General features: G+C 41.4%; 34 protein-coding genes and 2 pseudogenes. 31 read left to right on the top strand and 5 right to left on the bottom strand.

The genetic code is table 11. From position 1 onward, the window contains the following. Window positions 1-120 precede the first annotated feature (120 nt). From HMPREF2794_RS11340 to HMPREF2794_RS11210, 28 genes and pseudogenes are all read left to right on the top strand, one after another. Window positions 121-1,755, top strand: a complete 1,635-nt coding sequence (locus HMPREF2794_RS11340; protein ID WP_029425512.1) for a sialidase family protein — start codon at window positions 121-123, stop codon at window positions 1,753-1,755. Then, window positions 1,752-3,764: a family 20 glycosylhydrolase gene (locus tag HMPREF2794_RS11335; RefSeq protein WP_010537716.1), complete on the top strand. Its 2,013-nt coding sequence runs from the start codon at window positions 1,752-1,754 to the stop codon at window positions 3,762-3,764. The genes HMPREF2794_RS11340 and HMPREF2794_RS11335 overlap by 4 nt, the downstream gene beginning before the upstream one ends. Before the next feature lie 21 nt (window positions 3,765-3,785). Then, a complete protein-coding gene (locus HMPREF2794_RS11330) occupies window positions 3,786-5,861 on the top strand; it encodes a GDSL-type esterase/lipase family protein (RefSeq protein ID WP_070751534.1) in 2,076 nt (691 codons plus the stop codon). A 77-nt stretch (window positions 5,862-5,938) separates the two neighbouring features. Continuing rightward, window positions 5,939-8,533, top strand: a complete 2,595-nt coding sequence (locus HMPREF2794_RS11325; RefSeq protein WP_055271561.1) for a beta-mannosidase — start codon at window positions 5,939-5,941, stop codon at window positions 8,531-8,533. A gap of 39 nt (window positions 8,534-8,572) precedes the next feature. Next, the gene (locus tag HMPREF2794_RS11320) at window positions 8,573-10,897 is read left to right on the top strand and encodes a glycoside hydrolase family 20 protein (protein WP_055271559.1); all 2,325 of its coding nucleotides are present in this window, start codon (window positions 8,573-8,575) and stop codon (window positions 10,895-10,897) included. Further along, window positions 10,897-12,972, top strand: coding sequence for a glycoside hydrolase family 20 protein (locus HMPREF2794_RS11315; RefSeq protein ID WP_070751533.1), 2,076 nt, complete (start codon window positions 10,897-10,899; stop codon window positions 12,970-12,972). The genes HMPREF2794_RS11320 and HMPREF2794_RS11315 overlap by 1 nt, the downstream gene beginning before the upstream one ends. Before the next feature lie 14 nt (window positions 12,973-12,986). Then, window positions 12,987-15,491, top strand: a complete 2,505-nt coding sequence (gene galB, locus HMPREF2794_RS11310) for a beta-galactosidase GalB (protein WP_055271555.1) — start codon at window positions 12,987-12,989, stop codon at window positions 15,489-15,491. A 347-nt stretch (window positions 15,492-15,838) separates the two neighbouring features. Beyond that, window positions 15,839-16,393, top strand: coding sequence for a UpxY family transcription antiterminator (locus HMPREF2794_RS11305; protein ID WP_022301110.1), 555 nt, complete (start codon window positions 15,839-15,841; stop codon window positions 16,391-16,393). 170 nt (window positions 16,394-16,563) lie between these two features. Then, window positions 16,564-17,457, top strand: a complete 894-nt coding sequence (gene rfbA / locus HMPREF2794_RS11300; protein ID WP_010537723.1) for a glucose-1-phosphate thymidylyltransferase RfbA — start codon at window positions 16,564-16,566, stop codon at window positions 17,455-17,457. Between the two features lie 59 nt (window positions 17,458-17,516). Beyond that, a pseudogene (locus tag HMPREF2794_RS29510) lies at window positions 17,517-17,603 on the top strand (dTDP-glucose 4,6-dehydratase); the annotation flags it as partial. 49 nt (window positions 17,604-17,652) lie between these two features. Next, a complete protein-coding gene (locus HMPREF2794_RS11295; RefSeq protein ID WP_022301108.1) occupies window positions 17,653-19,188 on the top strand; it encodes a lipopolysaccharide biosynthesis protein in 1,536 nt (511 codons plus the stop codon). Between the two features lie 65 nt (window positions 19,189-19,253). After that, window positions 19,254-20,348 carry an NAD-dependent epimerase/dehydratase family protein gene (locus HMPREF2794_RS11290; RefSeq protein ID WP_022301107.1) on the top strand — a complete coding sequence of 365 codons (1,095 nt, stop codon included), beginning with the start codon at window positions 19,254-19,256 and terminating at the stop codon, window positions 20,346-20,348. 13 nt (window positions 20,349-20,361) lie between these two features. Beyond that, window positions 20,362-22,134, top strand: coding sequence for a thiamine pyrophosphate-binding protein (locus HMPREF2794_RS11285; protein WP_010537726.1), 1,773 nt, complete (start codon window positions 20,362-20,364; stop codon window positions 22,132-22,134). 2 nt (window positions 22,135-22,136) lie between these two features. Next, complete coding sequence (locus tag HMPREF2794_RS11280) at window positions 22,137-23,378, top strand: polysaccharide pyruvyl transferase family protein (RefSeq protein ID WP_055271553.1); 1,242 nt, start codon at window positions 22,137-22,139, stop codon at window positions 23,376-23,378. A 29-nt stretch (window positions 23,379-23,407) separates the two neighbouring features. Beyond that, window positions 23,408-24,955: a hypothetical protein gene (locus HMPREF2794_RS11275; RefSeq protein WP_022301105.1), complete on the top strand. Its 1,548-nt coding sequence runs from the start codon at window positions 23,408-23,410 to the stop codon at window positions 24,953-24,955. Window positions 24,956-24,977: 22 nt separating this feature from the next. Further along, the gene (locus HMPREF2794_RS11270; RefSeq protein WP_022301104.1) at window positions 24,978-25,985 is read left to right on the top strand and encodes a glycosyltransferase; all 1,008 of its coding nucleotides are present in this window, start codon (window positions 24,978-24,980) and stop codon (window positions 25,983-25,985) included. A gap of 57 nt (window positions 25,986-26,042) precedes the next feature. Then, window positions 26,043-27,101 (top strand): glycosyltransferase family 2 protein, encoded by a 1,059-nt coding sequence (locus HMPREF2794_RS11265; protein ID WP_010537730.1) that lies wholly within the window; start codon window positions 26,043-26,045, stop codon window positions 27,099-27,101. 9 nt (window positions 27,102-27,110) lie between these two features. After that, the gene (locus tag HMPREF2794_RS11260) at window positions 27,111-28,310 is read left to right on the top strand and encodes a polysaccharide pyruvyl transferase family protein (RefSeq protein WP_010537731.1); all 1,200 of its coding nucleotides are present in this window, start codon (window positions 27,111-27,113) and stop codon (window positions 28,308-28,310) included. A 64-nt stretch (window positions 28,311-28,374) separates the two neighbouring features. Beyond that, entirely contained in the window at window positions 28,375-29,508 is a 1,134-nt protein-coding gene (locus tag HMPREF2794_RS11255) for a Coenzyme F420 hydrogenase/dehydrogenase, beta subunit C-terminal domain (protein WP_010537732.1), read from the top strand. A 36-nt stretch (window positions 29,509-29,544) separates the two neighbouring features. After that, window positions 29,545-30,468, top strand: coding sequence for an NAD-dependent epimerase/dehydratase family protein (locus HMPREF2794_RS11250; RefSeq protein WP_055271552.1), 924 nt, complete (start codon window positions 29,545-29,547; stop codon window positions 30,466-30,468). A 64-nt stretch (window positions 30,469-30,532) separates the two neighbouring features. Beyond that, complete coding sequence (locus HMPREF2794_RS11245) at window positions 30,533-31,603, top strand: glycosyltransferase (protein WP_246839604.1); 1,071 nt, start codon at window positions 30,533-30,535, stop codon at window positions 31,601-31,603. A 68-nt stretch (window positions 31,604-31,671) separates the two neighbouring features. Continuing rightward, complete coding sequence (locus HMPREF2794_RS11240) at window positions 31,672-33,078, top strand: undecaprenyl-phosphate glucose phosphotransferase (RefSeq protein WP_022301100.1); 1,407 nt, start codon at window positions 31,672-31,674, stop codon at window positions 33,076-33,078. 136 nt (window positions 33,079-33,214) lie between these two features. Next, on the top strand, window positions 33,215-34,015 hold the full coding sequence (locus HMPREF2794_RS11235; RefSeq protein WP_055271551.1) for a polysaccharide biosynthesis/export family protein: 801 nt from the start codon (window positions 33,215-33,217) through the stop codon (window positions 34,013-34,015). A gap of 12 nt (window positions 34,016-34,027) precedes the next feature. Then, window positions 34,028-36,469, top strand: coding sequence for a GumC family protein (locus HMPREF2794_RS11230; RefSeq protein WP_055271549.1), 2,442 nt, complete (start codon window positions 34,028-34,030; stop codon window positions 36,467-36,469). Between the two features lie 183 nt (window positions 36,470-36,652). After that, the gene (locus HMPREF2794_RS11225) at window positions 36,653-39,403 is read left to right on the top strand and encodes a SusC/RagA family TonB-linked outer membrane protein (protein WP_074759478.1); all 2,751 of its coding nucleotides are present in this window, start codon (window positions 36,653-36,655) and stop codon (window positions 39,401-39,403) included. A gap of 43 nt (window positions 39,404-39,446) precedes the next feature. Then, window positions 39,447-41,078, top strand: coding sequence for a RagB/SusD family nutrient uptake outer membrane protein (locus tag HMPREF2794_RS11220; protein WP_010537739.1), 1,632 nt, complete (start codon window positions 39,447-39,449; stop codon window positions 41,076-41,078). Window positions 41,079-41,164: 86 nt separating this feature from the next. After that, entirely contained in the window at window positions 41,165-41,356 is a 192-nt protein-coding gene (locus HMPREF2794_RS11215) for a type II toxin-antitoxin system HicA family toxin (RefSeq protein ID WP_055271547.1), read from the top strand. Between the two features lie 37 nt (window positions 41,357-41,393). After that, the gene (locus HMPREF2794_RS11210; protein ID WP_055271545.1) at window positions 41,394-41,786 is read left to right on the top strand and encodes a hypothetical protein; all 393 of its coding nucleotides are present in this window, start codon (window positions 41,394-41,396) and stop codon (window positions 41,784-41,786) included. 124 nt (window positions 41,787-41,910) lie between these two features. Here the strand turns inward: HMPREF2794_RS11210 and dnaJ are convergent, their stop codons facing one another. Together dnaJ and HMPREF2794_RS11200 are read right to left on the bottom strand one after the other, a co-directional pair. Further along, window positions 41,911-43,098 (bottom strand): molecular chaperone DnaJ, encoded by a 1,188-nt coding sequence (gene dnaJ / locus HMPREF2794_RS11205; protein ID WP_070751531.1) that lies wholly within the window; start codon window positions 43,096-43,098, stop codon window positions 41,911-41,913. A gap of 22 nt (window positions 43,099-43,120) precedes the next feature. Beyond that, window positions 43,121-43,702, bottom strand: a complete 582-nt coding sequence (locus HMPREF2794_RS11200) for a nucleotide exchange factor GrpE (RefSeq protein WP_010537742.1) — start codon at window positions 43,700-43,702, stop codon at window positions 43,121-43,123. 222 nt (window positions 43,703-43,924) lie between these two features. Between HMPREF2794_RS11200 and HMPREF2794_RS11195 the strand changes: the two genes are divergently transcribed. Continuing rightward, entirely contained in the window at window positions 43,925-45,544 is a 1,620-nt protein-coding gene (locus tag HMPREF2794_RS11195; protein ID WP_010537743.1) for an ABC-F family ATP-binding cassette domain-containing protein, read from the top strand. 211 nt (window positions 45,545-45,755) lie between these two features. Here the strand turns inward: HMPREF2794_RS11195 and HMPREF2794_RS11190 are convergent, their stop codons facing one another. From HMPREF2794_RS11190 to HMPREF2794_RS11180, 3 genes are all read right to left on the bottom strand, one after another. Continuing rightward, a complete protein-coding gene (locus HMPREF2794_RS11190) occupies window positions 45,756-47,948 on the bottom strand; it encodes a VapE domain-containing protein (RefSeq protein WP_070751530.1) in 2,193 nt (730 codons plus the stop codon). A 122-nt stretch (window positions 47,949-48,070) separates the two neighbouring features. After that, on the bottom strand, window positions 48,071-48,307 hold the full coding sequence (locus HMPREF2794_RS28940; RefSeq protein ID WP_168166601.1) for a hypothetical protein: 237 nt from the start codon (window positions 48,305-48,307) through the stop codon (window positions 48,071-48,073). A gap of 379 nt (window positions 48,308-48,686) precedes the next feature. Beyond that, on the bottom strand, window positions 48,687-48,917 hold the full coding sequence (locus HMPREF2794_RS11180) for a DUF4248 domain-containing protein (RefSeq protein ID WP_010537746.1): 231 nt from the start codon (window positions 48,915-48,917) through the stop codon (window positions 48,687-48,689). A 345-nt stretch (window positions 48,918-49,262) separates the two neighbouring features. On the opposite strand from HMPREF2794_RS11180, the gene HMPREF2794_RS11175 reads away from it, so the two are divergent. Both HMPREF2794_RS11175 and HMPREF2794_RS11170 read left to right on the top strand, forming a co-directional pair. Further along, window positions 49,263-49,781, top strand: a complete 519-nt coding sequence (locus HMPREF2794_RS11175; protein ID WP_010537747.1) for an HU family DNA-binding protein — start codon at window positions 49,263-49,265, stop codon at window positions 49,779-49,781. 30 nt (window positions 49,782-49,811) lie between these two features. Further along, a pseudogene (locus tag HMPREF2794_RS11170) lies at window positions 49,812-50,006 on the top strand (N-acetylmuramoyl-L-alanine amidase); the annotation flags it as partial. Window positions 50,007-50,080 lie beyond the last annotated feature (74 nt).

Below are 50,080 nucleotides of genomic sequence, written 5' to 3'. Positions count from 1 at the left end.
AGGTGTTAACTAGTCCTACGAGAACTTGGTAAAAATTGCAAGTTTGTAGCTTTGTTTGTTAAATATATGCTGAGAAAATCTTATCTTTGTCATCGTTATACTAACTAATACCCCCCATTTATGAAAAGAAATCATTATTTACTTACCCTTGTTCTCTTGATAGGGTGCTCCCTTTATGTGAAAGCCTCAGACACAGTTTTTGTCCATCAGACACAAATTCCTATTTTAATTGAGCGGCAGGACAATGTATTGTTCTACTTTCGTTTAGATGCAAAAGAAAGCCGGATGATGGATGAGATCGTTCTTGATTTTGGCAAGAGTGTGAATTTGTCGGATGTACAGGCCGTTAAACTCTATTATGGAGGTACAGAAGCTTTACAAGATAGAGGAAAGAAAAGGTTTGCACCGGTCGATTATATATCCAGTCATCGTCCGGGAGGAACATTGGCAGCGATACCATCTTATTCAATTAAATGTGCGGAAGTACAGAAACCTTCTGCGAAAGTCGTATTGAAGAGTCATTATAAGTTATTTCCGGGTGTTAATTTCTTTTGGATCAGTTTACAGATGAAACCCGAAGCTTCTCTTTTCACGAAAATAAGTTCCGAACTCCAGTCGGTAAAGATAGATGGCAAAGAAGCTGTTTGTAAAGAACGGTCACCGAAAGATATAATTCACCGGATGGCTGTCGGTGTTCGGCATGCCGGTGATGATGGCTCAGCTTCTTTCCGCATTCCCGGATTGGTCACTTCCAATAAAGGAACACTGCTTGGCGTATATGATGTTCGTTATAATAGCAGTGTCGATCTGCAAGAATATGTAGATGTCGGTTTGAGTCGTAGCACGGATGGCGGCAAAACATGGGAGAAGATGAGACTGCCTCTTTCGTTTGGTGAGTACGATGGTTTGCCTGCTGCGCAGAATGGAGTAGGGGACCCTTCTATTCTGGTAGATACCCAAACGAATACAATATGGGTTGTTGCGGCATGGACACACGGCATGGGTAATCAGCGTGCCTGGTGGAGTTCTCATCCCGGGATGGATATGTATAAAACGGCACAATTGGTTATGGCAAAAAGTACGGATGACGGTAAGACTTGGTCGAAGCCGATTAATATAACCGATCAGGTAAAAGATCCTTCCTGGTATTTCTTGCTTCAGGGACCGGGACGGGGAATCACGATGAGTGACGGAACTTTAGTATTTCCTACTCAGTTTATCGATTCTACCCGTATACCTAATGCCGGAATCATGTATAGTAAAGACAGAGGAAAAACGTGGAAGATGCACAATCTGGCACGTACCAATACAACCGAAGCGCAAGTGGTAGAAATAGAGCCCGGAGTGCTGATGCTGAATATGCGGGATAACCGTGGAGGAAGCCGTGCCGTAGCAATTACAAAAGACTTAGGAAAGACATGGACAGAACATCCTTCCTCTCGAAAGGCACTGCAGGAGCCTGTGTGTATGGCAAGTTTGATTCATGTTGGAGCTAAAGATAATGTACTTGATAAGGATATTCTTTTATTCTCGAATCCGAATACTACCAAAGGACGTAATCATATAACTATTAAAGCAAGTCTGGACGGAGGAGTGACCTGGCTTCCCGAACATCAGTTAATGCTGGATGAAGGAGAAGGCTGGGGATATAGCTGTCTGACAATGATCGATCGGGAGACTATTGGCATCTTATATGAAAGCAGTGCAGCTCATATGACATTCCAAGCGGTGAAACTGAAAGATCTGATTCGATGAGAAGTCTTCGAATCTTTTTAGGAATTGCATTTTTATTCCATACATTATATATATTGGGAGCAGGTCAGTTGCATCTGCTTCCCCAACCTCAGCAATGTATTTTGGCAAAAGGATATTTTGTCATGGGTAAAATGCGGCTTTCTACTCCTGTGCTTTCACAGGAATGGAAGCAGTTTGTGACAGAGATGGGAGGTACTTTGGCCGATCAGTCGGCATCCTCCATAAATATAAAACTGATTGACACGATTGAAAATATACCTGTCAATCAGGAAGAGGCTTATCGTCTGACTATTACTCCAAAGACTATTACGGTAGAGGCTGTAGCAGAGCGTGGCGTATATTGGGCGATGCAGACACTTTTTCAATTGAAAGAAGCGGGTGGAAGAAGAAATCGTTTGCAATGTTGTACGATCACTGACTGGCCGGCTTTCCGGATTAGAGGTTTCATGCAGGATGTAGGACGCAGCTACTTGTCTGTAGAGGAACTGAAGCGTGAGATAGCTATATTATCCCGGTTTAAAATCAATACTTTTCACTGGCATTTAACGGAGAATCAGGCATGGCGTTTGGAAAGTAAAATTTTTCCAATGCTGAACGATAGTATCAATATGACTCGTATGGCGGGCAAATATTACACGTTGGAAGAAGCCAAAGACTTGGTAGCTTTCTGTAAGGCCCATCAGGTACTATTGATTCCGGAGATTGATATGCCCGGGCATAGTGCGGCATTTATTCGTACTTTCCGTCATGATATGCAAAGCCCGGAAGGAATGAAAATATTGAAGCTTCTGTTGGATGAGGTCTGTGAAACATTTGATGTTCCCTATATCCATATTGGTACAGATGAGGTGCAGTTTACCAATCCACAGTTTGTCCCTGAAATGGTGGCTTATGTCCGTAACAAAGGAAAGAAAGTGATTTCCTGGAATCCCGGATGGAAGTATAAGGCAGGTGAAATTGACATGATGCAGCTTTGGAGTTATCGGGGAAAAGCCCGGCAAGGTACTCCGGCCATTGATTCCCGTTTCCATTATCTGAATCATTTTGATACGTTCGGTGATATTATTGCATTGTATAATAGTCGTATTTATAATGCGGATATGGGAAGTGATGATCTTGCGGGAGTTATTATGGGCATCTGGAATGATCGTTTGATAGATAAGGAATGGAATATGATTCTGGAGAATAACTTTTACCCGAATATGTTGGCGATTGCAGAACGTGCGTGGCGGGGAGGAGGAACTGAATATTTTGATAAGCAGGGAACAATTCTTCCTGCGGATGAGAAGTCGGAAGTCTTTAGCAACTTTAAGGACTTCGAAAGTCGTATGTTATGGTATAAAGAGCACATGTTTAAAGGATATCCATTTGCCTACGTCAAACAGACTAATGTAAAATGGAATATTACAGATGCTTTTCCAAATGAAGGAGATCTGACTAAAGTGTTTCCACCGGAAGAGGAGTTGAAAGATTCATATATTTATGAAGGAAAACACTACGGAGTACGTCCTGCCATAGGAGCTGGTATTTATCTTCGACATGTCTGGGGCAAAATAGTACCGGCTTTTTATAAAGATCCGCAGGAAAATCATACAGCTTATGCCTATACGTATGTTTATTCTCCTAAAGCACAGGAGGTAGGTCTATGGGCAGAATTTCAGAACTATGGACGTTCGGAGAATGATCTGCCTCCATTACCGGGGAAATGGGATTATAAAGAAAGCCGTATTTGGATTAATAATCAGGAGATATTACCTCCGGTATGGTCTGCTACTCATCGGGTGAAAAATTCGGAGACAGCTTTAGGAAATGAAAATTGTGTGGCTCGTCCGCCGCTACAGGTTCATTTGAATAAGGGCTGGAATAAGGTATTGCTGAAACTGCCTGTCGGTAAATTCTCGATGAATGAAGTACGATTGGTGAAATGGATGTTTACTACGGTATTTGTTACTCTTGACGGAGAAAAGGCTGTGGAAGGACTGATCTATTCTCCGGAGAAGAAATTGTAAAAGCTTACGTTAACAAGAAAAATGAAGAAGTCTTTTATTATTTATTTGTTTCTGACTTTGAGTGTAGTACTCTATGCGCAGCAACATCGTATAAAAGTCGCTTGCATAGGTAATAGTATAACCTATGGTTATGGATTGCCCGACCGGGTTACACAGTCATATCCGGTGCAATTACAGAAAATGCTGGGAGAGTCCTATCAAGTTGAAAACTTCGGTAAGTCCGGTGCTACGCTGTTGAATAAGGGGCACCGGCCTTATATGCAGCAAGATGAATACCACAGGGCTATTGACTTTGCCGGAGATATTGTGGTCATTCACCTGGGCATCAATGATACTGATCCTCGTGACTGGCCCGATTACCGTGATTTCTTTGTGAAAGATTACATTGCACTGATTGACTCTTTTCGGGTTGCCAATCCCGAAGCCCGGATTATGATTGCCAGACTCACACCTATTGCCGACCGTCATCCTCGTTTCCTGTCAGGAACACGTGACTGGCATGGAGAAATACAACTGGCGATTGAAAATGTGGCCCGCTATGCCGGGGTGCAGTTGATTGATTTTCATAAGCCGTTGTACCCTTATCCTTTTATGTTGACGGACGCTGTACATCCTGATCCCGAAGGAGCATTTGTTTTGGCTCAGACAGTATATTCAGCCATCACCGGAGATTATGGCGGACTAAAAATGCCGTTGCTTTATACAGATAATATGGTATTGCAACGGGAGGTTCCATTAACGATTCAGGGAACTGCCAATGCGGGAGATCAAGTGACTGTAAGTATAGCTGACCGACAAATGAAAACAAAGGTAGGCCCGAATGGAAAATGGTCGGTAACGCTGCCTCCTTTAAAGGCAGGGGAGCCTTATACCCTGAAGATTTCAACCAATCAGAAGGTACTTCAATATCATAACGTATTAGCGGGTGAAGTCTGGCTTTGCTCCGGTCAGTCCAATATGGAATTTATGCTGAAACAGGCTTCGACTGCCCGGCTTGATATTCCACGTGCCGCAGATCAGGAGCTTCGTCTGTATGATATGAAAGCGCGTTGGCGCACAAATGCTGTCGAATGGGAAACGACTGTACTTGATTCATTGAATCATCTCCAATATTATAAGGATACAGAGTGGAAAGAATGCGCTCCGGAAACCGTTTCTGATTTTTCGGCAATTGCATACTATTTTGGTAAGATGTTAAGAGACAGTCTGAAAGTTCCGGTTGGATTGATTTGTAATGCTGTTGGTGGTTCTCCCACAGAAGCTTGGATAGATAGAACTAGTCTGGAATATCATTTCCCTGCCATTTTAAAGGATTGGACCCAAAATGATTTTATTCAGGAATGGGTACGTGGACGGGCTGCATTGAATATAAAAAAGTCAGTGAACAATCGGCAGAGACATCCGTATGAGCCCTGTTATTTATATGAGTCGGGTATTCGTCCTTTAGAACAGTATCCGATACGAGGGATAATCTGGTATCAGGGAGAATCGAATGCTCATAATTGGGAAGCCCATGAGGCGTTATTTAAACTACTGGTGAATGCTTGGCGAAAGAACTGGAATGATGATTGCTTACCTTTTTATTATGTGCAATTATCCAGTCTAGATCGTCCGTCCTGGCCTTGGTTTCGTGATAGTCAGCGCAGAATGCTGAATGAAATCTCTGACATCGGAATGGCTGTGTCCAGTGATCATGGTGATTCTTTGGATGTACATCCTACTTGTAAACAACCAGTGGGAGAACGTCTGGCACGATGGGCTTTGAATAAGACATATCTGAAAGACATTGTTCCTTCAGGTCCCTTATTCCGTGGTGCAGATGTTCGGGGTGAGAAGGTTTATTTGTCTTTTGATTATGGACAAGGGATGCGAAGCTCTGATGGAAAGTCTTTGCGATGCTTTGAGGTTGCGGAATTTGAGGGTATCTATTATCCGGCAACGGCTGAGGTGGTAGGAGAACAAGTGAAGGTATACAGTAAAGAAGTACGGAATCCTCGTTATGTACGGTATGGCTGGCAACCTTTCACGCGGGCTAATCTGGTTAATCGTGCGGGACTTCCTGCTTCGACGTTTCGTGCTGAATTTGCGGTGAAATGAGATATTTTGTGGCTTCAATAGGAAATATTTGACAAAAAAGTAATATCTTTACTCCGTTAATATCTAATGCCCCCACTATGATCTTAAATTTGACAGAAAAGATAGCTCCGATAGCATGTGGATTGCTATGTTGCTGTAGTATGGTTTATGCTCAGGGAAATGACACTTCGGAAGTCATGCTACTGGATACCGGTTGGGAATTTTCTCAATCAGGAACAGAAAAGTGGATGTCAGCTACGGTTCCCGGTACGGTCCATCAGGATCTGATCAATCATGAATTACTGCCGAATCCCTTTTATGGAATGAATGAAGAGAAAATTCAATGGGTGGAGAATGAGGACTGGGAATACAGAACCTCTTTTATAGTTTCCGAAGAACAATTGAATCGTGACGGAATCCAGCTTATATTTGAGGGTCTTGATACTTATGCAGACGTATATCTGAATGGTTCATTATTGCTTAAGGCAGATAACATGTTTGTCGGTTATACGGTTCCTGTGAAATCTGTATTGCGAAAGGGCGAGAATCACTTATATATTTATTTCCATTCACCTATCCGGCAAACATTGCCACAATACGCCTCTAATGGTTTTAATTATCCTGCGGATAATGATCATCATGAGAAACATCTTAGTGTGTTTACTCGTAAAGCTCCGTATAGTTACGGTTGGGATTGGGGAATCCGAATGGTGACAAGTGGAGTCTGGCGTCCGGTCACACTTCGTTTTTACGATGTGGCTACCATATCCGATTATCATGTCAGACAAGTATCGCTGACGGATGAAACGGCACGCTTATCTAATGAACTCATTGTAAACCAGATCCTTTCTCAGGAAGTTCCGGCTGAAGTAAGAGTTCGTGTTTCTTTGGATGGTACTGCTGTTGCAGAAGTCAAACAGCAGGTGAAATTGCAGCCCGGAATAAATCATATAACTCTTCCTTCTGAGGTGACGAATCCTGTACGATGGATGCCTAATGGTTGGGGAACTCCGACTTTGTATGACTTCTCTGTTCAGATAGCTTGTGGAGAACGGATTGTTGCAGAGCAATCTCACCGGATCGGTTTGCGAACGATTCGTGTTGTGAATGAAAAAGATAAGAATGGAGAGTCTTTTTATTTTGAGGTCAATGGCATACCGATGTTTGCCAAAGGAGCCAATTATATTCCTCAGGATGCATTGCTGCCTAATGTTACTGCTGAACGATATCAGACCTTGTTCCGTGATATGAAGGAAGCCAATATGAATATGGTTCGTGTATGGGGTGGCGGGACATATGAGAATAATCTTTTCTATGACCTTGCTGATGAGAATGGTATACTCGTCTGGCAGGACTTTATGTTTGCGTGTACTCCTTATCCTTCGGATCCTGCTTTCTTGAAGCGGGTAGAGGCAGAGGCTGTTTATAACATTCGTCGTCTTCGGAATCACGCCTCTTTAGCTATGTGGTGTGGCAATAATGAAATATTGGAAGCATTGAAATATTGGGGCTTTGAGAAGAAGTTTACTCCGGAAGTTTATCAGGGATTATTGCATGGCTATGATAAACTCTTTCATGAATTACTGCCTTCAATGGTCAAAGAATTTGATGCAGATCGTTTCTATGTGCATAGTTCTCCTTACCTTGCCAATTGGGGACGTCCGGAATCGTGGGGGACAGGAGATAGTCATAACTGGGGAGTTTGGTATGGTAAGAAACCTTTTGAGTCTTTGGATACCGATTTGCCGCGTTTTATGAGTGAATTTGGTTTCCAGTCATTCCCGGAAATGAAAACTATTGCAACTTTTGCTGCCCCCGAAGATTATCAGATTGAATCGAAAGTGATGAATGCCCATCAGAAGAGTAGTATTGGAAATTCATTGATTCGTACTTATATGGAACGCGATTATATCATTCCTGAAAGTTTTGAAGATTTTGTCTATGTCGGATTAGTCTTGCAAGGGCAGGGGATGCGACATGGACTGGAAGCTCACAGACGCAATCGTCCTTATTGTATGGGGACATTGTATTGGCAGTTGAACGACAGTTGGCCTGTGGTATCCTGGTCAAGTATTGATTATTATGGAAACTGGAAGGCGTTGCATTATCAGGCAAAACGTGCTTTTGCTCCCATCTTGATTAATCCTATACAGCAGAATGACAGTTTATGTGTCTATCTGATTTCAGATTGGCTGGATGCGATGGAGCAAATGGCATTGGAAATGAAAGTGGTAGATTTTGATGGAAAAACATTAGGCAAGAAGGTGCAGATACATTCGTTGAAAGTTCCGGCTAATACTTCCCAATGTGTTTATCGCATCAATATTGATGGTTGGCTGACTCCCGAGGAGTGTCAACGCTGCTTTTTACAATTGATACTTAAAGATAAATCAGGGCATCCGGTTGCAGAGGCCGTTCATTTCTTTAAAAAAACGAAAGATTTGCAGCTTCCTCCGGCATCAGTATCATATAAAATGAAACAGACAGATGGTAAATGTGAATTGACTCTTTTCTCGTCAACATTGGCAAAAGACCTTTTCATTGAGATTCCATTGCAAGGAGCCCGTTACAGTGACAACTTCTTTGACCTTCTGCCTGGAGAACGTAAAAAAGTGATTATTACTTCTCCTCAGATAAAAAAAGGGGAGGAGTTCTCTGTAAATATCAAGCACATTCGTGAAACCTATAAATAAAACTAATTTATTAACTACTAACACCTAATTTTTTATTTTATGAAACAACTCCTAAAACTAACCGGATGTCTGGCACTGGCAGGGCTAATGAGTTCTTGCGGTTCAGTACAAGAAGAAGCCAATTATCAGATTATCCCGTTACCACAAGAAATTGTCACAACGCAAGTAAACCCCTTTATTCTGAAAAGCGGTGTGAAAATCCTCTATCCGGAAGGAAATGAGAAGATGCAACGTAATGCGAAATTCCTTGCTGAATACCTGAAGACTGCAACCGGCAGAGATTTCTCGATTGAAGCCGGAACAGAAGGAAAAAATGCAATAGTGCTGGCATTGGGATCGGAAGTAGAAAACCCTGAAGCTTATCAGTTGAAAGTCACCGACCAAGGTGTTACGATTACTGCCCCTACAGAAGCTGGAGTTTTTTATGGTATTCAAACGTTGCGTAAGTCATTGCCTATTGCACAGGGAGCTGACGTAGCACTGCCTGCTGTAGAAATTAAAGATGCCCCCCGCTTCGGTTATCGTGGTGCACATTTCGATGTCAGCCGTCATTTCTTCACAATAGATGAAGTGAAGACTTATATTGACATGCTGACCTTGCACAATATGAATCGTCTGCACTGGCATATCACTGATGACCAAGGATGGCGTCTGGAAATCAAAAAATATCCGAAGTTGACAGAGATCGGTTCTCAAAGATCAGGAACTGTAATCGGACGTAACTCAGGCGAATATGATAATACGCCTTATGGTGGATTCTATACGCAGGAACAGGCAAAGGAAATCGTTGACTATGCTGCTGAACGTTATATTACCGTTATTCCGGAAATTGACCTTCCGGGACATATGTTGGCTGCACTTACTGCTTATCCAGAATTAGGATGTACCGGTGGCCCGTATGAAGTATGGAGACAATGGGGAGTAGCCGATGATGTGCTTTGTGCTGGAAATGATCAAGTCTTGAAATTTATAGAAGATGTATATAGTGAATTGATAGATATCTTCCCGTCGGAATATATCCATGTTGGTGGTGACGAATGTCCGAAAGTTAGATGGGAAAAATGTCCGAAATGTCAGGCACGTATCAAAGCATTGGGATTGAAATCGGATAAGAACCATAGTAAAGAGGAACGTTTACAGAGCTTCGTTATCAATCATATCGAAAAATTCCTGAATGATCACGGACGTCAGATTATCGGTTGGGATGAGATTCTGGAAGGCGGACTTGCTCCTAATGCAACTGTTATGTCATGGCGTGGTGAAAGTGGTGGCATTGAAGCTGCCAAGCAGAAACACGATGTTATCATGACACCGAACACTTATCTGTATTTTGATTATTATCAAGCTAAAGATACTGAAAACGAACCTTTTGGTATCGGAGGTTATTTGCCAATCGAAAGAGTTTACAGCTACGAGCCCATGCCGGCCTCTCTTACTCCGGAAGAACAGCAATATATAAAAGGTGTACAAGCTAATCTTTGGACAGAGTATATTGCTACTTTCTCTCATGCTCAATATATGGTATTGCCTCGTTGGGCAGCTTTGTGTGAAGTACAGTGGTCAACACCTGATAAGAAGAACTATGAAGATTTCTTATCTCGTCTTCCACGACTGATTAAATGGTATGATGCAGAAGGATACAATTATGCAAAGCACGTATTTGATGTGAAAGCTGAATTTAATCCGAATCCGGCTGATGGTACTTTAGACATTATACTTTCTACAATCGACAATGCACCTGTCCATTACACTTTGGATGGTACTGAGCCGACTAGCGCTTCTCCAGTTTATGACGGTGTCTTGAAAGTCAAGGAGAATGTAGATTTCTCAGCTATTGCCATTCGTCCCACAGGAAATAGTCGTGTCGTTTCAGAGAAAATCAATTTCAGTAAATCAAGCATGAAGCCGATTGTTGCTAATCAGCCTGTGAATAAACAATATGAGTTTAAAGGTGTGACTACTTTGGTCGATGGCCTGAAGGGAAATGGTAACTATAAAACCGGACGTTGGATTGCATTTAGAGGTAATGATATGGATGTGACCATTGATTTCAAACAGCCTACCGAGATTTCAAGTGTTGCCATTTCTACATGTGTAGAGAAGGGAGACTGGGTATTTGATGCAAGAGAATTTTCTGTGGAGGTATCAGATGATGGCACGAACTTCAAGAAAGTGGCATCCGAAAACTATCCTGCAATGAAGGAAACTGATAAAAATGGCATCTATGACCATAAACTAACATTTACACCTGTAACAGCACAATATGTGAAAGTGATAGCTTCGCCCGAGAAAAGTATTCCGGAATGGCATGGTGGGAAGAATTATCCAGGTTTTTTATTTGTAGACGAAATTACTGTTAATTAATGGATATAAGAAAGAGATACACTAAAGTTTGTCTTTTCTTATGGGTAATCGGGATGTGCTTTTGTGCACATCCCATAAAAGCACAGTCCGTAATACCTGTTCCCTTAAAGATGGAGCAGGGTACGGGCTCTTTTTTACTTTCTGAAAAAACTAAGCTTTATACAAACTTACAAGGAGAAGAAGCTGCTCTTCTTGGCGACTATTTGAAAACTGCCTTATCACTACAATTTAAGGAAGGAAAGAAGAAAGATAAACAGAATGTCTTGTCTTTACTAATATCAGAAAAGAATCCTCTGCTGGTGTTACCGGAAAGTTATATACTGTCTGTTACTCCTGAGCATATTTTAATCAAAGCTTCTTCTGGGGCAGGACTATTTTATGGAATTCAGACATTGTTGCAGCTGTCTCAACCTTCGGGTACAGATTATTCTATAACTTCTGTTGATGTGCAGGATACCCCTCGTTTTGCCTATCGTGGAATGATGCTGGATGTTTCCCGTCACTTCCTCTCTAAAGAATTTGTGAAAAAACAGATAGATGCACTGGCATTTTATAAAATAAACCGATTGCATTTGCATCTGACAGATGCAGCAGGATGGCGACTTGAAATAAAGCAATATCCTTTGTTGACGGAATTTGCAGCTTGGCGTACAGATGCTAACTGGAAGAAGTGGTGGAACGGCGGACGGAAATATCTTCGTTATGATGAACCCGGTGCTTCCGGTGGTTACTATACTCAAGATGATATGAAGGAGATTATTGCATATGCACGACAACATTATATCACAATCATTCCTGAAATAGAGATGCCTTCTCACTCGGAAGAAGTATTGGCTGCCTATCCGCAATTATCCTGTTCGGGCGAATCATACAAGAATGCTGATTTCTGCGTGGGGAATGAAGAGACATTTACTTTCCTGGAAAATGTATTAACTGAGGTAATGGAACTTTTTCCATCGGAATATATACATATAGGCGGTGATGAAGCTGGTAAGGGGGCATGGAAGACTTGTCCGAAATGTCAGAAAAGGATGCAGGATGAACATCTTTCTAATGTAGACGAACTGCAGAGTTATCTGATTCATCGTGTAGAACTGTTCCTGAATGCTCACGGACGTAAGTTATTGGGATGGGATGAAATCCTCCAAGGTGGTTTGGCTCCTAATGCTACTGTAATGTCATGGCGTGGCGAAGAAGGAGGCATTGCTGCTGTACGTTCTGGTCATCAGGCAATAATGACACCCGGTAAATATTGCTATTTGGATAGTTACCAGGACGCTCCATATTCTCAGCCGGAAGCTATCGGAGGGTATCTGCCATTGGAGAAAGTTTATTCGTACAATCCAGTCTCAGATTCTTTAACCGTAGAACAGGCAGAACTTGTTTATGGTGCGCAGGGTAATCTCTGGGCTGAGTATATTCCTACACCGGAACATATGGAGTATATGATATATCCTCGTATCTTGGCTTTGGCAGAAGTGGCGTGGTCAGCTCCTGAACGTAAATCATGGCCCGATTTCCATAATCGTGCTTTAAAAGCGGTTGATGATTTGCAAGCAAAGGGATATCATACCTTTGATCTTAAAAATGAGATTGGAAGTCGTCCGGAGTCTTTAAAACCGATCAACCATCTGGCTGTAGGGAAGAAGGTTATTTATAATGCTCCCTATAGTCCTCATTATCCGGCTCAGGGAAATACAGCTCTGACTGATGGTATTCGTGGCGACTGGACCTATGGAGATGGATCTTGGCAAGGATTTATCGATAAAAAACGTTTGGACGTTATAATTGATATGGGGGCAAGGACTTCCATCCATTCGGTTTCTGCCGATTTTATGCAAGTAGTAGGAGCAGAAGTCTTTCTGCCTGAGTCCGTCCTTATTTCTGTTTCCGATGATGGGACCAGCTTCACAGAGTTGAAACAATACACTTCTAAGGTTAATAAAGAGGAAGCTATTAAATTTATTAGTGTTTCATGGGAAGGCAATGCTAAAGGTCGGTATATACGCTATCAAGCTTGCGCCGGAGAAGAATTTGGCGGATGGATATTTACGGATGAAATAGTTGTGAAATAATTAGATGTATATTTATGACTTTAAATATTAAGAATTTATTAGGAATAGCCGTGCTTTTTTCTTTCTCTGTGATCAGTGCGCAAGTACGTACCTCATACACTTTTGAGAAAGGATGGAAGTTTACGCGTGAAGATAATGCCGATTTTATTCAGCCTGACTATAATGACGTCAAGTGGCAATCGGTAGTAGTACCTCATGACTGGGCTATTTATGGACCTTTTGGTATAGATAATGATAAGCAGTTGACCGCCATTGCCCAAGACGGGCAGAAAGAGGCAATGGAGCATGCCGGACGTACGGGGGGGCTTCCTTTTGTGGGGGTAGGCTGGTATCGGCTGAATTTTGATGCTCCTTCTTTTGCTAAGGGTAAAAAGGCAACATTGATTTTTGATGGAGCTATGAGCCATGCACGTGTATATGTCAACGGTCAGGAGGCTGGCTATTGGCCCTATGGATACAATACTTTCTATCTGGATGTAACCCCTTATCTGAAAGAGGGGATGATGAATACTTTGGCTGTTCGTCTGGAGAATGAAACGGAATCCTCCCGCTGGTATCCGGGAGCCGGACTTTACAGGAATGTGCATTTGGTAGTGACGGAAGATGCACATATTCCGACATGGGGTACACAGTTAACTACTCCGGTAGTAAAGGACGACTATGCGAAAGTTAATATAAAGACTACTTTGGTTGTACCTTCCGGAAAACAATTTGATGCTTATCGTATTGTGACTGAACTAAAAGATAAAAATGGAAAGGTAGTAACTACCAATGAAAAACAAGGTACTCGTTTTGATGATAATGTCTTTAGTCAGGAACTTGTTGTTACTCATCCGGCTTTATGGAGTCCGGAAACTCCTGTCCTGTATCAAGCCGTCTCTAAAGTCTATGAAGGCAATACATTGAAAGATGAATATGTAACATCATTCGGTATCCGTACTATTGAAGTCATTCCCAACAAAGGATTTTTCCTGAATGGGAAGAGAACTCCATTCAAAGGTGTATGCAATCATCATGATCTCGGTCCTTTGGGAGGTGCCGTAAATGATGCCGCCATCCGTCATCAGATTCGTATCCTGAAAGATATGGGCTGTAATGCGATCCGTACTTCTCATAATATGCCTGCTCCTGAATTGATCAGAGCTTGTGATGAGATGGGAATTATGGTGATGGCAGAATCGTTTGATGAATGGAAAGCTATGAAGGTAAGGAACGGCTATCGCCATGTTTTTGACGAATGGGCAGTGAAGGATTTGACGAACTTAATACGCCATTATCGTAATAATCCGAGTGTGGTGATGTGGTGTATCGGAAATGAGGTTCCCGAACAGTGGGATGGGAATAAAGGACCTAAAATGTCTTATTTCCTGCAAGAAATCTGTCATCGTGAAGACCTGACCCGTCCTGTCACACAGGGGATGGATGCACCGGATGCCGTTGTCAATAATAATATGGCTGCAGTAATGGATGTTGCCGGATTTAACTATAGACCGCATAAATATCAGGAAAATTATAAAAAGCTTCCCCAGCAGATTGTTTTGGGGAGTGAGACTGCTTCTACAGTTAGCTCTCGTGGAGTATACAAATTCCCCGTTACCCGTCAATGGATGAAGAAGTATGACGATCATCAGTCTTCTTCTTATGATGTAGAGTCTTGCTCCTGGTCCAATCTTCCCGAAGATGACTTTATCCAGCATGAAGATCTGCCTTATTGTATAGGAGAGTTTGTTTGGACAGGATTCGATTATCTGGGCGAACCGACTCCCTATTATACAGATTGGCCTAGTCATTCTTCCCTGTTTGGTATTATCGATTTAGCAGGTTTGCCGAAAGATCGCTACTATCTCTATCGCAGTCACTGGAATAAAGAAGAGGAAACACTGCATATTCTTCCTCATTGGAACTGGGCGGGACGTGAAGGAGAGATAACTCCTGTCTTTGTCTATACTAACTATCCTTCAGCTGAATTATTTATCAATGGAAAGAGTCAGGGAAAACGTACCAAAGACCTTTCTGTAACCATCAATAATAGTGCCGACTCTGTTTCAATAATGAACTTGAAGCGTCAGAGTCGTTATCGTCTGATGTGGATGGATACAAAATATGAGCCGGGTACGGTGAAAGTTGTGGCTTATGATGCAAATGGTAAAGCTGTAGCTGAAAAAGAACTTCATACAGCCGGTACTCCCGACCATATTGAATTGGTAGCTGATCGTGATGTTATTAAGGCAGACGGGAAAGATCTCTCTTTTGTGACAGTACGTGTAGTAGACAAAGATGGTAATCTGTGTCCAGATGCCTCCCATGAGATTAGTTTCAAAGTGAAAGGAGCAGGCACTTATCGTGCAGGAGCTAATGGGAATGCAGCTTCTTTGGAATCTTTCCAGCGTCCGAGGATGAAAGTCTTTAGTGGCATGATGACTGCTATTGTGTCTTCAACAGAACAATCGGGAAAAATAACCCTTGAAGCTACGGGTAAGGGCTTAAAAAAGGGAGTCTTGATCATTGAAAGCCGCTAGGAAGCTAAGAAGTAAGAAATATCGTTGTAATATGTGTAATTCCTCTAAGTGTATCGCTATGAAACACTTAGAGGAATTTCTGTTGGCTCAGGCAAGAGTTTAACATCTTGGTGGGCAAAATAAAAGCTGTAAAAGTATGTTCTTTTATTAAATTGTATTACTTTTGCATCGTTTTAGTACTGTATCCGTTTCTCTATGAACCTTGGTTCTTATATGGAGATAAGATAAAAAGGCTAAATCCTTAAGAGATGCGCTACTGCTTCATAAATGGATTTCATTTGTGGAAGTCAGGGCGCTTTTGTCTTTTAAGTAAGTGATGAAATAAAAACAAGGGGTAATGGGTGATAATGAATGATTTGGACAAAGAACGACAAACAGAGGGAAGTAAGGCATGGTATGCCATACAAACCTTCTATTGTAAAGAAGAGCATTTGGGGAAATATTTGGAGGAAAAAGGGGTAAATTATTTTATTCCGATGCGTTTTGTAGAGTATGAGACACTCGATGGTAAAAAGCATCGGAAGCTGACTCCAGCTGTACACAATCTGCTGTTTATCGAGAAAGAATTTACGGAAAAGGAACTATTAGAGAGGGTAAAGGATTGTACTATACCTTTTCTGCTTGTTCGTGACCGGAGTACACGGCGGTGTTATGAAATTCCAGACCATGAGATGTTGGAATTCCGTGCCGTATGCGATCCTAATTATAAAGGAACTCTTTATGTCGATACAGTTACAGCAGAAGCCCGTCCCGGACAAGCAGTTCGGGTGATCCGTGGCCCGTTTGCCGGACTCGAAGGCAAACTTACGCAATACAAGAAGAGCTATTACGTAGTTGTTACGTTGGCTACTATCGGCGTCATGCTGCACATTCCAAAGTGGTATTGCGAAAAAATCAACTAATCATAACATTACGATCATCTGGTCGACACCTTGTCGTCGGACAACTTATGTCTGGCTTGTAGAACTATTTTTCAAATTCAGAAGATAATCTATTTATTTAATAAAATATTCAGTTTTTGAGTAGAAGGATATATCCTGCTATTCTAATTTTGAGTACTCATAACAAATCAATGAAAGGAATCGTTTTAGCCGGTGGTTCAGGTACCCGTTTGTATCCGATCACAAAAGGAGTGAGCAAACAACTGCTCCCTATCTTTGATAAGCCAATGATTTATTACCCTATTTCAGTGCTGATGTTGGCTGGTATCCGTGAGATTTTAATAATTTCTACTCCTTATGATCTTCCAGGCTTTAAACGCCTTTTGGGAGATGGTTCAGATTATGGTGTGCGTTTCGAATATGCGGAGCAGCCTTCTCCGGATGGATTGGCCCAGGCTTTTATTATCGGAGAAGAATTTATCGGTAACGATTCTGCTTGTTTAGTGCTCGGTGATAATATTTTCTATGGACAAAGTTTCACCCGTATGCTTAAAGAGGCTGTTCGTACTGCAGAAGAAGAAAATAAAGCTACTGTTTTCGGATATTGGGTTGCTGATCCAGAACGATATGGTGTTGCTGAATTTGATAAAGAGGGAAATGTCTTAAGTATAGAAGAAAAACCTGTTCAGCCAAAATCTAATTATGCAGTAGTTGGTCTTTATTTCTATCCTAATAAAGTGGTGGAGGTAGCTAAAAATATCAAACCGTCTTCGCGTGGTGAATTAGAGATTACGACAGTGAATCAGCAATTCCTGAATGATCAGGAACTTAAAGTGCAGCTACTGGGGCGTGGATTCGCCTGGCTAGATACGGGAACGCATGATTCTCTTTCAGAAGCCAGTACTTTTATTGAAGTTATAGAAAAACGTCAAGGTTTGAAAGTAGCCTGCTTGGAGGGTATCGCTTTGCGTCATGGATGGATAACTGAAGATAAAATGCGCGAACTGGCCAAGCCTATGTTGAAGAATCAATATGGACAATATTTGCTTAAAGTCGTAGATGAATTAAAAATGAGTTGTTTATAATCTATAATTGCTCTGATAAGTATAATTATATAGATGCAAACTTCAGTTTTAATGATTAACCTGTATATGGCAAAAGAGAAAATGTATGTGATTGGTTGTACGTCATTGATCATGCTCGTGCTATTGATGTGATTTTTCATAATGGGGGGAGATAGCCAAAACTTATACCATACACTAGATTAGTACTAAATAATAATGACAGAATATTCTAGTAATAATAAGCGAATAGTTAAAAATACATTATTGCTATATATCCGTATGATGTTTACAATGGCAGTGGCGTTGTTTACAAGTCGTGTAGTGTTAAATGCTCTTGGAATTAGCGATTTTGGTATTTACAATGTTGTTGGTGGGTTTATAGCAATGTTTACTGTACTAAGTGGTAGCTTTTCTAATGCAATTACGCGTTTTATAACTTTTGAGTTAGGTAAGAAAGATTCTCAAAGGTTAAATGCTGTCTTTTGTACAGGTGTAAATATTCAGTTGATAATGTCTGTGGTAATTGTTATTGCGGCAGAAATTATAGGTCTGTGGTTTTTGAATTATCACATGAGTATTCCTGATGACAGATTGAATGCTGCTCATTGGGTATTACAATGTGCTATTGGTGCATTTGTTCTAAATTTGATAAGTGTTCCGTTTAATGCTGAAATTATAGCTCACGAAGAAATGGGGGCTTATGCTGTGATTAGTATTGTTAATGCAGTTCTACAGTTAATTATTGCATATATGCTGTACTTGTCGCCATTAGACAAGTTGAAAACATATTCGGTATTATATTTGGTTGTTGCATTTATTATTCGTACAATATATGGTATTTATTGCAGGCGTAAGTTTGAAGAATGTACCTATCATTTACTTCTTGATAAAGACTTGTTTTCCGAAATGGGTAAATTTGCTGGTTGGAACTTTCTAGGTTCATCAGCTTTTATGCTGAACACACAAGGCGTAAATATGCTGATGAATATTTATTTCGGTGTGGCAGCAAACGCAGCTCGTGGTATTGCCGTACAAGTTGATTCGGCAGTAAAATCTTTCGCCAATAGTTTTACTACAGCAATTAATCCTCAGATAACGAAATCTTATTCTGCAGGAGAATTGGATTATATGTATCAATTGGTTTGTCGTGGAGCAAAGTTTAGTGCTTTTCTATTTCTGTTTATTGCGGTGCCTATTGTGCTTGAAACACCGACAATACTGAAAATTTGGCTTAAAACTGTTCCAGAATATACGATTGTGTTTGTAAGGCTGATAGTGTTTTCTTCATTTGTAGATTCTCTATTAGGAAATTCATTTTGGACTGCTATTATGGCGACTGGTAAGATAAAAGGCTATCAGATAGTCATAGCAATTGTCGGAGTTATGGTTTTTCCTTTTTCATGGTTATGTTTTGAATTTGGTTGTGGTCCTGAATCTACTTATATTGTATACATAATTATTTATTGTATAGCATTGCTGGTTCGTTTGTATTTTATGAAAGTACTATTATATATGCCATTGAGTTATTTCTTTAGAGATGTATTGGGACGTGTAGCTGGCGTTATGTTATTAACATTTATAATCCCATTACCATTACTTTTGGTTTTAGACGGTGGTTGGATTAGATTATCTGTTGTTTGTTTGTGCAGTTTGCTTGTAACATCTGCTGTTGTTTATACAATAGGTCTCACACAGAGTGAGAAAGTTACTGTTACGTCCAAGTTAAAGAAAATCGTACAGAGGTTTTCATAAGAATGTAATTTTTGCAAAAGTCTTAAAGCGGAATATATGAATTTAAATGTAAAAAGTGGCATTTTATGAATAATCAAAGATTAAAAATTTTATTATTGGGTGGAACTGGGGCGATGGGAATACATCTTTCGAAGATATTGAATAATCAAGGGGAGGATGTGTATGTGACTACACGTAGAGAACGTAAAGGTGTAGGAATTACTTATATACAGGGTAATGCACATGAAACCGCTTTCTTAAGTGATATTTTACGAAAGTATCATTTTGATGTACTTATTGATTTTATGATTTATAATACATCAGAGTTTGCAGATAGAGTGGATTTGCTGTTATCTTCCGTAGGACAATACATTTTTCTGTCGAGTTCCAGAGTTTATGCCGATTCGGAAACTCCTATAACGGAAAATTCTCCGCGTCTTTTAGATGTATATAAAGATGAAGAATATCTCAAAACAGATGAATATGCTCTTAGTAAGGCGCGGCAAGAAGATATTCTTCACAGATCCGGAAAAAATAATTGGACAGTTATTCGCCCGTATATTACATATAGTGAAATTCGTTTGCAATTAGGTGTGTTAGAAAAAGAATTATGGCTTTATCGTGCTTTGAATGGACGAACGATCGTTTTTTCAAAGGACATCGCAGAAAAAAGTACTACGCTTACATATGGGTATGATGTAGCATTGGGAATAGCATCAATAATCGGTAAAGAAACAGCTTTTGGGGAGGCATTTCATATAACATCGGATGAAAGTTATACATGGAAGGAAATATTGGAAATCTATCTTGATACTATAGAAAAGAAAACTGGGATGCGTCCAAAAGTGCTGTTACTTGATAAAAGTCCACATTTGGAATGGATAGGTGCGAAATGGCAGGTTATATTGGATAGATATTATAACAGGCGGTTTGATAATAGTAAGATACAGCAGTATATAGATACATCCCAATTTGTACGAACCGAAAGTGGACTAATATCTTGTCTTGAATCTTTTCTTTGTCATCCTCAATTTAAAAAAATGGGATGGGGTATACAGGGTACATATGACAGAATAACTGGAGAGTGGGCTCCATTTAGTGAGATCTCTATAATAAAAGATTGTATAAGTTATTTGCTTCATAGAACTGTAGTGCCCCCAAAAAGTAAATTGTCAATATAAATATCAGATAAATATGAAAGAGTATTATTCAGCAGAGCGTAATGTACAGATTGTTATAGCTTTGCTTAAAGCCTATAATATAAAGAAAATAGTTGCAAGTCCAGGTACTACTAATATACCTTTTGTATGTAGTGCTCAAAATGACTCTTATTTTGAAATGTATTCATGTGTTGATGAACGTTCGGCAGCATATATGGCCTGTGGACTTTCGGCAGAATCTGGTGAGCCTGTCGTATTAACATGTACAGGCGCTACCGCATCTCGCAACTATTTTTCAGGTTTGACAGAGGCTTTTTATCGCAGACTTCCGATTTTAGCATTGACTTCAACACGTCCATTGTCATATATTGGTAACCATTTAGCCCAAGTTATTGATCGTACGGCAGTTCCAAATGATATTGTAAAAATTAGTGTGTTTGCCCCTCTTGTAAAAGACAGTAATGATGAATGGGATTGCCAATTGAAGGTCAACAGAGCGTTGATTGCATTAAAGAAAGATGGGGGGGGGCCTGTACATATTGATTTGGAAACAAACAGTAGCTTTGATTTTTCTGTGCAAGAAATAAAAGATGTTCATGCTATACAGTATATTACGATACGTGATACTTTTCCAATATTACCGAAAGGACGTATTGCTATTTTTGTCGGTTCGCATACAACCTTTACACAAGAACTTACTGTAGCAATAGATATTTTCTGTGAAAACAATAATGGTGTTGTTTATTGTGATCAAACAAGCAATTATCGTGGAAAGTATAGGATTATGTCTTCTTTGTTGGGATGCCAAGATAAATACAAGAGCGTTGCTTGCCATATGGATCTACTCATTTATATCGGTGATATATGTGGTGCTTATGAATCAGTGCTGCTTATGCCTAAGGCAAAGACTGTTTGGCGTGTAAGCGAAGATGGTATTATTCGCGATCCTTCACATAGTTTATCGAAGATGTTTTATATGCAGGAGGTTGACTTCTTTAATCATTATATTGAAGCGCAGACGAATGAAAAGAACTTATCCTTTTATAATGAATGTAAGCAAGATTACGATCATCTTTATTCACTGATATCGAAGAAAATACCATTTTCGAATATTTGGTTAGCATATGAGTTGTCTCCACGTATTCCGGAAGGTAGTGTGATGCATTATGCTATTTTAAACTCATTACGTGCATGGAGTTTCTTTGAAACGCCTAATACTGTGAGGGGATATAGTAATGTAGGGGGATTTGGTATTGATGGTAATATTTCTGCGTTGATAGGTGCTTCATTGTATAATAAGGATAGATTGTATTTCGGTATAATAGGTGACTTGGCATTTTTCTATGACATGAATACATTAGGCAATAGACATGTAGGGAAAAATGTCAGAATATTACTTGTAAATAATGGCAAAGGTATGGAATTTCGTAACTATACACATCCAGCCTCACGTTTTAGCGATGTACTTGTGGACCAGTATATGGATGGTGCTGGGCATTTTGGACAGAAGTCAATATCGTTGGTACGTCATTACGCTGAAGATTTAGGATATGAATATCTAACAGCTTCCTGTAAAGTAAGTTTTAGTAAAAATGTAGAACGTTTTCTTATTCCTGAGATTACAGATAAACCTATGATTTTTGAGGTTTTTACAGAACAAGTTGATGAGAATGAGGCTTTGTATACAATACGTAATTTAGAAAAGTCTACAGATAAGATTATGGAAAGTATAGCAAAGAAATTAATTGTCAATGTAGCAGGGGAAGAGGGATTTGAAAAAGTGAAAAAAATAATTAGAGGTAGATAATAATGAAAATTGGTATATTGACATTTTATCGTGTAGCTAATTTTGGAGCTAATTTGCAGGCGTTATCTACTTATAGTTACCTATGTAAACATGGACACGAGGTAGTATTTCTTGAATATGTATCTTTTCAAACAGTATGGTTAAGATTAGTCTCATATTACAAGAACTTTATAAAGCCAAAACGTAGCTATTTGCAGTTGGCAGAACATTTTAAGTTTATTGATAATAATATGAAAGAGCAAATACCACATTTGCTAACTGCTGACCGAGTAAGGAATGCTATAAAAAAACATGGAATTGATGCTGTGATAATAGGTTCTGATGCAGTTGTACAGAATTGGCCGTTATTTTCAACATTAAAGTTAGGTAAACGGCGTCCATATTGGATTGAGCCATTGCCTTCAGAACGTCGTTACCCCAATCCTTTTTGGGGGTATGGTTTTTCTGATATCATACCTACGGCTATGATGTCTGTGTCATCACAGAATAGTAAATATCAGAAATTTAGTAGGTATATGCTTAAGCGCATGGGCAAAAGTTTGAAAAGACTGAAATATATTTCGGTGCGTGATGCTTGGACCAAGGACATGATGCTTGCTGCAGGACCTGAACTTTCAATTGACATCACTCCAGATCCTGTTTTTGCTCTTAATCAAAATGTAGGAGAAAAGATACCTTTGGAAGAGGATATTCGTAATCGTTTTGTTCTTCCCGATAAATATGTATTGATAGGGATGCGAACTCAGATCTTGTCTATACCTTTTCTTGAAGCTCTAAATGACGCTATGCGGATAGAAGGTAAAGAGTGTGTTGCTTTCCCTATAGATGGAGCAATGGCATTCAGTCATCCATTTAAACACTCAATATCTATACCACTTTCTCCACTTGATTGGTATGCTTTGATTAAATATTCAGCAGGATATGTAGGAAGCAATATGCACCCTATCGTATCTAGTTTGGCGAATGGTGTTCCTTGTTATAGTTTAGATAATTGGGGAAGTACAAATTTCTGGGGAAAAAAGGAAAATAATGCTAGTAGCAAAGTTTTTGATATTTTGAAACAATACGGGTTGGAGAATAATTGGGCTCAAATAGAAAATAATGTATGTAATGTTACTGTTAATGAAATAGTTAAGAGATTAAAAGAATATCCAATTGAACAGGTTATTACAATTTCAAAGGTAAGATATGCAAAATATGAAAAAATGATGCAGGATATTATTGAATCTCTGTTTGGCAGATAAGTATATTCAAAATCTTTTGAATATTAAGAATGAAAAGTTACAATACTCTTAGAATCATAAAGAAAGCTATTACTATATATATGCTATTTTGCATAGTTATAGAATGCATAGCTTTTCCTGCTCTTGAAAATCTGTTTGGTTGTGTGGTACTACTATATGGGTGGCTATTTATAAGTCGGACAGTATTGAAAGTAGATTTTTTATATCATTATTTTATACCCTTTGTTGCGATTTTCTTTTATGGAATTTGCTTTTTTGCTTTACCATTAGGCGTAACATTGATAGAAGGTAAACCTATAACTTTCCGTTTTAATGTACCCTATATTACGTTTTTCAATTTAATGCTGAATGTGACAACTATTGTATTGGCGTTTCATACTTGTCGACGGATATATAAAGAAGGGTGGCTTTTAGGTATATGGAAAAAACTTGGATATTTTAAAGTTCCTACAGAAGCTCAAATATGGGCTATGGCCGGTGCGGGCATTTTTGCCTTACTATACAATATAACTATTCAAGGGACTGATATGATGGACGCAGAGAATAAAGGTGCTTGGGGACAAATTATGAATCAAATGACTAAGTTTGCAATACTTCCAATCGCTATGCTTTTTCCCAAATATTATGGTCGGAAGAATACCGCGATTCCTCGTACTTCATTGATTGTCTACTTTTCTTTTATCATTTTTTTAGCAATTGTTACTACTAAAAGAACATTGATGTTTACCGGCATAGTCTCATGGGGGCTTATGGCTTTCTTGGTCGTTTTACTTGAAAACAAAAAATTATTTAAGACAAAAACAAATATTCTGATAATTATTGGATTATATTTGGTGACAGGGCCTGTTGCAGACTTGGCTACGGCTATGATATTGAATAGGCAATCAGCTTATTCAAGCAAAGCAGGGGAAACATTTACCAATATTTGGAAGTTGTATTCAGATAAAGAGAAATTGCATAATGCTTATAACATGGCATCTTTGTCTAATTCTGATAATGGAGGAGATAATTTCTATGCTTGGAGTGAATATTATGTAGACAATATTTTATTGGACAGAATATGTAATCTTCGTACTCAAGACTTGACATTGGATTATGCCACTAAATTAGGGTATGACAATTCAAAGATGCACAGATATGCTGAAAATTTCCTCATGTTTCAAATACCTACGCCTATTTTGGATATTTTCGGGTATACAACTAATAAATTTGATAGCAACTACACACCTGGTGATTTACTCTCTACAGAAGGGCTTGGTCTCAAGAATATGTATAAAGGGTTTCGTGTCGCAGGCGATTCAGGTATAGGGCTTTATTGGATGGGATATTCTTATTATATTTTCGCGTTCTTTATATACGTTTTAGTTTTCTACTTTTTTTCTTCATTGGTTTCTACGAAGTTACAATTTATTATTCCTATTCCCATTATAATAGCTTTGTTGAAATATATGACCTATTTTAATAATTCTACAGGCATCTTTAAAAGTTTGAATCTCATACTTAGAAATGGAATGCAGGATATTTTATTGTATGTAATATTGTTTGGTGTAATTCGTTTAATAATTAGACAAAAATAAGTTGTGATAAATGCATTGTAAAATGAAATATGGAATAATACAACCAACATATGCTCTTACAAATAATAGTGGTGTAATGGTACAATGTAAAATGTGGGCAGAGGGATTAAGAAAATTGGGGCATGAGGTCTTGTTAATAAACTTCTGGGATAAAAATGAATGGAAAAGTTTTGATGCGATTATTGTAGTCAGTTTTTCATTGGGATTAAGGATCTTGATTAAGGACTTGTTTAAAAATAACGCCAACTTGGTTATGGCTCCTATTATTGACCCTAGCATACCAGCTTGGCGTTATAAGTTTTATTGTAAGTGGTGGGGAAATCAGAAATATTTAGGATTGACATCTCGTTTTCATGACTTATGGTTGTCTAAAGACTGGTTTAAACTTTGGTTAGTTCGTTCTGAAGAAGAACGTCACTATACTAATTACTGTTTAGAACGTTCACAAAAGATAATTAAAAAAGTTCCATTACATTTTCGTATTCCGCCTATAGAAGAGATGCCGCTTAAAGAAAATTTCTGTTTTCATGCTAGTCGATTGGCTTCAACTAATAAAAATGTTCCTCGTCTTATTGAAGCTGCAAAGAAGTATGGTTTTAATTTGAAATTAGCAGGTTATCTTCACGGAGTATTAGAAAAGAATTGGCTTGAAACTTTAATAGGTGATGCAGAAAATATAGAATATGTTGGTGAAGTATCTGAGAAGGAGTTATGGAATTTATATAAGCATGCTAAAGTTTTTGCTTTGCCGTCACTTCAAGAGGGGGTTGGAATGGTAGCATTAGAAGCAGCAGCATATGGATGTGAAATAGTATTAACTAACTATGGTGCCCCTAAAGAATATTATGGGGGGCGGGCAATATTGGTGAATCCTATGAATGTTGATGAAATAGGTGAAGCTATAATGACTGCAATGAATAGAGGTTATGCTCAACCAGAACTGATGTACTATATGAATGAAAACTATAGTGAAAAGGCCTGCTGTCAATTGCTTGATAAATATATTCAGGAGGCTATATCTTTAAAATAGTCGGAATATACGTCTTATGTGAAGTTTTATGTTAGTTGTAATTTTATTCCAATAAGAATGAACAAACCTTCTATTTCAATAATTGTTCCCTGTTATAATGTTGAAGAATTCCTTAATGAAACCATTGAATGTATTCTAAATCAAACTTACCAGGATTGGGAACTACTACTGGTAAACGATGGTTCTAAAGACTTTACTCCGCAAATATGCGATGAATATGCAAACAAAGATAAACGAATTAAAGTAATTCATAAAGAGAATGGCGGACTTGTGTCAGCACGCAATGCTGGATATGATGCAGCAATAGGTGATTGGCATATGTATTTAGATGGTGATGACTGGATAGACATAAATACTTGTGAGAAATTGATGTTCTATCTTTCTAGGCATACGGATGTGGATATAGTATTTTGGAAATGTATTCAGGAGTTAGGTGATATCTCCATTAAAGGAAAATGGGAATGGATATGTTCGGAGCAAGAGCATATTTACATAGATGATGAGTGCCATGATTTAGCCAGACATACTCTTATCTACAAAAGTGGTATTGCAACAGCTTACTGTAAACTGATACGAGCAGATTATGCGAAAAGGAATGGGATAAGACATAATGATCGTCTGAAACAAGGAGCCGAAGGACTAGAGTTCTCTTTACGTTCATTTTATCATGCAAAGAAAGTTCTTTTTGTTAATGAATATTTTAATCATTATAGATATAATCCTAACTCAATATCTAAGAAGGTTGATGAAAAAAATACTGGATATTTGGTAGATTGCTTTCATGTAATTCAGGAAAATATTGAAACATTTCCAGACAAAAAAGTATTTATCGAACCGTTATACCAAAGAGTGGCTTATGTGGTTATAGCTATAGCAATGAGTACTTACTTCCATCCTGATAATAAGGATTCTGTGTTTAAGAAGATAAACAAGTTTGCAAAGGTTATTAAAGAGAACGATTTATTCTCGACATCTATTGCTAAATGCACTACTACAGGAATGGATAAACAACGTAAATTGACACTAACTTTTATTAGACTACATATATATATTATGCTTCCATTTATTGGCTGGTTAAAACAATATTGTCTAAAAAAAGGAAAATATAATTATTGATATATCAGTATGACTAATAAAAAACTAGCTCTTGTCACTTGCTATTTTCAACCCAATTATGGGAGTCAGTTGCAGGCATATGCTACCCAGTTACTATTTGATAAGATGAAAGTAGAAAATGTAACAATCTGCATAGATGGGTTGCAAAGTGAGATTAATAAAGCGAAATATCGTTATTTCTTGAGCAGAATATGGGATATTAATACAGTAAAAGATAAGTGGGCAACGGTGAAAAAAATGACAGCTATCTATACTAAGGGGAAGGAATATCGGGATAGCATGGCTTTACGTAAAGAAATGTTCAAGAGCTTCAGCCAAACTAAGTTCCATATTTCTGAGGTTTACAACTCGAAGCAAGAGCTTGCCAATGCTGCGCACGAATATGCGGCTTTTATAGTAGGCAGTGACCAGTTGTGGTTACCTTCAAATATTGAGGCTAATTACTATACGTTGAATTTTGTTCCTGACAATGTGCCTAAGATAGCTTTAGCTACTAGTTTTGGTATAGCAAGACTTCCTAAACGACAGGCGCAGAAAGCTGCGAAATTTCTGAAGCGGCTGGATTTTTGCTCCGTACGTGAATTAAGCGGACAGAAAATAGTGAAAGAACTTACGGGAAGAGAAATCCCTGTGGTTTGTGATCCGACTATCCTTTTCGCCGCCGAAGAATGGGATGGTATCACAAAGAAGGAACATTTTGTTAAGGAGCCCTATCTGTTTTGTTATTTTCTCGGCAACAATCCAGAGCAGCGGGATTTTGTGAAACGTTTCAAGGAGAAAACTGGTTATAAGATTGTGCAGCTACAGCATTGCGATGAGTATATAAAAAGCGATGTAGGATTTCCAGATTATACTCCCTATAATGTCGGTCCTGCAGAGTTCGTGCAGTTGATTCGGGATGCGGAGTATGTGTTTACAGATTCGTTTCATTCGTCTGTATTTTCTTTGTTGTATGGGAAACGGTTCTTTACTTTCAGGCGGTATAATAATGATGGCATTGTTTCTACAAATGGTCGTTTGTACTCATTGCTTTCGTTGGTAGGATTAGAGGAAAGACTTTTAAAAGCGGATGAAGACGTGGAGAAGTGTATGTTAATGCAGATTGATTATATAAAGATACATAGAAAATTAGAAACATTAAGAGAATTCACCAAACAATATATAAAAGAGGCTTTGTTCCAATCGGGTATAAATTATGATAACTATTAAAGATAAGTGCTCGTGTTGTGGCTGTTCAGCCTGTGCGTCTGTATGTCCGAAGCATTGCATAACCATGTGTGAAGACGATGAAGGTTTTCTTTATCCGGCTGCAGATGAGAATACATGTATAGAGTGTGGATTATGTGAGGTCGTTTGCCCTGTGATTCATGTACAACCAGATGTTGAGAAGGAACAAAGGGCATACTTGGTACAGCATAAAAATGAGCAGGTATTACGTGAAAGTACTTCTGGCGGTGCATTTACGGCTATTGCTAGATGGGTGCTTGATAGAGGAGGTGTTGTTTGTGGTGCAGGTTTCAGCACTGATTTTGAGGTGGTGCATCAGTGGGCTAATTGTTATGAAGATTTGAGAATGTTTCGTAATAGCAAATATGTACAGAGCAGAATAGGTAACACATACAAGGAAGCGAAACAGTTTCTTATGGAAGGAAAGTGTGTTTTATTCAGTGGTACTCCTTGCCAGTTGGAGGGATTGTTTTCTTTTTTGAGAAAGCCATATGAGAATTTGGTTACGGTAGACGTAGTCTGTCATGCTTGTCCATCTCCATTAGTTTATCGAAAATATTTGGAAGCACAAAAAAAGAAAATAGGATCTGAATTTACGAATATATTGTTTAGAGATAAATATTATGGATATAAATATTCAACTATGTCTATTATTGGATGTAATGATTCTATAGAGTATCATGAGGGAATTGATACAGATATTATGATGCGTGCTTTTTTTGCTAACATGAGTGTTCGTCCTAGTTGTTATCAATGTGCATTTAAAAAACGTTATCGTAATACAGATTTTACAATATGGGATTGTTTCGATGTTGACAAGTTCAGTAAGGAATTGGATAATGACAAAGGGGTAACTCGTATCTTAGCTCATTCAGATTTAGCCAATATTATATTGAAAGAATCCAGTTCTCAGTTGAAAGTACTGGAAATAAATTCAAACAAGGCTGTAGAAGGAGTGAAAGAAATGTTTCATTCCGTTAGCATGAATCCTAAACGTGAAGCCTTTTTTGTCGATTTAAATCTGCTGGATGCAGAAGTTTGTTTCCATAAATATTTTCCTGTAACCTTACGACATCGTTTGGAAAAGCAAGCTCGCCTGTGGACTGCTCGCTTGGGATTGTATAAATATATAAAAAAAATATTCAAAGCGATTAATGGGAATCGGGAAATTAAAAGATAGCTACAGCAAAGACTTGGAGAATAAAAATACAATTTTATGAATATATTATTTATCGGGGGAGCAGGTTTTATAGGATCTAGTTTGGTGAAGCGTTTTATTTCTGATGAAAAGCATTCAGTATTTATTTTGGAACCAGAGTTTGCTGATATATCAAGACTTAAAGATTATAATTTGACAGTCTTTAGAAGTTCTTTGAGCAATATAAATGAAGTGAAGAATATTCTTTTGACCAATAAGATAGAAGTGGTGGTGCATTTAGTGTCAACATTGATTCCCGGCAGTACCTATGATGACTATATCGGTGAATTTAAGAATGTTATATTTCCTTCTATTAAACTGATGGAATTCTGTGCTAATGAAGACATTAAGTTTGTCTATTTTTCCTCGGGAGGGACAATTTATGGTAACAGAACAACATTTCAACCATTTGTAGAAACAGATAGCATGGAACCAATATCCTATTATGGATGGTCAAAGCAAATGATGGAAAATAGTATTTTGTTTAAGAATAGAACTCAGAAGCTAAAATTTCTCATTGTGAGACCTTCCAATCCTTATGGTCATGGGCAAAATCTGTATGGAAAACAAGGATTAGTAGCAGTGGCTATAGGTAAAATTATAGAAAATAAACCTGTAGAAGTGTGGGGAGATGGTTCTGCCATTCGTGACTATATCTATATAGAAGATCTCGCTAATATCTTTTATCAACTGATAAATAAGGATGTTTGTAATGAAACAATCAATTTGGGAAGTGGGAGAGGGTTTTCTGTGAATGATGTACTTGCTTTTTTGAAAATCATTTCAAAGGCAGATTTTAAAATTGAGTATAAAAATGCGCGTCCTGTAGATGTTTCCAATATGGTTCTTGATATAGAAAAAATGAAACAGTTTGTAGATGTGACTTTGACGCCAATGTTGGATGGTATTTCTTCATTCTATCATGAATCAATAAAGATATAATACTATGTTAAGGATAGCTGTAATAGCCGGTGTATTGCACTCGGGCGGTAAACGTAATCTAATAATGGAATACTATCGTCATATAGATCGTACAAAAGTGCAATATGATTTTATCTGCGATTCAGATTCAAATGGTATTCCCGAAGAAGAAATCAAAGCTTTGGGTGGGAGAGTATATAAGGTGGCACCATATAAGAATCTTATTATACATTTGAAGGATACATATAAGATTCTGAAGGAGAATAAGTATGAAGTGATGCATGCTTTTGATAATACGCTCAATATATTTCCTATGTTTTTGGGTAGAATAGCCGGAGTTAAAGTGAGGATATCCGAAAGTATATCGAAAGGTGATAAAAATGAAAAGAAAACACTCATAAAGTATGCCTTACGTCCTTTTTCTCATTGGTTTGCAAATTGTTATATGGCTAATTCTATAGATTGTGGCATTTGGCAATTTGGTAAGAAGACTTATGATAAAGGAGAGGTAAGTATATTTAAGACAGTGATTAATGCAGATACTAATGCTTTTGATGACAAACTTAGAGAAAGTACCCGAAAGAAGTTTGGCTGGGAAAATAAAGTGATATATGGGTTTATTGGTAGATATGTTCCACAGAAAAATCCATTATTCCTAATAGATATTTTCAATGAAATTACAAAAAAACAGGAAAATGCAACTCTGGTAATGATCGGATTTGGAGAGTTGGAGAATGAAATGCATGATCGGATTCAGAGTTATGGGATTACTGACAGAGTTATGAATTTAGGGCGCAGGGATGATATAAACCAGTTTTATAATGCTTTTGATACTTTCTTATTGCCCAGTTTATATGAAGGAATGCCTGTTGTAGGGATAGAGGCACAATGTGCAGGACTTCCTATTTTTTTTTCTAAGAATATCACTGAGGAGACAACGGCATCCGAACTTGCACATTACATTGGATTAGAAGAATCTCCGGTTATATGGGCTGATAAAATAGTTAAAGTGGTTGAAGATTATATGCCTAAACGCAGGAGTTACGCAGCTGAAGTGAAGATAAATGGTTTTGACTCTAAGAGTGAAGCATTAAGAATGCAGAGTTTCTATTTAGCTCAAATAAATTCAGTGGATGGATATGAACGGAATTCCTAAACGTTTACTGTCTAATATGCAGGTGTAAAATCTAAAATATCATTAGTCAATATATAAATGAATAATTTATGCAGGAAGTCCAACGTTTTAATAAAGTCCTAAAATTCATTGTCCTTTTAGGAGATGTTCTTTTATTGAACTTGCTGTTGTGGGGATTTGAACTAATTTTTGGAAACCGGTTCTATTCAGGAGTTTCTTCTTCCCTTTATCAGGGAATGGTGCTGTTGAGTTTATGCTATTTGGTATGTAATATTCAGTCTGGAGTAATTTTGCATCATCCGGTAGTTCGTCCGGAGCAGATCATGATCCGTGTGCTTCGCAACATGGTTCCTTTTGTTTTGTTTTCCATTTGCTTTTTGTCACTTTTTCATTTTGAATTTTTCCGTTCACGGTTATTTGGATTGTATTATGTAGCTTTGCTGGTCATCTTAATTTGCTACCGTCTTGCCTTTCGTTATTTCTTGGAGCTTTATCGTGAAAAAGGGGGAAATGTCCGTATGGTTGTACTCGTCGGCAGTCACGAGAATATGCAGGAACTTTATCATTCAATGACGGACGATCCTACTTCCGGTTATCGTGTGATGGGATATTTTGAAGATTCTCCTTCCGGCTGCTATCCGGAAGAAGTTGCATATTTGGGGCAGCCGAAAGAAGCAGTTGAATATCTGGAACAAAATGCAGGCAAGATAGCACAACTCTATTGCAGTCTCCCTTCCGTGCGAAGTGCGGAGATTGTTCCGCTCATTAATTATTGCGAGAACCACTTGGTACGTTTTTTTAGTGTGCCCAACGTTCGTAACTATTTGAAACGGAGGATGTATTTTGAATTGCTGGGCAATGTTCCCGTGTTATCTATCCGCCGCGAACCATTGGAACTTCGTGAGAATCGTGTTTTAAAACGCATCTTTGATATCATATCCTCATCGGTATTTCTGTGTACTATTTTTCCTTTAGTTTATATAATCGTAGGGATAGCTATCAAACTTAGCTCGCCGGGCCCCATCTTCTTTAAACAAAAACGCAGCGGCGAAGACGGACGTGAGTTCTGGTGCTATAAATTCCGTTCTATGAAGGTGAATGCGCAGTGTGATATTCTTCAGGCTACAGCAAATGATCCTCGTAAAACACGTATTGGCGAGTTTATCCGTAAGACGAGCATTGATGAACTGCCTCAGTTTATCAATGTCCTGAAAGGAGATATGTCCGTTGTCGGTCCTCGTCCTCATATGCTGAAGCATACAGAAGAATACGCACAGGTGATTAATAAATTCATGGTCCGTCATTTTGTGAAACCCGGAATTACCGGTTGGGCACAAGTGACCGGATATCGCGGCGAGACAAAAGAACTTTGGCAGATGGAAGGTCGTGTGAGTCGTGACATATGGTATATTGAACATTGGACATTTATGCTTGACCTGTATATAATCTATAAAACCGTATATAATGCTGTCCACGGAGAAAAGGAAGCGTATTAAGAAATAGAGATGCATGAAAATCTGCAGACAGATGATAGTACATGAATATCTGCAGATTAATGATGCATGAAAGCTTGTTGACAAAATAATCTAAACAACAAAAAATAAAAGAATAGATATCTAATTCATCACAGTTATGAGAATATTGAGTAAATTGATTTTTGTAGTGTTACTGCCTTTTCTGTTCACGGCCTGCCAGTCCTACAAGAAAGTACCTTATTTGCAGGATACAGAAGTAATAAATCAAACAGAGCAGAAAGAAAAACTGTACGATGCAAAGATCATGCCTAAAGATCTGTTGACCATCGTAGTATCCTGTACAAGTCCGGAACTGGCAGCACCTTTTAATCTGACAGTTGCCAGTCCGACGAATTTGTCAGTAGCCAATACCTTGGCTACTACACAACCCGTGTTGCAAACCTATCTGGTAGATAATGAAGGAAAAATCTCTTTCCCTGTGCTGGGAGAACTGAAACTCGGTGGATTGACCAAGAAACAGGCAGAACAAATGATTGTAGATAAGTTAAAACCTTATATGAAAGAGGCGCCTATCGTAACGGTGCGTATGGTCAACTATAAGATTTCGGTGATAGGAGAGGTAACCCGTCCGGGTACTTTTACTATTTCTAATGAGAAAGTAAACTTGCTGGAGGCGCTTGCTATGGCAGGGGATATGACGGTATATGGCTTACGCGATAACGTGAAGCTGATTCGTGAAGATGCTACCGGTAAGCAGGAAATTATTACTCTCGACTTGAATAAGTCGGAAACCATTCTTTCTCCATATTATTGGCTGCAACAGAATGATGTCGTATATGTAACTCCCAACAAAGCAAAAGCCCGTAACTCGGATATCGGTAACAGCACAAGCCTGTGGTTCTCCGCTACCTCCATTCTGGTGTCTTTAGCCAGCTTATTATTTAACATCTTAAAATAACGTTTTGAAATAATGAAAGAAGAATTTGCAAACGAAAGACAACGTGAAGCTGATGACGAGAAGATAGATATTCAGGAAGTGCTTTTCAAATATATCATCCATTGGCCTTGGTTTGTCGGTGCAGTTTTAGTTTGCCTTATCGGTGCATGGATATACTTGCGTATGGCTACTCCTGTCTATAATATATCGGCTACGGTCCTGATCAAAGATGATAAAAAAGGAGGGAATACAGGAGGCATGGCAGGACTGGAAGAACTGGGGTTAAGTGGCTTGATCAGCTCTTCTCAAAACATAGACAATGAGTTGGAAGTCTTGCGTTCGAAGACATTGGTGAAGGAAGTTGTCAATCAGCTGAACCTGTATGTGTCATATACAGACGAAGACGAGTTCCCTTCCAAGAATATGTATAAGACTTCTCCTATTATCGTTAGCCTGACTCCACAAGAAGCAGAGAAGTTGAGCGATCCGATGATTGTTGAAATGTTATTGTATCCGCAAGGCAGTCTGGACGTAGGGGTGACGATTGGTGATAAAGAATACCAGAAACATTTTGAGAAACTTCCTGCTGTCTTTCCGATGGACGAAGGTACCCTGGCATTCTTCCAGTCACCGGACTCACTGATGGCGAATAAAGATACAACGGAAGAGTCTTCAGCTCAGAATGTCCGTCGTATCACGGCAAAAATCAATTCGCCGATGAAGGTGGCTCGGGTATATTGTGAGAATCTGACTATTGAGCCGACCTCTAAAACTACTTCAGTGGCTGTAATATCTCTGAAGAACTCCAGCCTGCAACGCGGACAGGATTTCATCAACCAACTGCTGGAAATGTACAACCGCAATACGAATAACGATAAAAACGAGATTGCCCAGAAGACAGCAGAATTCATTGACGAACGTATTGATATTATCTCGAAGGAGCTTGGAAATACGGAAGCGAATCTGGAGAACTTCAAGCGTAATGCCGGTATAACCGACCTGACCAGTGAGGCTCAAATAGCCTTGACCGGTAATGCGGAATATGAAAAGAAGAGGGTGGAAAACCGGACACAAATCAGTCTGCTGGAGGATTTGCGGAAATATATAAGAGGGAATGAATACGAAGTATTACCAAGTAACGTCGGTTTACAGGATGCTGCATTAGTAGCAACGATTGAACGATATAATGAAATGTTGGTTGAGCGGAAACGTTTATTGCGTACTTCGACAGAAAATAATCCGGCTATTGTAAATTTGGATACGAGTATCCGTGCTATGAAATCGAATGTTCAGGCTACTCTTGATGGTACATTGCAGGGGATGTTGATTACAAAAGCCGATCTTGATCGTGAAGCAAATCGTTTTTCTCGTCGTATTAGTGATGCTCCGGGACAAGAAAGGCAGTTTGTGAGTATTGCCCGTCAACAAGAAATTAAGGCCGGACTATATTTGATGCTTTTGCAGAAGCGTGAAGAAAATGCAATAGCACTGGCAGCTACCGCAAACAATGCGAAGATCATTGATGAAGCTATTGCTGACGACATCCCTGTATCTCCGAAACGGAAAATAATTTATCTGATTGCTTTAGTACTGGGCGTTGGCATCCCCGTAGGCATTATCTACCTGATTGGTCTGACCAAGTTCAAGCTCGAAGGACGGGCAGATGTTGAAAAGCTGACCACCGTTCCTATCGTCGGCGATATTCCGTTGACAGACGAAAAGAACGAGAAGGATGGTTCTATTGCCGTATTTGAGAATCAGAACAATCTGATGAGCGAGACCTTCCGAAATATCCGTACCAATCTTCAGTTTATGCTGCAGAATGACAAGAAAGTAATACTGGTTACTTCTACGGTCAGTGGAGAAGGAAAATCGTTTATTTCAGCGAATCTGGCGATCAGTCTTTCTCTCTTAGGGAAGAAAGTAGTCATTGTGGGACTTGATATTCGTAAACCGGGACTGAATAAGGTCTTCCGCCTTTCGACGAAGGAGAAAGGTATTACTTTATACCTGGCAAATCCGGATACAGACCTGATGAGTCTGGTACAGCCTTCAGATGTCAATAAGAATCTGTCCATCCTTCCGGGTGGAACGGTTCCTCCTAATCCGACGGAATTGCTGGCTCGTGACGGACTGGACAAAGCCATTGAAATACTGAAGAAGAATTTTGACTATGTGATCTTGGATACTGCACCTGTAGGTATGGTTACCGATACCTTACTGATCGGACGTGTAGCAGATTTGTCTGTCTACGTTTGCCGTGCCGACTATACTCACAAGGTAGAGTACACGCTGATCAACGAACTTGCCGAAGAAAAGAAACTGCCTAATATCTGTACCGTTATCAACGGCGTAGACTTGAAACGCAGAAAGTATGGCTATTATTATGGCTACGGTAAGTATGGCAAATACTATGGATATGGTAAACGCTATGGCTACGGTTATGGCTACGGTCAGGAAAATAATAAATCATAGAAATACTGATAAATCATAGGAACACTTGTCAATCATATCAGCATGATAAGCCGTATTTGATTGACAAGCTACAGGAGTACCATAAAATCGTACTGCCCTATACAAAGAAGAAAAGCGAGTGTCTGCACAACCAGATACTCGCTTTTTTTGTTATATTTGTATTATCCCTTAAAAAAACTGATAATTATGGAACACAGCAGACTTACTATTTGGAGCCTTTTTTTTCTGGTAGCTTCATGCGGAAGTGTATTTGCTCAGAGAAAACCAGTTCTTCCTCCTCCCGTAGACTCCCTGATAACGGTAGGCTATGCCACCGGAAGTATGAAAACGATCTCCGGATCGGTGGAGAAAATCACGGAGACACAGATGAATAAAGACCAGATCACGAACCCGCTGGAGGCTATTCGCGGACGGGTTCCGGGATTGACCATTCAGCGTGGAACCAATGGCCCTGCAGCTCTCGACGCAGTCCGCCTGCGTGGTACCACTTCATTGACCAGCGGGAACGACCCGTTAATTATCGTCGATGGAGTATTCGGAGATTTGAGCATGCTTGCCTCCATTTACCCTACGGATATCGAGAGTTTTACCATCCTCAAGGATGCTTCCGAAACATCACAGTACGGATCGCGGGGGGCCTCCGGTGTCATCGAAATCACTACGAAGAAAGGGATGAGCGGTAAGACGCAAGTGAGCTACAACGGTATCTTCGGAATATCCACCGTCTACAAGAACCTGAATATGCTGTCGGCAAATGACTTCCGGAGAGTCGCTTCCGAACGGGGCATCTCTATTCTCGACAAAGGCAACAGTACCAACTTCCAGAAAGAAATTGAGCAAACAGGATTGCAGCAGAACCATCACATCGCCTTCTATGGCGGTTCCAATGAATCCAGCTACCGTGTATCCCTCGGTTTCATGGATCGTCAGGGAGTCATTCTGAATGAAGACATGAAGAACTTCACTTCCAATATGAACATGACTCAAAAGATGTTTGACGGTTTTCTGAACTGCGAACTGGGTATGTTCGGCTCTATCCAGAAGAACCACAATCTGGTAGACCTTCAGAAAACGTTCTATTCTGCCGCTACTTTCAATCCCACCTATCCCAACCACAAAGACCCTGTGACCGGTTCGTGGGACGGAATCACCACCGCCAGCCAGATTACCAATCCGCTGGCATGGATGGAAGTGCAGGATCATGACGCCACTTCCCATATCAGCACCCATGCCCGTCTGACCTTTAACTTGATGGACGAACTCAAGTTGGTACTCTTCGGTGCCTATACCTATAATATAGTCGAAAATTCACAGTACCTGCCCACTTCCGTCTGGGCGCATGGACAAGCATATAAAGGCACAAAAAAGATGGAGTCTCTCTTGGGCAACATGATGCTGACCTACAAGAAAGGCTGGAAGAAACATTTCTTCGACGCCCTCGCACTGGCGGAACTTCAGAAGGAGACTTATACAGGATTCTATACCACAGTCACTAACTTCAACACGGATAAATTCGGCTACAACAACCTGCAAGCCGGTGCTCTCCGTCTTTGGGAAGGCACCAACTCATATTACGAACAGCCGCATCTGGCTTCCTTCATGGGACGCTTCAACTACACCTATGCCGACCGTTACAGCCTGACAGTGAACGCCCGTACCGACGCCTCCTCCAAATTCGGCGCCAACCACAAATGGGGCTTCTTTCCGTCAGTTTCCGCCGCTTGGGTGATCAGTGAAGAAAAGTTCATGAAGCGTCTTCCCATCATTGATAATCTGAAATTCCGTATAGGTTACGGTCTGGCAGGAAATCAAAGCGGAATCGACTCATACACTACGCTGAGTCTTGTTAAACCGAACGGTGTGATTCCTGTAGGAAATTCGGCAGCCGTATCCTTAGGCGACCTGCGCAACACAAACCCCGATCTGAAATGGGAAGTGAAACATACCTTCAATACAGGTATCGACCTGGCTATGTTCGGCAACCGCCTGCTGCTCTCCGCCAATTATTACAACTCCAAGACGACGGACATGCTTTACCTCTACAACGTCAGTGTCCCGCCTTTCACCTACAATACGCTGCTGGCTAATATCGGCTCCATGCGCAACAGCGGTCTGGAAATAGCCATCGGTATCACTCCGCTGAAAACGCAGGACATGGAACTGAACATTAATGCCAACATCACCTTCCAGCAAAACAAACTGCTCTCTCTGAGCGGTATGTACAACGGAGAAATGATTTCCGCTCCCCAGTATAAGAGCCTCGCCAGCCTCGACGGAGCCGGATTTCATGGCGGCTACAATCATATCGTCTACCAAGTGGTGGGACAGCCGCTAGGTGTCTTCTACCTGCCTCATTCCAATGGACTCGTTTCCGACGGAAACGGCGGCTACACCTATGATATTGCCGATCTGAATGGCGGTGGTGTCAGTCTGGAAGATGGCGAAGACCGCTATGTAGCGGGACAGGCCGTGCCCAAGACAATTCTCGGATCGAACATCAGTTTCCGTTATAAGCGCTTCGACCTTTCAGTACAGATTAATGGCGCTTTCGGACATAAAATATACAACGGAACCTCCCTGACCTATATGAACATGAATATATTCCCCGATTACAACGTGATGGAGGAGGCTCCGCAACGGAATATCAAAGACCAGACTGCTACCGACTATTGGTTGGAGAACGGGGCGTATGTAAACTTCGACTACGTGACACTCGGCTGGAACGTGCCGATAGAGAAAGTGCAGAAACTGAAGAAATACGTCCGCTCGCTGCGACTGGCGTTTACGGTCAACAACCTGGCGACGATTTCCGGCTATTCGGGTCTTTCGCCCATGATCAACAGCTCAACGGTCAATTCCACTTTGGGGCTGGATGATAAACGGGGATATCCATTGGCGAGAACCTATATGCTGGGATTGAGTATTAATTTCTAACGACGTCAGAACAACGTACAAACTTTTAACGGAGGAGTAAATCATGAAAAAATATATAAGAAATACAGCTATCGCACTGATGACGGCAACGGCTTTGTTCTCGTGCGACAAGTTTCTGGAAGAGAGTCCCAAAGACAAACTGCCGGAAGATGAAGTCTACAATAACCTCTCGGATTTATATCTGAATGCCGTGGCCTCTCTTTATACTTACATCGGTGGTTATAGCGACAGTCAGGGATTGCAGGGAACGGGTAGGGGAGTTTATGACCTGAACACCTTCACCACCGACGAAGCCATCATCCCCACCCGTGGCGGCGACTGGTACGACGGCGGATTCTGGCAAGGATTGTTCCTGCACCAATGGGGAATTGAAAACGACGCCATCCAAGCCACTTGGGAATATCTTTATAAAGTAGTCATGCTGTCCAACAAATCGCTGGAACGGATCGACCAGTTCTCCGAAACTCACACTGATGCCGAACTTCCCGCCTATCGTGCCGAAGTACGGGCGATGCGCGCGATGTATTACTATTACCTGATGGATCTGTTCGGACGTGTCCCGCTGATACTCACCTCATCTCCATCCATGAAGGACGTCGTACAGAGCGAACGGAAAACAATATTCGACTTTGTGTTCAAAGAGTTGCAGGAATCAGCCCCTTTGCTTAGTGAAGTTCATAGCAATCAGTCCGGTCCGTATTACGGACGCATCACCCGTCCCGTAGTTGTCTTCCTGCTGGCGAAACTGGCATTGAATGCTGAAGTCTACACCGACAATGACTGGACAGACGGACAACGTCCCGACGGAAAGAATCTCTTTTTCGAGGTAAACGGCAACCGTCTCAATGCCTGGCAGACGGTGATCGCATACTGTGACCAGCTGCAAGAAATGGGCTATCGTCTGGAACCGGATTACAAAACCAATTTTACCGTATTCAACGAACCCTCTGTCGAGAACATCTTCACGATTCCGATGAATAAGACCTTGTACACCAACCAGATGCAATACCTTTTCCGTTCCCGTCATTACAATCACGCCAAAGCCTATGGGCTGAGCGGCGAAAACGGGCCGAGCGCCACGATCGAAGCGTTGGAAACCTTCGGCTATGAAACAGCCGGACAGGACCCGCGTTTTGACATCTGTTATTTTGCCGGAGTCGTTTATGACCTAAAGGGGAATGTAGTCCGTCTGGATAACGGAACCATTCTTGAATATCTGCCGTGGAAAGTCGCCCTGGATATTTCGAACACCCCGTATGTACAGACAGCAGGAGCCCGTATGAAGAAATATGAGATAGACGAAACGGCCACCAAAGATGGAAAGCTGATGGAAAATGATATCGTTCTTTTCCGTTATGCAGATGCTTTGCTGATGAAAAGTGAGGCCAAAGTACGCAATGGCGAGAGCGGAGATACAGAACTGAATGAAGTACGCAGGCGTGTCAATGCCTCTTCCCGTACGGCTACACTGGAGAACATCCTTGCCGAGCGGCAACTCGAACTGGCTTGGGAGGGGTGGAGACGTCAGGACTTGATCCGCTTCGGGGAGTTCACGAGAGCATACAGCAGTCGTCCGCAACTTCCGGATGAAGAAAGTGGATATACCACCGTATTCCCGATTCCGGAGAAAATACGGGTGATGAATACAAAACTGAAGCAGAATCCGGGATATTAGCTCAATTCATAGTAAAATAATGAATAAATGTATAAACAGTATTCATATTATTACTATATTTGTGTGGTAATTAAGTCCGAAGTGTTATAAGTTACAAATCAATTAAAGACGTTGTAACTATGTTGCAAGAAAACGGTTTTGTACTAAAGAGTCAGAAAGGTAGCCATATGAAGTTTGAGAAAGACGACAAAATAGTTATTGTACCGAATCATAACAGCAAAGGCGCTGAGAAAGGCACTTATTACAGCATTTTGAGACAAGCGGGGCTGGAAAAATAGCCCCCTTGTTCTCTTGATTAAATAATAGGAGATAAAAATGAAAACAGTAGAAGTAATTGTGGAACACGCAGGGAAGAACTTGAGTGCTTATATCGAAGGTGCTCCGGTTATCACTGTTGGAAATGACATGAGAGAGATTGAGGAAAATATGAAGGAAGCGATTGAATTATATCTGGAAGATAATCCCAATCCTTGTGAACTATTGTCCGGAGAATTGGAATTGAAGTTTAAGGTTGACGCTGCTACCTTTATAAACTATTACAGTAATATCTTCACCAAAGCAGCCCTGAGCCGGATAACCGGAATTAACGAACGTCAGTTATGGCATTATGCCGCCGGTGTGCATAAACCGCGCAGACAACAACTGGAAAAGATTCAGAAGGGTATCCAAGCTCTGACGAAAGAGTTGTCATCCATTCATTTACTGTAATATCAAGTACGCACTATTGTGAAAATAATAGGCATGGAAAATTAAAAAGCTCCGGCATTCCCTACGAATGCCGGAGCTTTTATTATATCTGTGTGGCAGGCTATTATCTCTTAAAGAAGAAAGCCTAGTCAAAGAAACTCTTGAACTTTTTGAAGATCTTCTCCTTCACCGACGTGCTCGGTTTGAAGTTATCCGAAGCCTCCATTTTTTCCAGCGTATTCTTTTCCTCCTTATTCAATGTTTCCGGCACATAAATACTGATGTTCACCAGCAAATCACCTGTACCGTATCCATTGACATTCGGCAAACCTTTTCCGCGCAGGCGGAGCACTTTGCCCGGCTGTGTACCCGAGTCGATCTTCACTTTCACCTTGCCGTCGATAGTCGGAATTTCCACAGCACCACCCAGCGCAGCCGTCGGGAAACTCAGCAGCAAGTTATAGATCAGATCATTTTCGTCGCGGATTAAGTCCGGATGCGGTTCTTCCTCAACGAGAATCAGCAAGTCGCCCGGCACGCCATTATGCTTTCCGGTATTACCCTTGCCGCCCATTGAGAGCTGCATACCTTCTGCCACTCCGGCAGGAATCTTCACCGTCACTACCTCTTCGCCGTATACGATACCGTCTCCGGCACACTCCTTACACTTGTTTTTGATGATTTTGCCTTCACCATTACAGGTAGGACAGGTGGCACGGGTCTGCATTGTACCCAGTATCGTCTGCTGGTTGCGGATCACCGAGCCGCTTCCTTTACAGGTCGGACAAGTCTCCGAACCGCCGTCGCCTTCGGCACCCGTACCATGACAGTGACTACACGGCACATATTTCTTCAGTTTGAACTTCTTTTCTACTCCTGTCGAGATTTCTTTCAAAGACATCTTTACCTTGACGCGAAGATCGCTGCCACGATAACGACGCTGCTGTGAACCACCGCCACCGCCAAAACCGCTGAAACCTCCAAAGCCACCTCCGAAACCGCCGCCGCGACCTCCGAAGATGTCACCGAACATGGAGAAGATATCATCCATAGACATACCTTCGCCACCGAAACCACCGAACGGGCCTCCGTTGCCGGCTGCACCGCTCACTCCTGCGTGCCCGAACTGGTCGTAACGCGAACGCTTGTCCGGATTGCTCAGTACGTCATACGCTTCGGCAGCCTCCTTGAATTTTTCTTCCGCTTCCTTGTCACCCGGATTCTTGTCGGGGTGGTATTGGATTGCCTTTTTGCGGTAAGCCTTTTTAATCTCTTCTACTGTGGCGGTTTTTGCCACCTCCAGCACTTCATAATAGTCTCTTTTTTCTGCCATGCTTCCTAACTAACTTTTGTATTTACTCCCCAACTACCACTTTAGCGTGACGAATCACTTTGTCGTTCAGCGTATAACCCGTCTGTACGCAGTCCAGAATCTTACCTTTCTGTTCTTCCGACGGGGCAGGGATCACAGCGATGGCTTCGTGATAATCCGTATCCAGCGGCTGGTCTTTCGTTTCGATGACCTTCACGCCATTCTGTGCCAGGACAGCCATAAACTTATTATAAATCAATTCTACACCTTCCTTCACGGCGCTCACGTCTTTGGCAGTCTCCATCGTTTTGATGGCACGCTCAAAGTCGTCGATCACCGGCAGAATGCTGCTGATACTTTTTTCGCCACCATTCAGAATCAGTTCCGCCTTCTCCTTGATGGTACGTTTGCGGTAATTGTCAAACTCGGCAGACAGGCGCAGATACTTGTCCTTCTGCTCTTCGATGGCAGTCTGTGCCTCTTCCAGCTCCTTTTCCAACTGCTCCTCATGAGTCAGGGGAGCGGCCTCTTCTGCCTGATCGTTTTGCGGTTGCTCTTCCGCAGTATTCTGAGTTTCTTCCACATTCAGCTCTTCAGCCTTCATTTCTTTTTCTTTTGGATCCATCTTATTATTTATGATTTTATTATTTACGATCTATGATTTAAAATTTTCATCTGCAAAAACTTTGCCAATATGGTCATTTTGCCAAAAACGCTGCAAAGGTAATATATTTATGCCAGATTGACACATTCCGGATAGCTCATAATTCATTTTAAATGCCTACCTTTGCACACTCAAAAAAATAGTAGATAGCAAATAGTAAATAGTAAAATAGTAAATATCAAGATGATTACAGTTTCAAACGTTTCGGTGCAGTTTGGTAAAAGAGTATTGTTTAATGACGTAAACCTGAAATTTACAAGTGGTAACTGTTATGGCATTATCGGTGCGAACGGTGCGGGAAAATCTACATTCCTCCGTACGATCTACGGAGATCTCGACCCTACTACCGGTACGATTGCCCTGGGACCGGGCGAACGCCTGTCGGTATTGAGCCAGGACCACTTTAAATGGGATGCTTACACGGTAATGGATACCGTTATGATGGGACACACCGTGTTGTGGGACATCATGAAGCAACGCGAAGTATTGTATGCCAAAGAAGACTTCACGGACGAAGACGGACTGAAAGTGTCCGAACTGGAAGAGAAATTTGCCGAGCTGGACGGATGGAATGCAGAGAGTGACGCAGCCATGCTGTTGAGCGGTCTGGGCATCAAGGAAGACAAGCATTATACATTGATGGGTGAACTGAGCGGTAAGGAAAAGGTGCGCGTGATGCTTGCGCAAGCATTGTACGGCAACCCCGACAACCTTCTGCTGGACGAGCCTACCAATGACCTGGACATGGAGACAGTGACCTGGCTGGAAGAATATCTTTCCAATTTCGAGCACACCGTGCTGGTGGTAAGCCACGACCGTCACTTCCTCGACTCCGTATGTACGCACACCGTAGACATCGACTACGGAAAGATCAATATGTTTGCCGGTAACTACAGTTTCTGGTATGAATCGAGCCAGCTGGCACTCCGTCAGCAGCAGAACCAGAAGGCGAAGGCTGAGGAGAAGAAGAAAGAACTGGAGGAATTTATCCGCCGTTTCAGTGCCAATGTAGCGAAGAGCAAGCAGACTACAAGCCGCAAGAAGATGCTGGAAAAACTGAACGTAGAAGAAATCAAACCTTCTTCCCGCAAGTATCCGGGCATCATCTTCACTCCCGAACGTGAACCGGGCAACCAGATTCTCGAAGTTTCCGGACTGAGCAAGAAGACGGAAGAAGGCGTAGTGCTTTTCAACGACGTGAACTTCAACGTCGAAAAAGGCGACAAAGTGGTATTCCTTTCACGCAATCCGCGTGCGATGACTGCCTTCTTCGAAATCATCAACGGAAACATGAAGCCGGATGCCGGCCAGTTCAACTGGGGGGTGACCATCACAACGGCCTACCTGCCTCTTGACAATACGGACTTCTTCAACACAGACCTCAACCTGGTGGACTGGCTGAGTCAGTTTGGCGAAGGCAACGAAGTGTACATGAAGGGTTTCCTCGGACGTATGCTCTTCTCCGGCGAAGAAGTACTGAAGAAAGTAAGTGTACTTTCCGGAGGTGAAAAGATGCGTTGTATGATTGCCCGTATGCAGCTCCGCAATGCGAACTGCCTGATTCTGGATACTCCGACCAACCACCTCGACTTGGAATCTATCCAGGCTTTCAACAATAACCTGAAGACGTATAAAGGAAATATCCTCTTCTCGTCTCATGACCACGAGTTCATTCAGACGGTTGCCAACCGCATTATCGAGCTGACACCGAACGGTATCATCGACAAGATGATGGAATATGACGAATACATCACTTCCGACCATATCAAGGAGTTGAGAGCCAAGATGTACGGTGACAAGTAATGTGCTTCATCCGTCAGATACGCTGAATATGCATAGAAGGTAATACTGATAATTACCTTACTGTTAAATAAAGGGAAATGCTTGTTGACTGTCGTCACATTGCTTTTCCCTTTCCTTTTCATTGCTTGTCAGCTGCCGTAGTATCCTGTCCGGCATTCACGGCTGGCTCATCACTCACCGCTCAGAGGTCATGATTCGAAAAGCTCTTCATCTACAAGTCAAAATTCCCCTGTTTAGGAATCTGCGGCAACGTCGAATTAGCTTCTCGTTCTTCCGGTGTGTATTCCACCACCTTATATTCCGTCACTCCGTAATTGCCGTTCCGATTTATAAAATGGTTCTTTTCGAGCACCGTCACCAATGTTTTCTGTGTCTGGGGATTGGACTGAGTACGCCCGTTCAGACTCAGGATAGAGAGCAGATAAGAGGCAGGATACCATTTCGCTTGTATCTCTCCGCCTTTAGCCGCACGGAAATAGAAAAACAGGTTTTCTTCTACCGGGTCTTTCTGGCGAAAACTTTCGTTGCGCTTGTTCAAGAAGGTTACCTCCTCCTTTTCGTACCAGTATCGGTAGCCTTGCCGGTAGAGGGCCAGTGCCTGCGCATAGATGCCTTGGTGATTGACCGGACCGCTGTTGTCAATGCTCAAAATGGTATTGATCAGGTAACGTCTGTTTTCGAGGATATCCACCAGGAAGTGCTGGTCGTTGGTGCTGGCTATAAACGAGGCGCGGCGGATGAAGTTATTCATCTGTAGGTCGAACACTTTGCGTTCCGTCACCACGCCTTGTACGATCAGCCGCTTCAGGCTTTGCATTTGCCAGGAAGGAAGGGTGTCGAACTCGTCCAGGTCGATGATGAGACTGGAGGAGAGTTGCAGCAGATGGTCTTTGTTTTCGGGTATAATCATGCCGCAACGGTAGTAGGTGTCCAGTTCCGGTGGGAGAAGTTTCCGGATAAAGGTACTTTTTCCGCTTCCCTGTCCGCCGTGGAGCAGCAGCAACTGCTGGTTCTGCACTTTATCGTCGATGGCGCAGGCCACCATTCCCACCAGCCAGTGGCGGAGGCTGTCTATGAAGAAAGCCGGGTCGGTGGTTTTGACCCTCTGTGCCAGTTGGGCGATATAATCGGTTTTGCCGTTCCAGGTCGGGAGAGAAAAGAAATAGTGGGTGAAGGGATTGAACGGTTTGGCGTAATCAGAGTCTACCAGTGCCTTGAGGCTGTTTTGCGAGCAAGAGATTCCTTTCATTTGCGCGTTGATGTAGAACGTATTGACGTCTTTGGCACGCAGGATGGCGAAGTCGGAAGACGCCTTTTCATCGGTTGTCGTCGGTTTGCGGCGGAACTCGATCAGCTCTTTCACGATGTTTCTGCGGATTTCGTAATACTCATCCATGAATCTGATCATCTTGCAGATTTTCGGTTCATGGCTTTCCTTTTCTTCCCGGTCCGTCTTCGAAGTATATTGGTAGGCATTGCGCAGGGGCTGTTCGAGATCGAAGTCGGGGATATCGCCGAAGCTGCTGCGTGTCAGGCTGACGGCTTCTTCTTCCGTGATGTGGCGACGGTAGCACTGGTTGCCGAGGCAGTAAAAGAAATTGTCCCGGTTTCCGGTTTCAAGGCGTTCTTTCCGTCGGGTGTATTCCATGGCTTTGCGGAAGTCTAGCTGCACCTGCAGGTCGATCGGAGCCGCGTTTCCCTGTGTGGGGAGGAGCGGAGGCTGTGGGGTGGATTTCCTGCGTTTCTTGTTTTTACATTCTTCTTCGGTCGGCAACGTCACTCGTACGGTCAGCGGCTTTACATTCTCCAGTCGTTCGGGAGAAAGGAAAGCCTCCGGATCGTGTGAGGCAAAGAATCCGCGGCTAAGGTCGCTCCCGCTGGTGTCGACCTTCGTGTGGAGCAGTTCTTCGTACTTCTGGCTTGCCAGGGCGTACATGCGGTGGTGGTAACGTTCCAGTGTGGGGAGGTCGATGGTTCCGAGCGCGTTCAGTTCGGCGCGCAATGCTTCCGGTTCTTCGCCGGTGAGATAGACGAAGATTTTCAGCCCGTGCATGCGGGGGCTGATGAAATCTCCCAACGTGTCGGGGCAGTCGTTCACCAGTTGGCGGTATCCCGGAATCTTTTCTGCCGGCATGTCATCGCAGTCGAGTATGATGATATCCTGATACGTGACGAGGCTGTAAGCCAGTCTTTCCATAGCGTAGGTAGCCGTGACGGTGTAGTAGGGCAGTTGCTTCTTCATCCGGTCTGCTTTCGCCGTGTCTCCCGTTTCCATTGTCTCCCGGAGTCTCCGGATTTTGTCCCGATAAACACTTCCCCGAATAAATTCGAACAACTTCCGGATATCTATACTCCCTGACACAACTGATAACCCCCGGTAGGCGGTTATGGTAATAATTTCCATTTTGTTTGATAAGTTTTAATTGCTGTCGTTATTAACAGGCTGCAAAGGAATAGCTTTTTGTCGGATTAAAGAAACTGTTTTTAGGAAGCTAAAAACAGTTTTTTAACGTAATCTTCGAAATGTTAATCGTTAAGCAGAAGCCTTTTCAGCTTTTGTATCTCATAATCAATTTCTTCTATGCTCAGAGACTCATCCGGGTGATCGTTCTTCCGGAAATTTACTGTCAGAAACAGCAACTGTGCGAAGAATTTGGGACCTTTAATGTTAAATGGAGAGGAGGGGGCGTAGCAGAGGTGGACGATCGGTGTGAGAAATTTCTTTCTGTCAGATGGTTTTACCTCTATTCGGTTGAGGTACATGCTGTTGACATTATCCAGCAGTTGGGTGATGAACGGTGAGATAGCAGGGAATTCTCCCTTTTCGAGTGTTACAGCCTGCTTGTTTTGGTAAATGAAGCCTTCGGAGAAAATGTCTTTTTACTCATGTTTTTAATAATTAGTGCTTATTGTTAAAAGATGTTTCGTTTAAAAATGTCGCAAAGATACAACTTCTTTTTGTGTCTTCATCATCTCTGTTGTTTATTCTTTTTATATACTATTTAATACAGAAAAAAGCGTGTAACGGAGGGGTAAGTCCTACCCCTCCGTTACACGCTTTTTTTCTATAAAAATAAAATACTCTTTCGCGCCTGCGCGTATATAGTAATGTGTAAATCTCCGCATGGGGAGGAAGAGGTGCTTATGGAGTATCCAGGTACCTCACTAAAACAGCCACCTGCCTTTTGCTGTATGCCAGTTCATTCTTTCCTTCCGTGCCGGCATACAGTTCGTGGTAGAGCTCGGGGTTCCGGTGGATCCATTTTCGCATCTTCCTCAATGCGGCTTCGGGATTCAGATGGGGTGCATACAGTTGTGCCAGTTCCGTTTTCAGGTAGACCCGGACTTGAAATTCTTCTTGTGTAGTTTCCATAATCGGTGTTCTTTATATCGGCTGTTCGCCTGATTATTATACTGTAAAGGTATGTATTTATTCTGACAAAACAAAGCGGATGAGCGGAATAATCACTTTGAACGGGAAAGAAAAAGATACCGTTGCCTGTCAGTAAAGAACAGTGAGAGTCAGTGTGTCAAAGTACGTGCCGCTGCACATCGCTACGTGTCGCTACGCACTTGTATGTAACCCCGTAGAGGGGCTATTCCCTATCTTTGTCGTGTTCCTGAGAGGAGAAGCCGGAAGACGTCACCGCTACCTTCACCCGGGCAACAGAGAGAAAATAACTGGAAATTCATTCATTAAAAAAAGAAGAAGAAAATTATGTCTGTGACATTTAAAAAGATTTTACGTAAGTCTCCTTTCGACAAAGAAGGTACGGGCAAATTCTATCCGCAGCTGATCACGTGGGGAAAGCCCGCCACTCTGGATACCATTGCCAAACAGATGAAGGAGAAGAGTTCGCTCACGCTGGGCGATATCAAGAGTGTACTAACAAACTTCGTGGAGGTGATGCGCAGTGAGTTGTACAACGGCCATGCCGTGAACATTGAGAATTTTGGAGTATTCAGCCTGTCCGCCACTACGGTGGGGACTGATACCAAGAAGGCTTGTCTGCCGGAGAACATCCACTGGGTCCGTATCAATTTCCGGGCATCCGCCAGTGTACGTCCCAATCTTGCCGCTACCCGTGCGGAAGACCGTCTGGATTTTGTAGACTTGGAACAGCAACTGAAGGCGCTGAATGGTGGTGAAGGCGGAAGTGAGGTTCCCGATCCTAACCCGGGCGGTGGGAGCGGAGGCGACGGCGGTGACGAGGAAGCTCCGGACCCGACTGTCTAGAAGCAACCGATCATGAACCGTACAACAGGTATGAGAAAGATCAGTCTGATCGTGATTCACTGTTCCGCCACCCGTGAAGACAAGGAACTGACAGCTTTTGATCTGGACACGATGCACCGTCGGCGTGGATTCAACGGTACCGGTTATCACTACTATATCCGCAGGGACGGTACAACGCTTCTTACCCGTCCTGTCGAGCGGATCGGTGCGCACGCACGTGGATTTATACTATTTAACCCTATTTATGTATCTTGTTACTATAATCAATAAAAAAGCCGATTACCATTTCTGATAATCGG

Source organism: Bacteroides sp. HMSC067B03, assembly GCF_001811315.1.
Classification (GTDB): domain Bacteria; phylum Bacteroidota; class Bacteroidia; order Bacteroidales; family Bacteroidaceae; genus Bacteroides; species Bacteroides faecis.
The sequence above is the reverse complement of the archived record's forward strand: the minus strand, read 5'-3'. Positions and strand labels throughout refer to the sequence as shown.

Coding starts and splice junctions, on each gene's coding strand:
- HMPREF2794_RS11340 (WP_029425512.1), top strand. CDS start 121: ATGAAAAGAAATCATTATTTACTTACCCTTGTTCTCTTGATAGGGTGC.
- HMPREF2794_RS11335 (WP_010537716.1), top strand. CDS start 1,752: ATGAGAAGTCTTCGAATCTTTTTAGGAATTGCATTTTTATTCCATACA.
- HMPREF2794_RS11330 (WP_070751534.1), top strand. CDS start 3,786: ATGAAGAAGTCTTTTATTATTTATTTGTTTCTGACTTTGAGTGTAGTA.
- HMPREF2794_RS11325 (WP_055271561.1), top strand. CDS start 5,939: ATGATCTTAAATTTGACAGAAAAGATAGCTCCGATAGCATGTGGATTG.
- HMPREF2794_RS11320 (WP_055271559.1), top strand. CDS start 8,573: ATGAAACAACTCCTAAAACTAACCGGATGTCTGGCACTGGCAGGGCTA.
- HMPREF2794_RS11315 (WP_070751533.1), top strand. CDS start 10,897: ATGGATATAAGAAAGAGATACACTAAAGTTTGTCTTTTCTTATGGGTA.
- galB (WP_055271555.1), top strand. CDS start 12,987: ATGACTTTAAATATTAAGAATTTATTAGGAATAGCCGTGCTTTTTTCT.
- HMPREF2794_RS11305 (WP_022301110.1), top strand. CDS start 15,839: ATGAATGATTTGGACAAAGAACGACAAACAGAGGGAAGTAAGGCATGG.
- rfbA (WP_010537723.1), top strand. CDS start 16,564: ATGAAAGGAATCGTTTTAGCCGGTGGTTCAGGTACCCGTTTGTATCCG.
- HMPREF2794_RS11295 (WP_022301108.1), top strand. CDS start 17,653: ATGACAGAATATTCTAGTAATAATAAGCGAATAGTTAAAAATACATTA.
- HMPREF2794_RS11290 (WP_022301107.1), top strand. CDS start 19,254: ATGAATAATCAAAGATTAAAAATTTTATTATTGGGTGGAACTGGGGCG.
- HMPREF2794_RS11285 (WP_010537726.1), top strand. CDS start 20,362: ATGAAAGAGTATTATTCAGCAGAGCGTAATGTACAGATTGTTATAGCT.
- HMPREF2794_RS11280 (WP_055271553.1), top strand. CDS start 22,137: ATGAAAATTGGTATATTGACATTTTATCGTGTAGCTAATTTTGGAGCT.
- HMPREF2794_RS11275 (WP_022301105.1), top strand. CDS start 23,408: ATGAAAAGTTACAATACTCTTAGAATCATAAAGAAAGCTATTACTATA.
- HMPREF2794_RS11270 (WP_022301104.1), top strand. CDS start 24,978: ATGAAATATGGAATAATACAACCAACATATGCTCTTACAAATAATAGT.
- HMPREF2794_RS11265 (WP_010537730.1), top strand. CDS start 26,043: ATGAACAAACCTTCTATTTCAATAATTGTTCCCTGTTATAATGTTGAA.
- HMPREF2794_RS11260 (WP_010537731.1), top strand. CDS start 27,111: ATGACTAATAAAAAACTAGCTCTTGTCACTTGCTATTTTCAACCCAAT.
- HMPREF2794_RS11255 (WP_010537732.1), top strand. CDS start 28,375: ATGTGTGAAGACGATGAAGGTTTTCTTTATCCGGCTGCAGATGAGAAT.
- HMPREF2794_RS11250 (WP_055271552.1), top strand. CDS start 29,545: ATGAATATATTATTTATCGGGGGAGCAGGTTTTATAGGATCTAGTTTG.
- HMPREF2794_RS11245 (WP_246839604.1), top strand. CDS start 30,533: ATGGAATACTATCGTCATATAGATCGTACAAAAGTGCAATATGATTTT.
- HMPREF2794_RS11240 (WP_022301100.1), top strand. CDS start 31,672: ATGCAGGAAGTCCAACGTTTTAATAAAGTCCTAAAATTCATTGTCCTT.
- HMPREF2794_RS11235 (WP_055271551.1), top strand. CDS start 33,215: ATGAGAATATTGAGTAAATTGATTTTTGTAGTGTTACTGCCTTTTCTG.
- HMPREF2794_RS11230 (WP_055271549.1), top strand. CDS start 34,028: ATGAAAGAAGAATTTGCAAACGAAAGACAACGTGAAGCTGATGACGAG.
- HMPREF2794_RS11220 (WP_010537739.1), top strand. CDS start 39,447: ATGAAAAAATATATAAGAAATACAGCTATCGCACTGATGACGGCAACG.
- HMPREF2794_RS11210 (WP_055271545.1), top strand. CDS start 41,394: ATGAAAACAGTAGAAGTAATTGTGGAACACGCAGGGAAGAACTTGAGT.
- dnaJ (WP_070751531.1), bottom strand. CDS start 43,098: ATGGCAGAAAAAAGAGACTATTATGAAGTGCTGGAGGTGGCAAAAACC.
- HMPREF2794_RS11200 (WP_010537742.1), bottom strand. CDS start 43,702: ATGGATCCAAAAGAAAAAGAAATGAAGGCTGAAGAGCTGAATGTGGAA.
- HMPREF2794_RS11195 (WP_010537743.1), top strand. CDS start 43,925: ATGATTACAGTTTCAAACGTTTCGGTGCAGTTTGGTAAAAGAGTATTG.
- HMPREF2794_RS11190 (WP_070751530.1), bottom strand. CDS start 47,948: ATGGAAATTATTACCATAACCGCCTACCGGGGGTTATCAGTTGTGTCA.
- HMPREF2794_RS28940 (WP_168166601.1), bottom strand. CDS start 48,307: ATGTACCTCAACCGAATAGAGGTAAAACCATCTGACAGAAAGAAATTT.
- HMPREF2794_RS11180 (WP_010537746.1), bottom strand. CDS start 48,917: ATGGAAACTACACAAGAAGAATTTCAAGTCCGGGTCTACCTGAAAACG.
- HMPREF2794_RS11175 (WP_010537747.1), top strand. CDS start 49,263: ATGTCTGTGACATTTAAAAAGATTTTACGTAAGTCTCCTTTCGACAAA.